Genomic DNA, 54,678 nt, shown 5'->3' on the forward strand with positions numbered 1-54,678 from the left:
ATGCGCCGGCAACTCGGCAACGGACTGCACCACGTTGATCTTGGGCGCGTTCTGCCATTGCGATATGCGCGCCTGCAATGCGACCCTGATCACCGGCGCGCGCGTGCCTTTGGTCGGCGCATCGCTCCGGCGCCCGGCCTGCGTGGAATAGCTGGCGGCAGTCTGTGCCGGTGGAGCAACTGGCACAGCAAGCCGGGCTTGTGCTGCCATGCTGCCGCTAGTGCCCCCTGCGCGCGGCCATCGCACATAGCCGCCGCCTTCCGCCGGCATCACCTCGTGCGTGCCCGCCAGCTTGTAGGCCTTGGCATACGCTTGTGCCAGTGGCGCACGGCTGATTGGTTGCCCCTGGCCACTCGATACCGGCTGCTGTGAGTCAGGGGCAATCTGCGTTGCTGGCGCTTGCCTCTCCGCAACGGCCGGCACGGCCGTGACTGCGCCTGGCGTGGTTCGAGCCAATTCGGCTTGCGACTGCGAACGGGGCAGGGGCCCTACCACCGGTGCAGCCAGTACAATGGGCGACTGCTGTGGCATCGTCCTGGCGGCTTGTACCGGCGTGGACTGAACCCGATGGTTCATACGCCGTTGCTGGACCAGTTGCGGCACCTGCTGCGGCGAATTGGCAACAGGAGGTGTCTGGCTCCCACGCTGCTCGTGGAGATCTGCAATCTGATTGGCGGTTCCGGTATCGGATTGCCGGTCAATTTTCAGCGGGGGTGCTGCAGCTTGTTTCCGTGCATCCAGCAGGCGCAGTTGTGCCTCAGCATCGAGCCACATCGCCCTGGCGCGCTGATACGCCGGCTTGGCCTGCTGGGTGGCAAGCGCTTGTTCGTTGGCTGCCCTGGCTTCCAGCTGTTGCATCACATACAGCCCGCCATCGCGCCGGCGTTGCTGCGCATCGCGGTAGAGGGCTTCATGCCGGCCCGCTTCCAGATCGGTTTGCTGCCCAGGCGCAATCCCGCGCGGGTCGATAGATATCCCGCCAGATTTGCTTGGCGATGCCATCACCGGCGTTTCATTGCCAGTGGAGACCATGCCGGCGTTGCTCATGGTTCCGGTTGGCTGCTTATCCACCGGCTGCGCCGGGCGTACCGGATCAGGATCTGCAGCAGAGAGGGTGTCCGGATTGGCGCGCGGCTGCAGAGCCGGTTGAAACAGGGCAGGCAAGCTTTGCGTTGAACCACGCCCGGCCACTGGTGCCGCCTGCCCGCCATCTGGCGCCATATCGCTGTGGACGATCTTCGTCAGTGCGCTGACGCCGTTCTGTGTGGGTGATGCTTGCGTCACTGCCTGCGGCGACAGCGGCTGTTCTACGCCGATCTGTGGGTCCACATCGGGCCCGAGCGCTTTGTTGCGGACATGGGTGGCCACTGCCAGCCCGCTCATGCCGCTGCCCATCAATCCGCCGAGCGTGCCACCCTGAGTGGCAGCCAAAGCGACTCCCTAGCTCAGGTCGCGGCTCGGATCGTAGGTGAGCTTTGCGCCGGCGTTCTGCGCGAACTGCCCGCCGCCTTCGTCCAGCGCTTCTTCGCCCACTTCCTTCAAAATGCTCAGCGGCACTTGTTTGGCGAGCTGGCCGGCAGTGAGTTTTGCGGCTTCCCCACCCACGATTTTGTTGATGAGGCGGGCCTCTGTACCCGCACCCAGCAGTGATGCTGCGGCAGAGATCGGCGCGGCGATCAAGGCGGCACGTTTGCCGGCAGCCTTTGCTTGTTCCGGTGTCGCACCCGCATCCAGCGCAGCCTGTTCCGCGGATGAGCCTGCATCAGCGGCACCCAGCACCGTATTGGCGCCGACGTTCGCCATGGTCATGTTGCGGATGGCCGCCGCACCTTGCAGGCCTTTGCCAGCAGTCTGCATAAGCTTGCCCATCACGCCGAACTGCGGCAGCTGGTTGCCCACCAGATTTGCAATCGCCGATGGGTTTTCTTTCATGGCTATGAGCCATTCGCCGGGTGTTTTTGCCTCACTGGCAGGTTGTTCCGCAGCCTGCTGACGTGGTGATTTGAATTCCCGGATCTGCTCATGCTGATCGTCCAGGACACGGCCTACCGACTGTAGCATGCCCTTGGTGAAGTTGTAGAGATCTGGCGCCACAGCCTGCTTGAGACGGCCCAAGCTGTAGCCTCCCACCGCTGTGTTGTCCACGGTATCGGCCAGCAAACCGCCAATTGAGTTGATCATCTTGCCCATGCGGTTCGTGCCTTCGCCGAAGCTGGCTGCGGCATCGCCAATCGTTCCCATGATTGTTCGCGCCGGCAGCTTGGCGCGCTGCATTTCCACCAGTTCCTTGCGGGCGAACTGGTCATACGGCACGCTGCCCCGATCCGGGCTGGCCAGCCACTTGTCGTAGATGCCCTGCATGATCGGGGAGCGGGCCGGTGCTTCCGGCTCAGGGGCGATTTGCCGCATCGCCGGCCGCCGGTCTGTTGTCATGCGCACCCCTTGATGGCGATGCGCACACCCGATGGATCTGTACCTGAAAACGGTTTGTGCTGTGTTGACATGAGGATCCCGGAAATGAAATGGCGACTGATGCCGCGATTGTTCCGGGATGTGTTGCGCGCTGATGCCGGTGTAACGGGTACTTGCCAGATGTGGTCCCAGCTTGTCCTTTCGGTGCGAGGAACAGTATTGGGTCAGGTCTTGCAATCCAACATTTGATTGCTTCTGGCTTTTCCATTCAGCCGCCGATCCAAAGTCATACGCCACGGGCAGCCGGGCAATCAAGGCGATGCAAAATGTATGATTGCAAGACCTGACTCTATATTGTCCTGGGTGGGAAGCGACAGCCCGGCTTATCAGTTGTTTCTGGGGGCTTGATCGGGCCTCAGGCGCTTTGACAACAGAGAAGGGCACCTTGCGGTGCCCTTTTCACATCAGGTGCCGATCGCGGCATATGCGTCATTTTCTGCCGGGAGAATGGCGCAGGTGATTAATGGTTGATGCTCAGATACTGGCCTGATACTCAGCCCAAAGCACATCCAGCCCCTGACCCAAAATCTGGCGCAGTGCAGCGTCCCAGCTCCAGTTCTGCATGTCGCGCGCGCTGGCGTTCAGCTTGCGGGCAAAGTTGGGGTCTTTGGTGTCGGTCAGCCATTTGATGAAAAAGCCGGTTTCCGAATAGCCGGCATTGTAAAGCGCGCCGGGGCGGCGTACTGCGGCCGGGTGCAGGCCCAGTTCGATACGCACATAATCGGCCAGCCCTTCTACAAAAGCACCGCCTTCGTTGTTGGCGCCGGCATTGCGGGGGGTGTATTGATAGCCGTGCGTACCCTCATGCGCAATCATGCCGATCACTTCATTGATCAACGCCGCATTGCTCTGGCCGCTGCCGTTGTAGAAATTGACCAGATGAGCCGCGCTCATCCCCATATTGATGACCGGGGGTTCGCCCGATTTCCACGCCGGGTAACCATCCGGGTCGATCTCGAAGCCGACGTCGGTAAACAGATTGATCTGGTCGTTTTCGCTGAAATAAATCAGCCGGCTGATGCCCAGCATCTGGTCGGCAATCAGCTTGGGCAGATCGGGCATCACGGTGTTGACGAGCGTTGAGCCTGCGCTGCCCACTGCCTTGTCGGTCACCACGATATTGGGTGCGCGGAAGTGATCCCAGCCACCGGTGTTGCTGGCTGTCCAGGTGGTCAGCGTGACCGGTGCGGTAGGCAGTGTTTTGCCGCTGGCGTTGATGGCATACACGCGATAGGTATACGCAGTACCCGGTGTCAGGTTGTTCAGGATGGCATAGCTCTGGTTGGTGCGGATGTTTTGCACCTCCTGATAGCTGCCATTGACCAATTGCTCGAGTACGTAAATCTCGTCGCCCGGGTTCTTGTTCCAGCTCAGGTTGATGCGCGTCGGCGCGCCTACAGTGCCATGGAACCCTGCCGGTGCAGCGCCGGTGCCCACGTCTGTTTTCTTGATGATGCGGATGCTGCTGACCCGATCGTTGAAGTCGTCGGCAAAGAAATTGGGCTGGTTTGTGGTGGCAAACGTCATCTTGCCGGTGCCAGAGGGGCTTTCAGCGTCGTAGAGTACCGCCACATAGCCAGTATCGATCTTGAGCGAGCTCAGATCGTTGTCCTTGATACCGCGTGCAATCAGATCGGCCTTGGTATAGCTGCCGGCCGGCAGCCCGATACCATAGCCCGTATAGTCGATGCCCTCGTAGAACGTGGCCACCGGCTGCGGCAGTGCGCTCAGCAACTTCCAGACGCTCCCTTCGGCACCGGTCGGCTGTTCGGCCTGCGTCCACCATCTGGCTTCGAACGCCTGGCCGTTGAAGCTGACGCGGCTGCCCCCCACATAAGCGGTGCTGGCACTCCACGCCGGATATTGTTCGGCAGTGGCAGCCTGTTGCTGTTGGCCGTCTTGCACGCCAACGGCTTGGGCGTTGCTGCCGAATGCCAGTCCGGCAAATAGTGATGCAATCAAGAAGCGGATTTTTGTATTTTGTTTCACAGTCATTCCCCGTCATTTCAATAAACGGTGCGCTATTGCCGGTGCGGCTCAAGCCCCCGATCCATTCCTCCCCGAAATGGACGCGCCGATTCTAGAACGGTTACTGTGACAAACCATATGGCTAAATGACAATATATGTAATTAAATTGTTAGATATAAATCACAATAAATTACACTTACTTACTTTTTAATCGGTCACCTTCATGCTTTCCGGCCAAGCGGCCTGTTTGCATTATTTGTCCAGGCAATCTGGCCAGAATGCAGCAGCATATATGCCATATGCATCAACATATTGAAACCAGGCCGTTGCGGACTGCCTGCCAGCGGGCACCACTGCATATGAAATATGCATGCAATATTCGCCGGAAATGGAAAAGGGCATCTTGCGATGCCCTTTTCTTTATCTGCACAGTCTGGGTGATGATCAGGCCGGAACCAGTGCCTGCTTCATCTTCTGCAGTGCCTTCACTTCGATCTGGCGGATACGCTCGGCAGAGACCTTGTACTCGGCAGCCAGCTCGTGCAGCGTCATGCCTTCGCCGTCGTCGGCCAGCCAGCGTGTTTCCACGATGCGGCGGCTGCGCGGGTCCAGCGTGCTCAGCGCGCCTTCGATGCCTTCGGACTGCAGGCGATCCATCGCGCGGCGCTCGATCGCGCGTACCGGCTCGTTTTCGCTGTCGGCCAGCCAGTCGATCGGTGCGTAGCCGTCGTCGTCGCCATCATCGGCCATCAGCGCGATGTCCTGGCCGGTCATGCGCGTTTCCATTTCTAGCACTTCTTCAGGCTTCACGCCGAGGTCTTCGGCGATTTCCCTGGCCTGTGCGTGCGTCAGCGCGGCAAAGCTCGATTTCATCGAGCGCAGGTTGAAGAACAGCTTGCGCTGCGCCTTGGTGGTGGCAATGCGTACCAGCCGCCAGTTGCGCAGGATGTATTCGTGGATTTCGGCCTTGATCCAGTGCACGGCAAACGAGAACAGCCGCACGCCACGGTTAGGCTCGAAGCGCTTCACCGCCTTCATCAGGCCGATATTGCCTTCCTGGATCAGGTCGGCATGCGGCAGGCCGTAGCCGTTGTAGCCGCGCGCAATGGATACCACCACGCGCAGGTGCGACAGCACCAGCCGGCGTGCAGCTTCCAGATCTTCCTCGTCGCGGAAGCGCGTTGCGAGGTCGACTTCTTCTTCCAGCGTGAGCATAGGCACGGCATTGACGCGCTGGATATAGCTCTCAATGCTGTCGCCGCCGGTGATAACCGGCAATGTCATACTTGTTCCCATGGATCAACTCCTTATGCAAGACCTGTAATTTTGCAGGCCGGCGGCGTCACGATCAGTAACGCAGCCCTGATATTAGCACTCGCGGAGTTGGAGTGCTAAATGTTGTATCAGTTCCCAGATTCAACCATGACAAGGGTATTGTCTGCATGGCAATTGTTGCTATGCACACGATAGAAAAGTGCAATCGACCAGCGGACGCCAGCCGCCCGGCGGATGGGCGCCAGATCAGTGATACTTGTGCAGGTGCTTGCGCACCGCCAGCCACGCGCCCAGCACGCACAGCAGCAGCGTCACCGCGCAGACCGCGCCCACTTCCAGCGGGCCGGGCAGGCGCAGGCTGAACTGCTGGCCATAAGCCTGGGCCAGATCGGCCACCGCCGGGTTGAGCCATACGATGCCGCCCACCACGATACCGCAGGCAATCAGCCCGCCCAGCAGACCCTGGCTGAGCGCAAAGTAGAAGAACGGCCGGCGGATGAAGGAATCGGTGGCGCCGATCAGCTTGGCCACTTCGATCTCGTCATGCCGGGTAAGGATCTGCATGCGGATTGCGTTGCCGGTCAGCAGCACCAGTGCCGCCGCCAGCAACACCACCGTGGCCTGCAGCACATTGCGCCCCAGGTTCAGCAGGTGCTGCAGGCGCTGCGCCCAAGCCGAATCGAGTTGTGCACTATCCACCGCCGGGTTGCCTGCCAGTTGCCGCTGCAGTGCTTCCAGCTGCAGCGCCGGTGCATCCAGCCTGGCTTTCAGCACGATGGCATCGGGCAGCGGGTTGCTGTCCAGCCCGCCCAGCAAGTCTTCCACGCCGACGGCTGCCTGCATGTCCTTGAGCGCCTGATCACGCGGCACGAAGCGCACTTCCTGCAGATCAGGGTTGCCCTGCAACTGCTTGAGCAGCGCCTGCCCGGCCTCTGCCGGTGCGTCGGTCTTGAGGAACACCGAGATCTGCGGTTCTACCGGCAGCTTCTGTGCAATACCGCCCACGCTGCTGATCACCATGTACAGCCCCAGCGGAAACGCCGCGGCGATGCCGATCACCAGCAGGTTCATGCCGTTGGAAACGGGGTGGCGCAGCAGCGCCTTCAGCGTGCGGGCAATGGCCAGGCCATGCAGACGGAACCAGTGTTTCATGCGATATCGCCCGTGTTCACGCGGTGAACTGACCGTTTTTCAGGCGCAGGATGCGGCGGCCGTAATCGGCCATCAGCGTTTCATCGTGCGCAGAGATCACCAGGGTTACGCCCACCTGGTGGAAGGATTTGAACAGCTCGAGAATATCGTGCGCGTTGTCACGGTCCAGATTGGCGGTGGGCTCATCGGCCAGCAGGATGGCCGGGCGATGCACCACGGCGCGCGCAATGCACAGCCGCTGCTGCTCGCCACCGGACAGCGAGATCGGGTTGAGCTTTTCCTTGCCGGACAATCCCACCTTGTCGAGCGCGGCCAGAACGCGACGCTTGGCCTCCATGCCGTTGAAGCCGGTGATGTCGAGCGGCAGCTTCACGTTCTCGTACACGCTGCGGTCGAACAGGATCTTGTGGTCCTGGAAAATCAGCCCGAAGTGCCTGCGCACATAGGGCAGGCTGGCACGCGACAGCCGCGCCACGTTCTGGTTGTTCACCAGCACCGCGCCTGCAGTGGGTTTTTCGATACCGGCAATCAGCTTGAGCAGGGTCGACTTGCCGGCACCGGAATGGCCGGCCAGGAACAGCAGCTCGCCGGACTGGATTTCGAAGCTGAGGTTCTTCACCGCCTCGAAACCGCCGGCATAGCGCTTGGTCACCTGCTGGAACTGGATCATCGCCATCCCTTATTCAAACAAGGCATCGACATAATCGGCGGCATCGAACGGCCGCAGGTCATCAATGCTTTCACCCACGCCGATGAAGCGCAACGGCACCGGGCGCTGCTTGGCAATCGCGGCGATCACGCCGCCCTTGGCGGTGCCATCGAGCTTGGTCAGCACCAGGCCGGTCAGGCCCAGCGCATCGTCGAATGCCTTGACCTGGCTCAGCGCGTTCTGGCCGGTATTGGCGTCCAGCACCAGCAATATTTCGTGCGGGCCGGTTTCATCGGCTTTCTGTACCACGCGCTTCACCTTGCGGATTTCATCCATCAGGTGCAACTGCGTGGGCAGGCGGCCGGCGGTATCCACAATGATCACGTCGATGCCGCGCGCCTTGGCGGCGTTGACGGCATCGAACGCCACCGCAGCGGCATCGCCCGAATCCTGCGCGATCACCTGCACGCCGTTGCGCTCGCCCCACACCACCAGTTGCTCGCGCGCGGCGGCGCGGAAAGTATCGCCAGCGGCCAGCAACACGCTCTTGCCCTGCGACTGGAAATACTTGGCCAGCTTGCCGATGCTGGTGGTCTTGCCCGCGCCGTTCACGCCGGCCAGCATCAGGATGAACGGCTTGTGGCCGGATACATCCAGCGGCACTTGCAACGGGCCGATCAGCGCATTCAGCGATTCCTTCAACGCACCCTTGAGCTCCGCGCCATCCTTCAGGCCGCGCAGCGATACCCGCTCGCGCACATCCTTCAGCAGGTGTTGTGTCGCATCCACACCCATATCGGCGGTCAGCAGCACGGTTTCCAGCTCTTCGTACAGGTCTTCATCGATCTTGCCGCCACCAAACAAACCAGCCAGGCTTTTGCCCAGCTTGTCGCGCGTTTTGGCAAGGCCTGCCTTCAGCCGGTCTGCCCACGACAGCGTCGGCCGCTCCTGCGGCTGAGCAACGGCGGGCGGTGCCGCTGCAACCTCGGGCATCGGGGGCACGGCCGCAGCCACTTCGGCGACAACCTCGGCCACCACGGCATCCACTGGCACATCTGCTTCGATTTGCGGTTCGATAACGGCATCGCTGGCAGGCGGCGTGGCGGCGGGTGCATCTTTCTTGCGGAAGAAACTGAACATGGATATGCGCGGGCCCCAGAATGACGGAAAATCAATGCCCGGCAAAATTCTAACATTTGGCGGGGCTTTGCCCACGCAATCCATAGCAATCTAAATACCCAAGACGACCCGATGCTTCCATTTCCGTTCCAATCATCAGCCGCGCCCGGGTGGGCGCGGTTTTCATTGCATGCCCTGCGCACCATCACGCTGGCTGGCTTGTGCCTGCTCGGCGCTACCGCCATGGCGGCTTCCGAACCCCTGCAGGACAGCATGCTGGCCAATGGCATGCGCGTGCTCATCCAGCCCGATCACCGCGCGCCAGTGGCCGTGGTGCAGGTGTGGTACCGCGTCGGCGGGATTGACGAACCCGCTGGCAAAACCGGTATTTCGCACCTGGTCGAGCACATGATGTTCAAGGGCACGCCCGCGCTGCCGGCCGGCGGCTATTCCAAGCTGCTGAGCTCGCTCGGCGGCAGCGACAACGCCTATACCACCCCGGACCACACCTATTACTACAGCAAGGTGCCGGCGCAGCAGTTGTCGCGCATCCTGGGCGTGGAAGCAGATCGCATGCAGAACCTGCTGTTCGATGCCACCGCGTTCAAGCTGGAAAAATCCGTGGTCGAGGAAGAACGCCGCTGGCGCGTCGACGACAACAGCTACGGCGAGTTCTACGAGAAACTCGCCGCCAGCGCATTCGGCAAGCACCCCTATGCCAACCCGGTGCTGGGCTGGCCGGAAGACTTTTCCAGCATAACGCTGGAGGACGCACGCGCCTGGTACCAGCGCTGGTATACGCCGGCCAACGCCACGGTGATCGTGCTGGGCGACGTCGAACCCCAGGCGGCGCTGGCCGAAGTGCAGCGCGCTTTTGGCGGCATCAAGAGCCGGCCATTGCCGGAACGCGCCATGCCACCCACACCACCCCAGGATGCGATGCAGAAGCACACCATCCCGGTACCGGCAGACCGGCCGCTGGTGGTATTGCAATGGCGTGTACCCACGCTGCAGACCGACGAGGCCGACAAGCGCACCTATGCACTGGCCATGCTGGCCGAACTGCTCGACAACGATCCGTACACGCTGGAATACGAAGTGGCCGAACGCGTCAACGGGCTCAGTGTCAGCTACACCGGCATGAGCCGTGGCTTTGGCGAATTTACCATTTCCGCCACGCCGGGCAAGGGGCGCTCCACCGAAGAAGTGGCCAAGGCGCTGCAGCGCCAGATGGCCCTGCTGCGCTCCAGCACGCTGCATACCGAATCGGTCGATCACGGCAAGCTCAACTGGGCATCCAAGAATGCATTTGCCTCGGATTCCATGCTCGACCGTGCCACCACGCTGGGCCGCACGGTGATGTACGGCTTCCCGCCGGACTATCTGTCCCGCATGCAGACGCAGATCGACAAAGTCACCGCTGCCGACCTCGTCAGCACCGCCAAGGAACTGCTGACCGAAGACCGCATGACCATCGGCATCCTCGAGCCCACCGAACGGGTCGCCAGAAAACATCAGGGAGCCATCCATGCGCGCTGAATTATTTGTCAGCTTGGCGCTGGGCATTGCAACCACCAGTTGGGCCGCCCCCGATATCCAGCATTGGACCACGCCACAAGGCACCAATGTGTACCTGGTGCAGAGCGCTGCACAGCCGATGCTGGACGTAAAAATCGATTTCGACGCCGGCGAAGACCGTGCCACGCCGCAAACCGCCGGCGTGGCCACGCTGGCTGCGGCCGAGCTGCTGGATTTCGAATTCGAGCTGATGGGCAACGAGATGCGCACGCCGTTCGAAAAGCTGCGTGCCACCGGTGCGCGCTACTACACCGACGTGAGCACCGATCGTGCCAGCCTGTACCTGCGCGTGCTGACCAGCCAGAAGGAACGTGCGCTGGGCGTGATCGGCACCCAGCTCAGCGATGCCAAATTCCCGAACGGCTCGCACGCGTGGCGGCGCAAGGCGTGGGTAACGGAACTGGAATCATCCTTCGGTGATCGCAACAAGGGTAGCGACGCCACCATGGCGCGGCTGCTGTACGGCACGCACCCGTATGCCAACCAGGACGTGATCGGCGCCGATACCGTGGACGACCTCAGCAACCGCGATGTGCGCCGTTTCCATGGCCGCTACTTCCTGGCCAAGGGTGCGGTGGTGTCCATTGTTGGCGATATCGACCGCAACACTGCAGAAGGGCTGGTTACGCGCCTGATGCAGCACCTGCCCAAGGAAGATCCGCCGGCCGATCTGCCAGCGCTGCCGATGCCGGCCGCCAAGCCGGGCAGCACCATTACCGTACCCAAGGTGGATGCCGCGCAAAGCACCGTGCGCTTCGGCCTGCTGCTGCCCCCGCGTAACCACCCGGATTACCCGGCATTGGCCATCGGCAACTACATCCTGGGTGGTGGCGACCTGGATTCGCGGTTGATGCGTGAAATCCGCGTCAACAACGGTATGGCCTATTCGGCATCCAGCAGTCTCAGCCCCATGCGGCTGGGCAGCGAATGGCAGGCCAGCGTGAACACCAAGCGCGATCAGACCGATGCAGTGCTGGCGCTGATGAAGAAAACCGTAGCCGATTTCGTCGAACAGGGGCCGGATGCCAGCGAACTGGAAACCGCCAAGAACTACTATCGCCAGCGCGTGCCGTTCTGGACCGAAAGCAATGCAGCAACGCTGGAATGGTTGTCTACCATGGGTTATTACCAGTTGCCGCTGACGTATCTGAGCGACTTTCCCAAGGCCATCGAGCAATTGAGCGCAGCCGATGTCAAAGCAGCCTGGCAGCGCTGGGTGAAGCCCGAAAAAATGGCCATCGTCATCGTGGGTGGCCAGCCCAAGGCAGCCCCGGCAGCCAAGGCCGATGCAGCCGGCAGCACGGAAACCAAACCCGAGGGAGCGAAGCCTTGAAACCCCGCGCCGCCCGCAATCTGGTACGCATCATCGGTGGCGACTACAAGCGCCGGCAGATCAGCTTTCCGGACGGCGAGGGCCTGCGCCCCACACCGGACCGCGTACGTGAAACACTGTTCAACTGGCTGGGACAGGAGCTGACCGGCCAGAGCGTGCTGGATCTGTTTGCCGGCAGCGGTGCACTGGGTTTCGAAGCCGCCAGCCGCAACGCCAGCCGCGTGGTGCTGGTGGAAAAAGCCAAGCCGGTGCAGGCGGCATTGAACGCCAGCAAGGCATTGCTGGGTGCCGACAAGGTGGAAATCATCCATGCCGATGCGGTGGCCTGGCTGGCGCGCAGCGCCGAACAGTTCGACGTGATTTTCCTCGACCCGCCTTTTGCCACCGATCTGCTGGCACAGGTGTTGCCTGCGGTCGCATCCCGGCTGAAAGAGGGCGGCGTGGTCTATGCCGAATGCGCCAGCTGGCCCGACCTTGCCGGCTGGGAGATCATGCGTGAGGGCAAGGCCGGCGCGGTACGCCATGCGCTGCTGCGCCGGGCGGTGCCGGCATGATCGCGCTCATCGCTATCGCACTGACGGTGCTGGCCATCAACCTGGCCCTGCTGAGCGCATCCATGGTCGGGTTCGGGCACTGGCTGGCACTGCACGAACAGCCGCACCAGCGCAGCATGCTGGCACGGCTGCGGTTGATCTACGGCGTGCTGGTGCTGCTGTTGCTGGCCACACTGGCGCAGGTAGGCATCTGGGCAGCCGTGTTCTGCCTGCTGGGCGAGTTTGCCGATTACGCAACGGCGTTCTACTTTTCCGCCGTCAATTTTGCCACGCTGGGTTATGGGGATATGACCATGGGCGCACAATGGCGGATGCTGGGCCCGCTGGAAGCGATCAATGGCAGCCTGATGCTGGGCCTGTTTGCATCGGTGCTGTTTGCCGCGCTGCAGCGGGTGTTGCAGCGCCGGTAGTCCGGTGTGCGATTGTTCATGCAACACGAACGTGGGACAATAGCGGCAAAGTGCTAATCAACTGTTTTTATTACGTGTTTTCAGGAAGGAAGTGACTTATGTCGCTGATCATTACCGACGAGTGCATCAATTGCGACGTCTGTGAGCCAGAGTGCCCCAACAACGCGATCTCGCAAGGTGCCGAGATTTACGAAATCAACCCCAACCTGTGCACCGAGTGCGTCGGCCATTTCGACGAACCGCAATGCCAGCAGGTGTGCCCGGTCGACTGTATTCCGCATGATCCGGCCAACGTCGAGACCAAGGAACAGCTGCACGAGAAATACCTGGTGATCACCGCGGCCTGACCCCGGCAAGGCCATTGGCGCTGCCGCCGATGCCAGGATGAAACAAGCCGCGCCCCCGAGCGCGGCTTTTTCTTTGCCAGTCCCGGCATCCGCCGCAACAGCATGCAACGGGCCTGAAGAAGCAGCCTGCGCGATCAAGCCGGCTTGCGTTCCGGGCGGGCTGCCTCGATGGCGGCAATGCGCGCCGCGCGCACGCGTTCCGGGATAAGCGCCTTGTTCTCGCAGCCCTGCGCAATCGCCCCCGCATCCACACTGGCAGCTGCTGCCAGCATGGTTTGCAGGAAGGCCGCCTGCGGGTATTCGGCGGTCTCGAACCCGGTGCGGCCTCGCGCATCGGCCACGCAGGCATCAAGCATCTGGCCGAAGCGCTCGGGCTTGCGCAGTGCATCGCAGCGCTGGAATAGCTCCATCAGCGTGGCAGAGCGCAATTCCGGTGCGCGGTGCACATGCGTGTGGTCACGGCAAACCATCACTGCCAGGTCCTTGCAGTCGCCGGGTACCCGCAAGCGTGCGCACAGTTGCTCCACCAGCGGCACACCGCGCCCTTCGTGGCCATGGTGGCCGGGCAGGATGTCATCCGGCGTGGTGGCCTTGCCCAGGTCATGACATAGCGCGGCAAAACGCACCGGCAACGGCGCGCCTTGCGCGGCCGCATAATCGAGCACCAGCATCACGTGTACGCCGGTATCCACCTCCGGATGGTAATCGGCACGCTGCGGCACGCCCCACAGCGCATCGACCTCGGGAGCGATGCGCTGCAATGCGCCGCATTCGCGCAAGGCCTCGAACATCCGCGATGGTTGCTGCTCCATCAGCCCGCGTGCCAGCTCTTGCCACACGCGTTCGGGCACCAGATGATCGACTTCGCCATCGGCCACCATCTGCCGCATCAATGCCATGGTCTCCGGCGCGGTGCCAAAGCCGAAGCGCGCGGCGAAGCGTGCCAGCCGCAGGATGCGCACCGGGTCTTCGATGAACGCATCCGCTACATGGCGGAACAGCCGCTGCTGCAGATCGGCCTGGCCGTTGAACGGATCGATCACCTCGCCCGCTTCATCCTCGGCCATCGCGTTGATGGTGAGATCGCGCCGCGCCAAGTCTTCTTCCAGCGTGACCTCGGGTGCCGCGAACACGGTAAAGCCCTTGTAGCCATGGCCGCTCTTGCGCTCGGTGCGCGCCAGCGCGTATTCCTGCTGCGTGCGTGGATGCAGGAAGACCGGGAAATCCTTGCCCACCGGCCGGTAGCCAGCCGCTTCCATTTCGCTGGCGGTAGCGCCCACCACCACCCAGTCGATGTCCTGCACCGGCAGCCCCAGCAAGCGATCGCGCACCGCGCCGCCAACCTTGTAAATTTTCATCGCGCATACACCCCGTGGCTCATTGCCATTCATTCTAACGGCTGTGCGTGCAGCGATTAAAATTGGCGTTCTCCGCCACCCTGCAAGAAACGCATATGAACATCGCCAAAGACGTCACCGCGCTGATCGGCAACACCCCGCTGGTGCAACTGAACCGGGTCAGCGCCGGTTGCGGCGCCACCATCGTGGCCAAGCTCGAATACATGAACCCCAGCCATTCGGTGAAAGACCGCATCGCGCTCAGCATGATCGACGCGGCCGAAGCGGCCGGCATCATCAATGCCGATACCGTGATCGTCGAGCCCACCTCGGGCAATACCGGCATCGGCCTTGCGATGGTATGTGCGGCACGCGGCTACAAGCTCACCCTGACCATGCCGGAAACCATGTCGAAGGAGCGCCGCGCATTGCTGCGCGGCTATGGTGCCGAGCTGATGCTGACACCGGGCCCGGAAGGCATGGGTGGTGCCATTGCCCGCGCAAAGGCGCTGTGCGAAGCCAACGCCAACCATTTCATGCCGCAGCAGTTCGAGAACCCGGCCAACCCGGAAATCCATCGCAAGACCACCGCTGAAGAACTGTGGCGCGATACCGATGGCCAGATCGATATCCTGATCGCCGGCGTAGGCACCGGCGGCACGATCACCGGCGTGTCGGAAGTGATCAAGGCGCGCAAGCCATCATTCCAGGCCATTGCCATCGAGCCTGATGCCAGCCCGGTACTGAGCGGCGGTGCCAAGGGCCCGCACCCCATCCAGGGTATCGGTGCCGGTTTCGTGCCAGCCGTGCTCAATACCGCCGCGTATGACGAAGTGATCCGTGTGGGCAATGACGAGGCGTTTGCCACCGCCCGCGCCATGGCCACGCAGGAAGGCATCCTGTGCGGCATTTCGGCCGGCGCGGCGGTGTGGGCTGCCGTGGAAGTGGCCAGGCGGCCGGAAAACGCCGGCAAGCTGATCGCGGTAATCATCCCGTCATTTGGCGAGCGCTACCTGTCGACCAAACTGTTTGAAGGTCTGCTCGACTGAGCTGCCGCAGCAGCGACCGGGCTGCACTGCGCGGCTAGCGGTCGTTGCCGCCGGCCTCCTGGCTGACCCGCGCCCACCAGTCGCTGACATCGCGGAACACCAGCACCGCGCCCACTACGTCGCCGCCGGCATCGCGCAGTGGCATGGTGGATTCCTGGATGACGAGGCTAAGGCCGAACTTATTCAGCAGCACGCTGCGCCGTTGCAGCGTGCCGTCAAGGTGGCCGCCGTTGAGGATGTCCTGCAGCAGCGATGACGACGGCAAGCCGGTGGCTTCTTCCACGGTCTGGAAAATGCGGTTGATCGGCCGGCCCAGCGCTTCTTCCGGCTGCCAGCCGATCAATGCCGACGCCACCGGGTTCAGGTACTCGATCTTGCCGTTGAGGTCGGTGGTGATCACCCCGTCGCCAATCGAATCGAGGATGGCCTCGATACGCTGTTTTTCACTGCGCACCATCAGCTCCGCGGCGCGGATAGCCGTCACATCATGCCCCACCCCACGATAACCCATGAAAGTGCCATGCTCGTCGAACATCGGCTTACCCGATACGCTCACCAGGATGGGCGTGCGGCCCAGTTCCAGCAGGTAGCAGAAATCCTGGAATGGCTGGTGCTGTGCCACGCGCTGGCGGAACTCGAACCAGTCCTGATCCGAAATGCCGCCCTGCCCGAGATCCCAGCGCGTTTTGCCCAGCAGCTTGCTGGCATCGATACCCAGCCGGCGCAGGAACGCACCTGAAATGAAGGTAAACCGGTACTGGGCATCCTGTTCCCAGAACCAGCCATTGGCAAGTTCGATCAGATCGGTGAAGCGCGCGTCGTTGGTACGGGCGCGCATTTCCAGCCGGTGGTGCGTGCTCACGTCATGCGCAAACAAGGCGCTGCCGTCCGGTTTTTCGCTGCCGTCGCGCAGCGGCACGATGCGCAGGTCGAAATGCTGCTGTTCGCCATCCGGCTCGTGCAATTGCCCTTCCAGCACCAGCGGCTTGCCGGTATCGGCCAGCTCTGCGGACGTGAACAGCGGTTCGCTGTGTCCGAGCAAGGGCTTGTTCAACCGGGCAAACGCCTCCCGCGCAGCACGGTTGGCGTAAACGATGCGTCCGTCCACGTCGCGGCTGACGATCAGATCCTGAGCGGCCTCGGCCACCTGCACCAGCCGGCGCTGCAGGTTTTGCTGCGCGCGCAGGTCTTCGGTGATTTCATCGGCAATCTGTAGCGCCAGATCACGTGCGTGGCGCTGCCGTTGCAGCAACCAGCCCACCCACAGCGACAACGCAATGCCGATCAACCATAGCAGGCGCCATACGCCCAGGTAGCGGTCCGCATAGATGCCCTCGCTGCTGGTCAGCACCAGCCGCCATTGCCGGCCGGGCAAGTCGATCAGCTGCACCGACCTGAAATTGGCCTGTTCCAGCGAGGCAGTGCCGACCGGATGCAGGCGCAGCATGCCGCCCTTGTCTTCGCCCCCCAGGAATTTCCCCTGATCCCATAGCTCCAGCCGGGTGTGCTCGCCCAGATGGCTGGCACCGATCCAGGACACCACATCCGCTACGCGGAAGGTCACGCCGATGGTGCCGACGAATGCCTTGCGGCGGCTGTCCACCGAAGTGAGCGGCTGGTCAGGCAGATATACCGGGTAGCGCATCACATAACCCGGCGTCTGGTCTTTCAGGCCATACAGCCCGAATGGCCTGCTCATCACGCCCTGGTTGAAATCACGCGCGTAGTTGATGGCTTCGCGATTGGCCGCCACCGTGGCCACGTTGAAGCCGAAGTAGCGGGTGGTGGCATCATTGAGCGGATAGACGAAATCGGTCACGTATAGCGGATCGGTATGCGTCTCCGGCATCAACCGGAACGGTGGATAGCGCGTACCGGCTACCGATGCCTGCGTGGCTGCGGTAAACGCCTCCAGTCCGGCAGCGGGCACCTGGCGCACGAAAGCCACCGCCACGAAGCCGGGATAACGCTGCTCGGCATCGAGCAAGACCAGCAGATGCTCGAAGCCGGCACGATCCAGCCTGGGATTGGCGGCAAATGCCCCCTGCAGGCCACGCAGCAACTCGGCCTGTGATTTGAGCCGCCACTCCACCTGCTGGCCCAGCAAACGGGCATTGCTGTCCAGCTCACGCTGTACGTCATCGCGGATTTCACCGGCCAACCATACGTGCAGCACGCCGGTCAGCGCCAGACCAGCCAGCAGCGACAGCCACATGGCCTGGTAGTAACCCCAGTGCCCGCGCACCTTCATCACATTGCATCCACCACGGCGTGGAGCGCCGTGAGCACCGACGCACCGAACTGCCGGGAACGCTCGCCATTCCAGCCTACTGCGGGCAGCGGCGTATTGGCGGTGTCCTTGAACGGCATCTCGATGGTGTATGCCAGGCAGTCGAAGGTATCGCCCACCCAGTTGGTGGCCAGCGTGAGTGTTTCCGGGCCGAACTGGCCAGCCCCATAACCATGCTCGGTCTGGAAATCGGGGCTGGCGGCCAGCCATGCCGCCTTGAACGCATCCTGCAATTGCCGCTGCCGCGCCGAGAACGACGGGTTGCCCTCGCAGCCGGCAACGAAGTTGTGCGGGATCGATTCATCGCCATGCACGTCCAGGAACGCATGCACACCGGTCTGCTGCATCTGCTGCCGCACCAGCAGCACTTCCGGGCTGCGTGCCGCGCTGGGGTTGCGCCATTCACGGTTGAGGTTGGCACCGGCTGCGTTGGTGCGCAGGTTGCCGCGCACGCTGCCATCCGGGTTCATGTTGGGCACGATGTAGAACACCGCCTTGGCAAGCAACGCGCGGCTGATCGGGTTCTGCTCGTCGATCAATGCCTCGATCAGGCCTTCGACGAACCATTCCGCCATGGTTTCGCCGGGGTGCTGGCGGGCAATGATCCAGATCACCTTGCGCCCGGCGCCATCGATGCCGATGCGCAGCGCATCCAGATCGCGGCCATCCAGCGTCTGGCCCAAGGGCAGCAGCTCGCACCATGGCGATACTTCCAGCGCACCACCGATCAATTGCTGGTGGCGCTCCCATGAGTAGGGTTCGAAATACGCGTACCACACGGCATCGTTGAGCGGGGTGTGGCGGATGGTGAAGGTCTGACCATCGAACTCGCCCGGCACGCGGAACCAGTTTTCGCAATCGTAAGAAGCCACCGCATTGTAGTCGTGCCAGCCGCCCGGATACGCACTCTGGCCGGCGTTGCCGAAATGCAGCACCGCATCCTTGCCCTTGGCGCCGGTCAGGCGGAAGTGGAACCACTGCGCAAACGGGCTGGCGTTGTCGCTGCGGATGTTGAGGCGGATATTGCCCACATCGCTGGCGTCGATCACCTCGATGGCCCCGGAATCGAAAATGCTGGATATCGTCGGCATGCCTGGCTTATTCCTCGAAGGGATAACGCAGCCCCAAACCCGCGCGGGCCGCGTCCATCATCTGAATCATGGCACGTGAATGCGCGTGCGTGAGGATATCGCTTTCATTGCTGCCGGCGCGGATCAGCCCGCAGAAATGCGCGGTTTCATAATTGAGGCCGCTACCCTCGAAAGGCGCATCGATTTCCACCCTGCGGCCATCGCGGTAATTCACCACCGCGTGCAGCGGGTTCCACCACTTTTCGCGGATCACCACGTGACCGCTGCTGCCGCCGATCATCGCATCACCGCTGCCGCTGGTATCCAGCCCGCAGTACAACTGCGCGATCCCGGTGGCGTGCTGCGACTGGATACTGGCAAAGGTATCCACGCCGCTGCTGCCGATACGCCCCAGTGTCTGCACATCCAGCGCCGGGCCCAGCCAGTCCACCGCGAGGAAAGCCGCGTAGATGCCGATATCGAGCAGGCCGCCGCCCGCCTGCGCCGGATCGAGCACCGCGTGCCCGGCCGGTACGCCGGAACTGGCAAAACCGGCACGCACGAAACGCACCTTGCCGATCGGATCGGCAGCAAGATGCGTGCGCAGTGCGTCGAACAGCGGATAGAACGGCGGCTTCATCGCCTCCATGAACAGCTTGCCGCTGCTGCCCGCTACCGCCAGCACCTCATCCAGCTCCTTGAGCGATACGGCGGCGGGTTTTTCACACAGCACGTGCTTGCCGGCCTGCAGCGCCTTGATGCTGAACGGCGCATGGCCGGTATGCGGCGTGGCGATGTAGAGCGCATCGATCCCGCTGGCCAGCAGCGCATCGATGTCATCGAACACCTCGCCGCCGTTTTCCACCGCGAATGCATGCGCCTTCACGCGGTTGCGGTTCCATACCGCAGCCAGCGTGGCATCCGGCACGTGGGCCAGCCCTTGCGCAAAACGCCGGGCAATGTTGCCGGTACCGATGATGCCGAAACGGATGGGGGCCATGGTTATACCTTTTCGAAGCGCACGACCGCCAGGCTGCCACGCCAGTTGGGCAGCACGGTGATCTCCTGGCCTTCGTTCAGCACCACGCGGCCGATATTGCGCATCTGCAGCGTGGCCAGCAGTGCATCGAAATCATGCAGCGTGCAGAAGTGGATATTGGGCGTGTTGTACCACTGGTAAGGGATGGTTTCCGATACCGGCATGCGGCCCAGCAGGATCTGCCAGCGATTTTCCCAGTAACCGAAATTGGGGAAGGTGACGATGCCGGTGCGGCCCACGCGCAGCATTTCCCGCAGGATGCCCTCGACGTTGTGCATGGCCTGGATGGTGAGCGAGAGCACCACGAAATCGAACGCGCCGTCTTCGAATTGCGTGAGGCCCGCTTCCATGTTGCCGTGGATGACGTTGATACCCTTCTCCACGCACGCGGTGACCGAATCGACGTCGATTTCCACGCCGTAATTGCGGGTGGCCTTGTTGCGTGCCAGCCAGGCCAGCAGCGTGCCATCGCCGCAGCCCAGGTCCAGTACCGACGCTTGCGGCGGGATCCAGTCGGCAATGCGCTGCAGGTCGGGGCGGAGTGCGGGGGCGCTCATGCGTTCACCTCCGCGTCGATACGGTTCATATAGGCCCGCATGATGTTGTGGTAGGGCGCATCTTCCATCAGAAAGGCATCGTGACCGTGCACGGATTCGATTTCCGCATAGCTGACATCGCGCCCGGCATCGAGCAGCGCCTTGACGATCTCGCGCGAGCGCGCCGGCGAGAAACGCCAGTCGGTGGTGAAAGACACCACCAGGAACCTCGCCTGCGCTTCGCGCAATGCGGGCACCAGATCGCCATCGTAATGGCGGCCTGGGTCGAAATAATCCAGTGCCTTGGTCATCAGCAGATAGGTATTGGCATCGAAGTAATCGGAGAACTTGTCGCCCTGGTAGCGCAGGTAGGATTCGATCTCGAATTCCACCTCGTAGCCGTATTTGTATTCGCCCGAGCGCAGCAGCCGGCCGAATTTTTCGCCCATGCCGTCGTCGCTCAGGTAGGTGATATGGCCGAGCATGCGCGCCAGCCGCAGGCCGCGCCGCGGCACCACGCCATGCCGGTAGTAATCGCCACCATGGAAATCCGGATCGGTGAGGATGGCCTGGCGCGCCACGTCGTTGAACGCGATGTTCTGGGCGGTGAGCTTGGGGGCCGATGCGATCACCAGTGCATGCCGCACCCGCTCCGGGTGGGTGATGGTCCAGCGCAGCGCCTGCATGCCGCCCAGGCTGCCGCCAACCACCGCAGCCAGTTGGCGGATGCCGAAGTGATCGGCCAGCCGTGCCTGGGTTTCCACCCAGTCGCGCACCAGCACCAGCGGGAAGGTCGAGCCGAAAGGCTCGCCGGTTGCCGGGTCGATGGTCGATGGTCCGGTGCTGCCATGGCAGCCACCCAGGTTGTTGACGCCGATCACGAAGAAGCGGTCGGTATCGATGGGCTTGCCCGGGCCGATCATCGTGTCCCACCAGCCCGGTGCCTTGTCATCCTGGCTGTGCCGGCCCGCCACATGGTGATGGCCGGACAGCGCGTGACAGATCAGGATAGCGTTGGACCTGGCTGCGTTGAGCTCGCCATAGGTTTCGACCATCAGGTCATAGCGGGGCAAGGTCACGCCGGACGAAAGCGCGATGGGCGTCTCGAAAGCGATTTTCTGCGGGGTGACGATGCCGACTGATTGCGTCATTGCTGGAAGTATTCCGGTTGGTGTCTGTTTCAAGTCAGGGTCTGTTCAAACCATTAAAGCAGCCCAAGCGCGATATCGGCGGCTTGGGCGGCATCAAATTGTTCACGTGCCGGACCGGTGGCAACCAGACCGGCGTGGCGCGTGCGGTACGGTGCCCATGTGTGCAGGTTGCGCGCTTCCGCATACAGCGCCAGCACCGGCAACTGCAAGGCGGAGGCAATGTGCAGCCATGCGGTATCGGTACTGATCAGCAGATCGGCCTTGCAAACATGGCTGGCCGCTTCCGCGATGGAGCCAAAGGCCGGCAGCGGCGCGGCGCCCGCAATGGCGGCCAGTTGCAAGGTCTGCTCGCGCTGGCCGGGTGCATCCAGCAAAAACACCTGGCAGGCAGGTACGCGGCTGCGCAGCGCGGCGATCAATGCCACCGCGGCATCCTGGGCCAGCGTCTTGTCCGCGCTGCTGCCATAGCAGTTGAGCACGATGCGCGGGCCGCTGCCGGCATCGAGCGGGCTGGCATCGACGGCAGCAGGCTGGAAATCGTAATCCATGCCGTCGGCCGGCAGGCCCAGCCGCGTGAGGATGCTGCGGTACTTGTCGGTGATATGGCCGTGGTAGGCGCCATGCTGCAGCGACAGGTCGAACATCGGCCAGTGCGACTTGAAGAAGCCGAGGTTGTGCCGTGCGCCGATCAGCTTGACCAGCGTCAGCGTGGTGCTCGAATCGTGTTCTTCCAGCGTGATGACCAGATCGTAGCGGCGCGCGCGCAGCCGGCGCACCAGCGCCAGCGTGGTGGTGGCTTTTTTGGTGTAATCGAACACCTGCGATACCGCGGTGTTGCCGCGCAGGATGGCCGCGCAGGCCGGGCGCGTCAGCACGTCGACCTCGGCCCCCGGGCAACCCTGGCGGAGATTGCGCAGCAGGCTGGTGGCTACCACCAGATCGCCGATCTTGTTGTCCACCTGCAGCAGCAGGATACGCTGCAGGGCGGCACGATCGAACACCGCCGCCTGGCGCGGCCGGCTCAGGATATGGCGCAGCAGGCGGTTCATCGGTTCAGCGCATCCAGCTGTGCACGCGCAGCCGCCGGCCATTTGTCTTCGAGCGCGATCAGCTTGTCGCGGTCGGCAAATGGCGGATAGCCCGCCTTGAAGGTGAGGCGGATGTAATGGTGGATGAACACATCCAGGCAAATGGACAGCGGCTTGATATCGCCAACCTCCAGCGCACGTTGCTTGATACGCAGGTAGAGGTCGAAATCACCGGCCTGCACCTGTTCATCCCACAGGCCCACCCTGGCGATGGCATCGCGGTGCAGCAGCACGGTATTGCCGACGAAGCCTTCCTTGATCTGGCCGGCAAAACGCTGCTGGCGGTCGCGGCAGAATGCTTCCCAGTTGCCGTACATCAGCTTGTGCATCAGGCGCAGCGAGGTCTTGCCGGTGCTGAAGGTACTGAGCACGTTCTTGATCTTCTGCCAGCGGCGTTTCAGCCGCTTGGTGGCAGCGGCGTTCTCGATCTGCTCGATGCCGCACACGGTGGCAGCCAACAGGCCGTTCTGCTGCATGCTGACAATCAGCCGTTCATCCCAATCCGGTGAAACGATCACGTCGTTGTTCAGGAATGCCAGCCAGTCGTGCTGCGCGGCGGCAATGCCGATGTTCTGGCTTTTCGGGTACGAGTAATTGACGCCGTTGCGGATCACCGTGGCCCCCACCGATTCGAAAAACTCGGCGCTGCCATCCGTGGAACCGTTGTCGACGATCACCAGCTGGAACGGATTGCGCGTGTAGCGCTGCAGGCTTTCCCAGAACAGCTCGTTGACCGCGCGCTGGTTGTACACCGCGGTGATGATGCTGATCATGCAGCCACACCCCTGGCCTCATCCTTGCCGAACCAGCGCCCGGCAGTCACCGCGCACGCCAGCAGCACGAAGCCGCTGCCGGTGATGTTGTCGGTAAAGAAGGAGTTGGCCACCGTGGATGCCGCGTAGCACAGCAGCAGCGTCAGCCCCACCCAGCGCTCCGGCGGCTGCATGCGTACCGCCTGTACACCCAGCATGATCATCATGAACAGCAGCGTGACCACGCCGCCGATACCCACTTCCGCCCATGCCCACAGGTAATCGCTATGCGGGTTGGCGCGGGCGAATTCACCCTTGTAGGCACCGGTGAGCGCGCGATATTCCTTCTCGTAGCTGCCGGTACCATGACCCAGCACCGGCTTCTGGCTGATCAGTGTGATGGCGTTCTTCCAGAAGTAAAAGCGCAGGCCCACCGAGGTCTCGGCATTGCCTTCCTGGTACTTGCTCACGTCGACCTGGATACGCTCGATGCCGCCCCGGATCACGCTGGAACCGAAATAGAGCGCCGGCAATACAATCGCCAGCCCCGCCAGCGCAATCAGCACGCCACGGCGGCCCTGCCACATCACCACCAGCGCTGCCAGCAGCACCAGCAGCATGCCCTGCGCGGTACGGCCGCTGACAAAGAACAGGATATCGGCAATGCACACCACCACCGCCAGCAGCGCCCACTTGCGGTAGGCGGCCGGAATCTTGCCAGCCAGCCAGAATGCGACGATGCCGCAGGCCACCAGCGCCAGAAAAGTGTTGTGGTAGGTATGGGTCTGGAACACCGTGTAATCGCCGGGCATGCCCTTCATCACCGGGTGCTTGGCCAATCCTGATGCAATCGACACCACCGCGCTCAGCATGGCGGCAATCGTGAAGCCGCCCAATAGCGCCTGCCGCGCCGGTTGCAGGCTGCAGGCGGCAAAAATCAGCGGCGCCAGCAGGTAAGGGCGCATCTTGGTCAGCATGTGCATGCCAGCGGTGGCGGGCTCCGCCGTCCACAGCATGCCGATGATGAACATCGCGTAAAAAACCAGGCAGCCGATCACGAAGGGCTGGCGCAGCGCAGCCACCACGTTGAGGCGCGCGTCGCGGGTACACAGCACCGCCAGCACCAACAGGCCGACGCCGATATTGATCATGGCAGTGGAAACGGGGATGGCGAAACCGGCGATGAACGCCGCGATCACCACAAACGCATTGTTGCGGTTGATGAAATTGCCAATCATGTGCGGGATACCAGCTTGTAATGTTTTTTGGTCAGGTCGACGCCGCCCAGCAGGCGCTCCAGCCGCATCAGCCAGCGGTGCTTGCGCTCGCGCCGGGTGATCCGATAGCTGGGATCAGCCCTGAATTCGGGCTCTGCATATTCGGCGAGCCATTCTTGCACAATGGCCGGGTGCGTGCCGGTGAATGGCTGCAGGATGCCGGCATCGATCTGGCTGTAGTCATGCGCCTTGGGTGTGTGGTTCCAGTAACGCGATACCTGGCGGATTTTTTCCTGCATCTTCTCTGCCGAGCGCACATGGCCGTAGTGATACAGCGGACAGCCCGCCAACGCAGCTTGCGGGTAGCGGCCGCGCTTGTTCTGATCCATCACCACCCAGAACAGGCCGTCGGGCGCCCACGAGCGGATGCTATTGCGGATGATGCGCGGCGCGCGGCGGTACCACGCCGGGCTTTGCGCGACGAGATCGGGGCTGCCGTAGAAATGGTGGTAATCGAATACCAGCGCTTCGATCTCCAGATCATCCACGTGGCGTTCCAGCGCGGCGCGTATCGTGGGCGCATCGTCTTCATGGATGACCTCATCGCCTTCCAGGTAAAACGCCCAGTCACCGGTGCAGTTGAACTGCGCAATCATTTTCTGCTGTGCGTACACGTAGCCGCGATCACGCATCGCCTCGTTCCACACCGTTTCGACGATGCGGATGCGCGGGTCGCCAATGGCGCGCACCCGGGCCAGCGTATCGTCGTCGGACTGCCCGATGGCAACGATGACTTCATCACAGACCAGCAACAGGCTCCGCAGGCTTTCGATATACGGGTAGCCAAGCAGGCTGCCGTTACGCAGAAAGGTAAAACCGCTGACTTTCATCGGAAACAGGAATCCTTGTGGGCCGGCTTGCAGCGTAGCGAGCAATCGGGCGATTATAGCAGCCCGCTTTTGCCAGCTCCCGTTAAGGAATGACCTTAACTGCCGTGCAATGGCCTGCCCATGCCCCGCATAGCGGTACGTGGCGCAGATTTCCGGAGTTTTCCAGCATGCCGACACTGGGCGTTGCCCTCATTACCAAGAATGCCGCCGCCCACTTGGCCGAGTGCTTGCGGAGCGTGGCGTTTGCCGACCGCATCGTGGTACTCGATTCGGGCAGCAGCGACAGCACGCTGGAGATCGCCGCTGCACACGGCGCCAGCATTGCATCCACCAACGACTGGCCGGGCTTCGGCATGCAGAAGAACCGCGCGCTGGCGCTGCTCGATACCGACTGGATCCTTGCCATCGATGCCGATGAAGTGGTGACGGGCGAGCTGGCCGCTGCGATCCAGCGCGCCGTTGCCGGCAGCGTCAGCAGCGTATTTACCTTGCGCCGCCGCTCGTCATTCTGCGGGCAATGGATACGCCAGAGCGGCTGGTATCCGGACGATGTACCCCGGCTGTTCAGGCGCGGCGCAGCCCGCTACAGCGACGACCTGGTGCACGAACGGTTGCTGTTCGATGGTGCAGCACCGGTGCTCGATGGCGAATTGCTGCATTACTCATATGACAGCTACGAGCAGGTACTGGCCAAAATCAACCAGTATTCCACCGCCGCTGCGCTGCAGCGCCATGGCCGCGGCCAGCAAGGCGGGGTGGCCAAGGCGGCATTGCGCGGTACGTGGGCGTTTTTCCGCACCTATGTGATCAAGCGCGGCTTTCTGGACGGCGGCGCAGGGTTTGCGATTGCGGTGATGAATGCGGAAACCACCTATTACCGCTTCCTGAAACTGGCTTTGCTGGCACAGCCTGCGCAGTTGCCAGCGCCCGAAGATCGATAAAGCCAGCCAGCGCCAATGCCCGGCTTCAATGAAAAATGCCCCACAAGTGTGGGGCATTTTTTTGCAGCAGGTGCCTGCTACCGCAGGCCTGGCTCAGCCCTGCTTGACCAGCGCACGGCGCGTTGCGACGGCGTTGGCCAGTTGTTTCAGCGAATTCACGGTGTCATCCCAACCGATACAGCCGTCGGTGATCGACTGGCCGTAGCACACCGGCTCTTCCTGGCGGCCTTCCACCAAGTGGGATTCGATCATCACGCCGAAGATGGCCTGGTTGCCCGCTTCCAGTTGCGCGCTGACATCGGCGCACACTTCCATCTGGCGGCGGTAATCCTTGCGGCTGTTGGCGTGGCTGAAATCGATCATCAGCTTTTGCGGCAGGCCGGCAGCGGCCAGGTCAGCAGTGGCGGCGCGCACGTGGTTGGCGTCGTAATTCGGTTCCTTGCCGCCACGCAGGATGATGTGGCAATCCGGGTTGCCGGCGGTGGATACGATCGCCGAGTGGCCGCTCTTGGTCACCGACAGGAAATGGTGCGGCTGGCCGGCGGCGCGGATGGCATCGATGGCAATCTTCAGGTTGCCGTCGGTACCGTTCTTGAAACCCACCGGTGCGGACAGGCCGGACGACAGCTCGCGGTGCACCTGCGATTCGGTGGTGCGTGCGCCGATGGCGCCCCAGCTCATCAGGTCGGCCACGTATTGCGGCGTGATCATGTCGAGGAATTCGCCGGCGGTGGGCAGGCCGGTATCGTTCAGGTCCAGCAGCAGTTTGCGCGCAATGCGCAGGCCGTCGTTGATATTGAAGCTGCCGTTCAGGTACGGGTCGTTGATCAGGCCCTTCCAGCCCACGGTGGTACGCGGCTTTTCGAAGTACACGCGCATCACCACTTCCAGCTCGCCCTTCAGTTCTTCGCGCAGTGCCTTGATCTTCTGGCCGTATTCGAGCGCGGCCTTGGTATCGTGGATCGAGCAGGGGCCGACGATGACCAGCAGGCGGTCGTCTTCACCGGCAAGGATGTTATGAATGGCCTGACGTGTCTGGAACGTGGTGGTGGAAGCGGTTTCCGTCACCGGATACTTTTCCAGCACCGCCACCGGGGGCAGCAGTTCCTTGATTTCGCGGATGCGTACGTCGTCTGTCTGGTATTGCATAAAAATCCCTGCGGCTGTGCGGCATAGCATGATGCTGCGGCGCACTATCTTTGTAGCGGACAGGTAGATTAGCGTCTAAAACGCACGCTTGCAAACGGCAGGGACGATAACGACGCCGGCCCCGGCATGGCGGGGCGCGACCGGGCAGCATGCAAGGCGCGCTGGCAATACGCCCCGGCGGGGTGCCGGGGCGGTGCAGACCTCAGTCTGCGTACTGCTTTTTCAGCCGTTCACGGCGCTCTTGCGCTTCGATGGACAGCGAGGCAGTCGGGCGTGCCAGCAGACGGGCAAGGCCGATCGGCTCGCCGGTGTCTTCGCAGTAGCCATAATCACCGGCGTCCAGCTTGCGCAGTGTGGAATCGATCTTGAGCAGCAGCTTGCGTTCGCGATCGCGGGTGCGCAGTTCGAGGGCGTATTCTTCCTCGAGCGTGGCACGGTCGGCCGGATCGGGGGTCGCTTCCTGCTCTTGCAGATGGCTGGTGGTCTGGTTGGCATTGGCCAGCAGTTCCACCTTCATTTGCTGCAAACGCTCGCGGAAGAAAGCGAGGTGATCGGGGTTCATGTAGTCGTCATCCGCACCATTCCAGGAAAGGATGTCTTGTTCAGTCAGTTTGGCCATGATGCTACTCCCGATTGTGAAACGCGCGGGTGCGCTTACAAAACGCACAACACCCGCTAAATGGGCACGCAGCTTAATCAAGTCGCTCGTCCAACGCAATACGCAATCTGCCGACTTCATGTCAGTGAAATATTACTTTTGCGACAACACCCAGCGCACGATGATCCGCAGGTCTTCATCACCGATCACCTGCGGCGGCATGGCCACCGGCCCGCCCCACTTGCCCTTCACGCCCGCGCGCACTTCCTTCATCAACATCTGCTCTGCGTCTTTCTGACCTTTGTAGCGCGCCGCCACGTCCTTGTATGCAGGACCAACGATCTTTGCGTTGACGGAATGACACGCCAGGCAATTGTACTTGGCGGCCACCTTGGCGCCGTCTTCGGCGGCGAGGGCGGGCAGCGTACAGGCGCTGAGGACGAGTGCGGCAGCGTAGCGGAAACGCATTGCAGATATTCCTTACAAATGGGTTATCGATCATCTTAGCACCGCTGCCGGCAAAGGCGGCAACCACGTGCCACAGCGGTGACAGGCGCACGCTTTGCGCGCTGGGCGCTGTGCTAAACTCGCCCGGTCTTTTTTCCTACCGCATGGATCGTCCTGCCGCATGGACCGCGCACATCACTTTCTTATCCCGGCGATCGTGATATCCGCTCTGGTTCACGCCGTACCGATCTTTGGCATCAAGTTCGTGATGCCGGACCCGGCCAAGCTGTTTTCCAGCCAGCCGCTCGATATCGTGCTGGTCAACCAGAAAACCACCACTGCGCCGGCCAACAGCGAAGTACTGGCACAGGCGCAGCTCGATGGCGGCGGCAATACCGATGCGGCCGACAAGCGCGTGAAAAGCCCGCTACCTTCGCTGAACAAGGCACCACAGCTGGAGCTGGAGCAAGCGCAGGCCAAGCAGCAGCAACTGGAAGAAACCGCGCGTGACCTGCTCACCAAGGTAAAAGCCGAAACCGCGCTGGCCCAGGCGCAAGCCAACAAGCCGCAGCAGCAGACCGAGCAGGGGCTCGATACCGAGGCACTGCGCAAGCAGGCACGCGAGCTTGCCGCGCAAGCCGCGCAGATCAGCAAGGATTACCAGCAGTACCAGAGCCGCCCCAAGAAAACCTTCATCGGTGCGCGCGCCAAGGAATACCGCTTTGCCCAGTACGTGGAAGACTGGCGTGGCAAGGTGGAGCGCTACGGGATGATGCTGCTGCCCAAGGATAAAAGCGGCCAGCCACTGCACGGCAACCTGGTGATGACGGTGGAAATCGACGCGCAGGGCAATCTGGTAACCGCGTCGATCACACGCTCGTCCGGCAACCCCGATCTGGATGCCGGCGCGCTGCGCATCGCCAAAATGGCTGCGCCCTATGGCCGTTTTGCCAATGACATGACCAAGGACACCGACATCCTCTCCATCAGCCGCACCTGGAATTTCGGGAAAGCCGGCTCGCTCGATACCGAATAGGCCGCACGGCCATGCGCATCCTCGGCATCGACCCCGGCTCGCGGCTTTGCGGCTTCGGGGTGATCGACATCAGCGGGCAAGCGCGCAACTACGTGGCATCGGGCTGCATCAAGGCCGGTGGCGGCTCGCTGCCCGAACGGGTGAAAATCCTGCTGGCCGGCATAGAGGAAGTCTGCAATGCCTACCGGCCTGACGTAGCGGCGGTGGAAATCGTCTTCGTCAACGTCAACCCTGCGTCCACGCTGATGCTGGGGCAGGCGCGCGGCGCCATCATTGCCGGCCTCGTGATGGCTGATCTGCCCATCGCCGAATACACGGCGTTGCAGGTGAAGCAAGCGGTGGTGGGCAATGGCCACGCAGACAAGGACCAGGTCAGCCACATGGTGCAGCGCATGCTGCGCCTGTCCGGCAAGCCGCAGGCCGACGCGGCCGATGCGCTGGCCGTGGCACTCACGCATGCGCAGCACGGCACCGGCGTGGCAGGCAAATTGCAGCAGCTGGGGCTCAATATCAAGCGCGGGCGGCTAGCATGACATGCCGGCGCAAATGGGGCTGGGTGCTGCTGGTCATCACGCTGGCATGCGCCAGTTGGGCGATGGTGGATGCGCATATCCGCGCGGCCTCTACCGGGCGGATTTATGCCGACACCGCCGCCATCCCTGCACGGCCCACCGGCATCCTGCTGGGCGCACCGCGCCTTGCCCGCAACGGCAGCCAGAACAGCTACTACCGTTTCCGGGTGGATGCGGCTGAGCAGTTGTTCCGGCAAGGCAAGATCACCCATATCGTAGTCAGCGATGACGACCCGGAGCCGATCCGGCGCGATCTGCTGGCGCGCGGCATACCGGCCAATCGGGTCAGCACCGATCAGTATGGCGCACGCACCATCCAGTCGATCACCGCCTTGCGCGATGCCGGCCCGGTTACGCTGATTTCGCAGCATTTTCACAACCAGCGTGCGCTGTACCTTGCCAGGCACTACGGCGTGGATGCCATTGCATTCGACGCCAGGGAGGTCGAAAAATACTTCGGCGTGAAAACCCGCGCGCGGGAACAGCTGGCACGCTTGCGCATGCTGCTGGAGCTGGCATTCGACAAGCCGCCTGCCAGTACCCAACAGGGAGCGGCAGGAACTTTCCACGGCTGAGCGGTCAGACTGACCGTTACCCAAAACGGAGTTAGCCGCATGGATTGCCCGGTCTGCAAAACCACCCATCTGGTCATGAGCGAACGCGCTGGCGTTGAAATCGACTATTGCCCGCAATGCCGCGGCGTATGGCTCGATCGCGGCGAGCTGGACAAGATCCTCGAGCGCTCGCAGCAGGAAGCCGCACCGGCCGCAGCCGCGCCGCAACCGCAATACAACCAGCAACCGGCCCAGCAGCCCGCCTACCGTGACGACCGCCATCACGGCCACGGCCAGAAGCAATACCGCAAGAAGAGTATCTGGGAAGAAATCTTCGATTGATGCGGTGACTGCACTGCGCCGCCCTGGCGCAGTGCCCTCATGGTCACACCCTCTGGCTAATTCAATGCAACGATCGTTCTATATCCGGCAGTGCACGGTTATACTGGCACCATTCTTTGCCAACCGGGTCTTGCACCATGATCGGACGCCTTAGCGGCACGCTGCTGGAAAAACAACCGCCCCATATCGTGGTCGATGCCCAGGGCGTCGGCTATGAGCTCGACGTGCCGATGAGCACGCTGTACGCGCTGCCAGCAGTGGGCGCCAAGGCGGAGCTGTTCACGCACATGGTGGTGCGCGAGGATGCCCAGCTGCTGTACGGCTTTGCCACGCGTGGCGAGCGCGATCTGTTCCGCGAGCTGATCAAGATCACCGGCATCGGCGCCAAGATCGCGCTGGCCATCCTCTCTGGCCTGTCCACCGACGAGCTTGCCGTGGCCGTCGCCACCGAAGACACCGCGCGGCTGGCCAAGGTGCCCGGCATCGGCAAGAAAACCGCCGAACGCCTGGTGCTGGAGCTCAAGAGCAAGATCGGCAGCCTGCCCACCTCGCAGGCAGTGGCCGCCAAGGTCAATGGCCCGCTGTTCGACGTGGCCGGCAGTCACACCGACATCCTGCACGCACTGCTGGCACTGGGCTACAACGAGCGCGAAGGCACAGCCGCGCTGAAGACGCTGCCGGAAGACGTGGCACTGAACGACGGCATCCGCCTGGCGCTGAAAGCGCTGGCCAAGGTGTAATGTGGTTTACGATCACCCCCGTTCCTTGCTGCAGGCTGCACCATGATAGAAACCGATTCGCTGTTTTCCGCCCCCGCCGAGGAACGCCTCGTTACCGGGCAGAAAATCTCGCAGCAGGAAGAACAGCTCGAGCGCGCATTGCGCCCCAAGCTGCTGGATGAATACGTCGGGCAGAAAAAGGCGCGCGAGCAGCTGGAAATCTTCATCGAGGCGGCCAAGCGCCGGGGCGAGGCGCTCGATCACGTGCTGCTGTTCGGCCCGCCGGGGCTGGGCAAGACCACGCTGGCGCACATCATTGCGCGCGAGCTGGGCGTGAACCTGCGCCAGACCAGCGGCCCGGTGCTGGAACGCGCCGGCGATCTGGCGGCGCTGCTCACCAACCTGGAACCGCACGACGTGCTGTTCATCGATGAAATCCATCGCCTGAGCCCGGTGGTGGAAGAAATCCTCTACCCGGCGCTGGAGGATTACCAGCTCGACATCATGATCGGCGAGGGGCCGGCAGCGCGTTCGCTCAAGCTCGATCTGCCGCCGTTCACGCTGGTGGGCGCCACCACGCGCGCCGGCATGCTCACCAACCCGCTGCGCGACCGTTTCGGCATCGTGGCGCGGCTGGAGTTCTATACGCCGGAAGAACTCACCCGCATCGTCACGCGCTCTGCTTCGCTGATGGAAGTGAATATCGTCGACGATGGCGCGTTCGAAGTGGCGCGCCGTTCGCGCGGCACGCCGCGTATCGCCAACCGGCTGCTGCGCCGCGTGCGCGACTATGCCGAGGTGAAGCACGATGGCAGGGTGACGCGCGACGTCGCCGACGCCGCGCTGCAGATGCTCGACGTCGACCATGCCGGGCTGGACGTGATGGACCGCAAGCTGCTCAGCGCGGTGATCGAGAAATTCGGCGGCGGCCCGGTGGGGCTGGACAATATCGCCGCGGCCATTGGCGAAGCCAGCGATACCATCGAAGACGTGTTCGAGCCCTACCTGATCCAGCAAGGCCTGTTGCAGCGCACGCCACGCGGGCGTGTGGCCACCGCATCCGCATATGCGCATTTCGGGCTGGATGCGCAGGGCTGAACGCCTGACGCCGACGGTCAGCGCTTGCAGCGCCTGACGCAAAGAAATGCTATAGCGGGGTATGCAAAGGGGGGCTTCATGCGCACAACCTGCATACGCAAGCGCTGTATCCATATCGCCACCGCGCTGCTGCTGGCCGGGATTGCTGCGGCGTCGCAAGCCGCCGGATGCCAGCGCGTGATCGTTACCACCCACCCGGACTACAAGCCATTCCACTGGTACGACGGCAAGGCGCTGACCGGTGCCAGCGTGGAACTGGCAACGCGCATTCTCGACGACATGCGCTACCCGTACGAGATACGTTATGTCGGCCCGTGGCCGCGCGTGCTCAAGGAGGCCGAGGCGGGCAATGTCGATATCGTGATGAGCCTGAAAAGCACGCCGGAGCGGCGTGAATACATGGAATTCACCAGCGAGCCGGCGTTTCCCAACCCGATGGCGGTGTTCGTGCGCAAGGACAAGGCATTTGCCTTCACCCGCTGGGAAGACCTGATCGGCAAGCGCGGCGGGGTAAATTCGGGCGACCGCTACGGTGAGGGTTTTGACGAGTTCCTGCACGACAAACTGAACATCGAGCCAGTGAACGAGGCCGCGCAGAACTTCAGGAAACTAGGTGCAGAGCGGATCGATTACTACATCACCGGCTTGTATCCGGGCATGGCCTATCTGGCCGACAACAAGCTGGGCCAGCAGTTCACAGCGCTGGGCAAGCCCATCAACAGCGGCGTGGTCCAGGTCGGCTTCGTGAAGAAAAGCCCCTGCCTGGTGCTGCTGCAGGGCTTCAACCTGCGGCTGCAGCAGCTGAACGAGAAGGGCGAGCCCAAAAAGCTGCTGGAAAAATACCTGGGTACGCTGCGGGATGCCGGCAAGGACAGCGGCAAGCGCTGAACGCCGGCAGCGCTAATCAGTTCTGCTTCATCCCCGCCACCAGCGTGCTGATGTTGTAGCGGTACATGGCCAGATAGCTGGCGGCCGGGCCGCCGGCTTTGGACAGCGCATCCGAATACAGCTCGCCACCCACACTGATTTTGGCCTCGCGCGCCAGTTGCTGCAGCAGCTTGGGGTTGGTGATGTTCTCCACGAAGACCGCCTTCACCTGCTCGCGGCGGATCTGCTGCACCAGCAGCGCCACATCACGCGCGGATGCTTCTGCATCGGTATTCATGCCCTGCGGCGCCAGGAAGGTGATGCCGAAGCGCGCCGCGCAGTAGCCGAATGCATCGTGCGAAGTGATCACCTTGCGCTTGCCGGCGGCGATGGTAGCCACCTGCTGGCGTGCCCAGCCCTCCAGTGCCACCAGTTGCTGCGTATACGCAGCGGCATGCTGCTGGTAATACGCGGCATTGGCCGGGTCGGCCTTGGCCAGTGCCACGGCGATATTGGCCACGTAGCGCTGCACGTTCACCGGGTCTTGCCAGGCGTGCGGGTCGATATTGCCGTGGTCGTGCTCGTGCACATCGCCGGCTTCTTCGGCCATCTGGCGCGGCTTGATGCCTGTAGAGGCCACCACCTGCATGCCCTTGAAGCCGGCAGCCTTGATCAGCCGCGGCATCCAGCCTTCGAAACCCAGCCCGTTCAGGAACACCACGCGCGCCTTGATGATGGCTTGCGCATCACGCGGCGCCGGCTGGAACACGTGGGCATCCTGATCCGGCCCCACCAGTGTCACGACCTCGACCTTGTCGCCCCCCACCTCGGCCACCAGGTCACCAAGGATGGAAAAGCTCGCCACCACCGGCAGTTTGGCCGGTGCAGCCCAGCTTGCCAAAGGTACAAGCAGGGCGAGGGCGATCATCAGTTTGCGCAGCATGCAGGTCATCCTTCCAGGTGTTTGAACTTGAGTACGCGCCACAGCAGGCCGCCGTGGCTACCCAGCGCCAGCGACGCCAGGTAGCCGATGCCCGCCACCAGGATGATGCTGGGGCCGGACGGCAGGTTAGCATGATAGGAAATCAGCAGGCCCAGGTAGCCGGCCAGCATGGCAAAGCCGACTGCCACCGCCATCAGCGCCGGCAGGCTTTGCGCCCACATGCGCGCGCTGGTGGCCGGCAGCATCATCAGCCCCACCGCCATCAGCGTGCCCAGCGCCTGGAAGCCCGCCACCAGGTTGAGTACCACCAGCACCAGGAACACGAAGTGCGCCAGCGCGCCGCCACCACTGGTTACGCGCAGGAATTCCGGATCGAAGCTTTCCACCACCAGCGGGCGGTAGAACAGCGCCAGCCCCAGCAAGGTGATGGTGGCAATGCCCGCCACCAGCAGCAGCGCCGGCGGGTCTACCGCCAGCACGGTGCCGAACAGGATGTGCATCAGGTCAACATTGCTGCCCCACTTGGACACGATCAGCACGCCGGACGCCAGCGACAGCAGGTAGAACGCGGCAAAGCTCGCATCCTCTTTCTGCTGCGTCAGCCGGGTGACGAGGCCGGATAGCAATACCACGGTCAGGCCGGCAACCAGCCCGCCGATCGACAATGCAGTCAGCGACAGCCCATACGCGATGAAGGCAATGGCGGCGCCGGGCAGGATGGCGTGGCTCATCGCATCGCCCACCAGGCTCATCCGCCGCAGTACCAGGAACAGGCCGATCGGCGCGCAGCCCAGCGCCAGCGCAAAGCAACCCACCAGCGCCAGCCGCATGAAGGAGAACTCGACGAAGGGGCCGAGAAAAAAGTCGTACAGCATCATGCGGTGATCTCCTCATCGCGGTGGCAAACGGCCGCGTCCGGCACCCAGTTTTCGGCCATGCCGTTGGCGCGCAGCAGGTTGTCGCGCGTCAGCACCTCGCCGCTGCTGCCCCAGGCCACGCACTCCTTGGCCAGCAACAAGGTCTGCTCGAAGTGCTGGCGCACCTGGTCGAAGTCGTGCAGCACCGCAATTACCGTGCGGCCTTCCAGCTTCCAGTGCTCGACGATCTGCAGCAGGTCATTGGTGGTGCGCGCATCGATGGCAGTGAACGGTTCATCCAGCAGGATCAGCGGCGCATCCTGCAGCAGGATGCGGGCAAACAGCACGCGCTGGAATTGCCCGCTGGACAGCGCACTGACCGGGCGGTCTTCAAACCCCGCCAGGCCAACACGGCCAAGCGCCGATGCCGCGCGCTCGCGGTCCGCATGCGAGGTGCCACCAAACCAGCGCTGCCAGCGGCCGGCCTCGTTGGCAGCGCCCAGCAGGATGGTATCGAGCACGCTGATGGGAAACTGCCGCTCGATATTGGCCTGCTGCGGCAGGTAGGCCAGCTGGCCACGCGCAATGCCATCGAAGCTCACCCGGCCATGATCGGGCGAGATCAGCCCGACAATGGCCTTGAGCAGCGTGCTTTTGCCGGCGCCATTGGGGCCGACGATGGCGGTGCTGCTGCCCAGCCGGAACGTACCGGATACATGGTGCACCACCGGGTGCCGCTGGTAAGACAGCGTGAGGTTTTCCAGTGCCAGCGCGGTCATGACAGTGCCCACCAGGCAGACAGCCAGAGCGCGGCAATCAGCGGCAGCACCAGCAGCACGCGCCGCCAGGACGGCATGGCCAGCAGCGTGGGGCGTTGCGGCCGGATATGCGCATGCGCGTGCTGATGGCTGGCTTGATGGCCGTTTTGATGGTTGTGCTGAGCAGGGCCCGGATGAGCGGGGTGATGATGGTGTGCGTGGTTCATACGGTGACTACCTGGCAGTTGCGGCACAGGCCCTTGATTTCCAGTTCGTGCTGGTTCATTGCAAAGCCGGAACCGGCGAGTTCGCGGCGCATGGTTTCCATCCACAGCGGCGAATCGAGTTCCTCCACGCCATGGCAGCGCTCGCATACCAGCAGCACGCCCTGGTGCGGCGCGTGAAAGGTGGGGCACACCACGAAGGACTGCAGGCTGTCGATACGGTGCACGATGCCGGCCGCCACCAGGAAATCCAGCGTGCGGTACACGGTTGGCGGCGATGCGCCCGGCCGCTGCTTCTGCAGCGCGGCCAGCAAGTCGTAGGCCTTGATCGGACCGTGATTGGCGAGCAATAGCGACAACACCTCGCGGCGCAGTTCGGTAAGCTTCTCTCCGCGTGCGGCAAGCCAGCTTTCGGCAGTATCGAGTGGGGCATCCATGATGCGTGCCATCTGCAGGGGTAAAGATGCAATGTTATTACATTTTGCAGCGTAATGTAATGTTATTACACCACCTTCCGGCCTGGCGATACGGCTGGGCAAGATGTCACAGCCGGTGCGGCCAAGCAGACGGTATACTTTCCGCCTGTTGACGAACCCCGAATGCGTGTTTGCCGCGTTCAATACACCGGTACGCTGTCCATCTCGGGCGGCAAGCCATTGCAATCACACCGAAACCGCGCAGCCACAGGCGCGCACCCACCACGGAGCAGGCAGTGACCCCTACTACTGACGACATGTCGATTATCTCGCTGGTACTGAACGCCAGCCTGGTGGTGCAGCTGGTGATGGGGCTGTTGATGGTGCTGTCGCTATTGTCCTGGTGGCATATCTTCAGCAAGTTCTTCACCGTCAAGCACGCCACCAGCCAGAGCGCCGATTTCGAAGACCGCTTCTGGGGTGGCTCGGACCTGAACGGCCTGTACGACCAGACGCGGCGCAACCACGCCATCGGCATGGAAAAAATCTTCATTGCCGGCTTTACCGAATTCCAGAAGTTGCGCCAGCGCGGTGGCATGGAATTGTCGGACGTGATGGATGGCTCGCGCCGCGCGATGCGCGCATCGTCGCAGCGTGAACTCGATTACCTCGACAAGCACACGTCCTTCCTGGCATCAGTAGGCTCGGTATCGCCGTATATCGGCCTGTTCGGCACCGTGTGGGGCATCATGCATGCGTTCACCGGCCTCGCCAACGTCGGCCAGGCCACGCTGGCCACCGTGGCGCCAGGCATTGCCGAATCGCTGGTGGCTACCGCCATCGGCCTGTTCGCAGCCATCCCGGCTACCGTGGCGTACAACCGCTTTGCGCATGATGTCGATGCGCTGGCCAGCCGCTTTGATACCTTCATCGAAGAATTCTCCAACATCCTGCAGCGGCAGGCCGCCAAGTAAGGAGGCGCCACCATGGCCCGTTCCAGCCGCCGCCCGCGCCGCTCGATGAACCAGATCAACGTCGTGCCGTATATCGACGTGATGCTGGTGCTGCTGGTCATCTTCATGGTGACCACGCCGATGATGCAGCCCGGCGTGATCAACCTGCCCAAGGTGGGCAAGGCCGACCGCGACATCAGCGCCGAGCCGCTGCGCGTGGCCATCGGCGCCGAAGGCGCACTGACCGTCACCGACAAGAACCAGTCGGAAAAAGTAGCCGATGTCGACGCCATGGTGGCGCTGCTGCGCGGCAAGCTCGCCGGCAACACCGACCGCCCGGTGGTGATCGAGGGCGACAAGACCGTGCGCTACGAAACCGTGGTCAACGTGATGGATGCGCTGCGCAAAGCTGAAATCGCACGGGTCGGGCTGATGGTCCAGCCGGGGAAATAAGCGCCGATGAGCGATCCGCGCGTAGCCAACCGCGAAGACCACCAGATCCTGTCGCTGTTCATGGCGATTGCCATCCACGTATTGCTGGTGGTGTGGATGGTGTTTGCCGTGCACTGGAAAACCCAGAAGCCCGCCGCGATCGAAGTCGAGCTGTGGGGCGGCCCGCCGCCAGCCGCCGTGCGCGAGCCTGAGCCCGTGGTCGAGCAACCGGTGGTCAGGCCGCCCAAGCCGGCACCGGTGGTGGAAAAGCCCGAGCCCGCCGTGAAGGACCCGGACATTGCCACCGGCAAGGCCAGGCCCACGCCGGTTGCCACACCCAGGCCGACGGTGACGCCGCGCCCCAGCATCACACCGAAACCGACACTGGCGCCCAAACCCACGCTGAAGCCCACCGTGGCCCCAACGCCGCAAGCCACGCTCACGGTCAAACCGACCGCCAAGTCGGCCAAACCGGTGGCGCCCAAGGAAGACGCGTTCAGCGCCGCATTGAGTGAAGGCGCCAAGGCGCCGGCCAATGCCAAGCCGGAAGGCAAGCCCGGCGGCAACGGCAACAACGCGGCCGCCAGGGTCAACGCGCCGGGTACCGGCGTGGGTGGTGGCGGCGCGGGCAGCGACAAGCTGCGTGGCTACGGCAACAGCGTGGCGCAGCTGATCAAGAGCCGCATCGTTTATCCGGGCAGCGACAACCCCAAGGTGGAATTCAAGATCACCCTGTTCCCGGATGGCACGGTACGCGAATTGAAACTGGTGGGCGGCGATGGCAATGCGCAGTGGCAGGAAGCGGTAACCCGCGCCATCCAGAGCGTGGGCGGCTTTCCGCCACCGCCGGCCGGCATCACCTACGATCAGGTCAAGACATTGAACTTCTCTTTCCGTCCCAAAGACTGATGAAAGACTGATGGAAAGCCCGGCACGAAGGCCGATTGAACGCATGAACAGGAGCACAGGATGAACCGATTGCTGCACAGCCTGAAATACACCCGCCAGCTGCTGGCCGCCACCGCCGTGCTGCTGGGCGTGATGAGCGCAGCCCATGCGGACATGACCATCGAAGTGGTGGGCACCGGCGCCAGCCAGTTCCCCATCGCCATTGCGCCGTTCCAGAACGAGCAGGGGCAGAAGCAGCCGGTCACGCCGGTGGTGGGCGATGACCTCACCCGCTCGGGCCTGTTCAAGGTGATCGGTGCCGGTGACCTGTCCCCCGTGCCGTATACGGTGGAGCAGATCAACAACGGCCCGCTGAAATCACGCGGTGCGCAAACGGTGCTGGTGGGCACCGTAGTGCCCGATGGCGATAGCTTCCTCGTCACTGCCACACTGGTCGACGTGGCGACGAAGAACGTCGTGGTGACCTTCCAGCGCAAGGCCACCGCCGGGCAGATGCGCCGTACCGCGCACCAGATTGCCGACGTGATCTACCAGAAACTGACCGGCGAGCCGGGTGCATTCAACTCGCGCATTGCCTACGTACTCAAGCAAGGCAAGCGCTTCGAGCTGCAGGTGGCCGATGCCGATGGCTACGGCGCGCAAGCGGTACTGGCATCCAACCAGCCCATCATGTCGCCCAAGTGGTCGCCAGACGGCGGGCGCCTGGCGTATGTCTCGTTCGAGGACCAGAAACCCATCGTCTACGGCCAGGACCTGAGCAGCGGCAAGCGCTGGAAGATCGCCGCGTTCAAGGGCAGCAACTCGGCGCCGGCCTGGGCGCCCAATGGCAAGCAACTGGCTGTCACGCTGACGCGTGACGGTGGCTCGCAGGTGTTCATCGTCAACGCCGACGGCAGCGGCAGCCCGCGCCGGCTGACCACGGTAGGCGAAATCAATACCGAAGCGAGCTTCAGCCCGGATGGCGGCAGCGTGCTGTTCACGTCCGACCGTGGCGGCAGCCCGCAGATCTACCGCCAGGCAGTGAACGGCGGCGGCGCGGAACGGCTGACATTCCAGAATGGCTATAACGCATCGGGCAAGCTCAGCCCGGATGGCAAGACCATGACCTTGATCACCCGCACCGAGCGCGGCTTCCAGGTGGCGGTGATGGACATGGCCAGCCGCCAGATCCAGGCGCTGACCGATACCGGCCTCGATGATGCGCCGAGCTTTGCCTCCAACGGCCGCATGATCCTGTACGAAACAGACGTGGGCGGCCGTGGTGCGCTGGCCGCGGTATCCAGCGACGGCCGCGTGAAGCAGCGCCTGCGTTCCACATCCGGCGATGTACGCCAGCCGGCATGGGGCCCGTTGTTGAAATAAACTGCAGAAAGATCGAATCACGATGTGGGCCGTGCGGGGAATTTTTCCCGTTCGTCATGGCCCAAAGCAATTGGATTTTGAACCGCCCTTGGAGAACAGCATGAAGAAACTTGCCGCCAGTCTGTTGATGACAGCGCTGCTTGCCGCCTGCGCCAGCCAGCAAACCACCCAGCCGCCCGTGGCGCCGATCACCGACAAGACCGGCACCGATACCAGCGCCACCACCAACCCGGCCACCGTTGACCTCACCAAGGGCAGCACCACCGATGCCAAGGGTTACAACGTGCTGACCGACCCGAACAACATCCTGTCCAGCCGCCGCATCTACTTCGATTACGATTCGTACAGCGTGAAGCCGGAATTCAACGACGTGGTCGAAGCGCATTCCAAGTACCTGAACGAGCACAAGGAAGCCAAGCTGATCGTGCAGGGCAATACCGACAACCGCGGTACCGCCGAATACAACCTGGCACTGGGCCAGAAGCGTGCGGACGCGGTGAAAAAGCAGATGAATGCGCTGGGCGTGAACGACAGCCAGCTGGAAACCGTGAGCTTCGGCAAGGAAAAGCCGCTTGAAGGCGCCGATACCGAAGAGGCATGGGCACGCAACCGCCGTGCCGAACTGGTGTACGACGGCGAAGCGGCCAAGTAAAATCCGCTCGCGACCACCTGCCGGCACAATCCGGCAGGTGATCTGATTCTGCCACCGGCATTGCCGGTGGCCCCACCCGCTGTTCCGAACCGCTACCGCCAAGGGCGCCATGAAAAAACTCGCCGCATCGATGTTGCTTGCCTTTGCCGTGAACGCCCACGCCGGCCTGTTCGACGATACCGAGGCGCGCAAGCAGATCGAAGACCTGCGCACGCTGACCACGCAGCAGACACAGCAGATCCAGCAACTGCAGACCGGCAGCCGCAAGGTGCTGGACCTCGTGAACCAGATCGAACAGCTGAAGCAGGATAATGCCAACCTACGCGGCGTGATCGAAGTGCTGCAGTTCAACCTGGACGAAGCCACCAAGCGCCAGAAAGACCTGTATGTCGATCTGGATAACCGCGTACGCAAGATCGAAGAAGCCAAGATCGAACAGCAGGAGCAGCAGGCCAAGGAACAAGAGTCGGCTGCACAGCAAAGCGATGCACAGCAGTTCGATGCAGCGGTGGCGCTGTCGCGCGCCGGCAAGCATAAGGAGGCCGTGGTGGCGCTGCGCCAGTTCATTACCAACTTCCCGAATAGCGCCAACACCCCCGCTGCGCAATACTGGCTGGGTTCATCGCTGACTGCGCTCAAGGATTACAAGGGTGCCAACGCCGCGTATGGCGCGGTGGTGAGCAAGTATCCGGATGATGCCGTGGCGCCGGATGCGCTGTTCGGCCTCGCCGTGGTGGCCAATGTGCAGAAGGACAAGAAAACGTCCAAACAATATCTGCTGCAACTGATCGAGAAATACCCGCAGTCCGAGAAAGCGGCCACCGCCAAGAAAGCGCTGATCGCCACGGATTGAAGCATGCTGTGAAGCCGGGCTCACCATGCAGTGCATGGGGGGTTTAATGCTGTAATACCCGTTAGTCTGGCGCAGGTTTGATGACCTGCGCCGTTTTCGTTTCCGCCGGACTATCTATCTGGAATGGAAGCCTGTTTTGCCCGGGCTACGCCGTTGCTGCACGCATGCAGCGCATGGCCTGCGCGGGCCGTTACCGCCGGAGTGTGCATCCGGCCGGAGTTTTTGAAGTGAACGACACCCTCAGAATCACGGAGATTTTCTTCTCCCTGCAGGGCGAGACCAGCCGTATGGGTCGCCCGACCGTCTTTGTCCGCCTCACCGGCTGTCCGCTGCGTTGTGGCTATTGCGACAGCGCGTATGCGTTCCATGGCGGCAAGACCATGCCGTTTGACGACATCATCGCCGAAATCCGCAAGCACCCCACGCGCACCGTCTGCGTAACCGGCGGCGAGCCGCTGGCGCAGAAGTACAGCCTGGCATTCCTGAAACGGCTGGCCGACGAAGGCTTCGACGTCAGCCTGGAAACCAGCGGCGCACTGGCCATCGATGACGTCGATGCGCGCATCTCGCGCATTGTCGATATCAAGACGCCCGGCTCGGGCGAACTGGCAAAGATGCGCTGGGAAAACCTCGATGCCATCCGCGCGGGTGATGAAATCAAGTTCGTGCTGTGCGATCGCAACGACTACGAATGGGCACGCGCACTGCTGCAGGAAAAAGCGCTGACCGAGCGCGCGCCGGTGCTGTTCTCGCCGGTGTGGGAAACCCTGCCGCCGGCCGAGCTGGCCACCTGGGTGCTGGAAGACGGCCTGCCGGTGCGCATGCAGGTGCAGCTGCACAAGATCCTCTGGGGCGAGAAGCCCGGCGTGTAATGGCATCCGGCCCGGCCGGTGGCGGCATCATGCGGTGCCATCGCCATGCTGGGCTAAGATGACTCACGCCTTCCCTTTGCCCGGTTCCCATGCGCGACTACCTGCTTGCCCGACTCCGCGAATTGCCCATCCGCAGCCGTTCCACGCTGGCGCTGTGGCTGGGTGCGGCTGCCGTCGGCCTGGTGGCCGTGCTGCTGGCCAAGGCAGCGGAGTGGGCGTTTGCCGGCTTCAGCCTGCTGCAGGCCCGCTGGTGGTGGTGGCCGTTCCTGAGCCTGCCGCTGGGCGGCATGGCGATACGCTGGCTGATGCAGCGCGGCGGGCAGGGTGCGGAAGGCAGCGGCATTCCGCAGGCACTGGCCGCGCTGGCAGTTGCCGACGATGCGGAGAAAACCGGCAAGCTGCTGGGCCTGCGCATCGCGGCCGCCAAGTTCGTCGGCATCGTGCTGGGGCTGGGCAGCGGCTTCGTGCTGGGCAGCGAAGGCCCCACCGTACAGATCGGCGCCAGCCTGCTGCTGGGCTGCCGTCGCCTGGTGCCGCTGCATGATGCAGGCTTGCGCCGCCAGCTGATCCTGGCCGGCGGTGCGGCAGGTATTGCCGCGGCGTTCAATACGCCGCTGGCCGGCATCGTGTTTGCGTTCGAGGAACTGGCCCGCTCGGTGGAAGAGCGCACCAGCGGCAAGCTGATCGGCGCGGTGATCCTGGCCGGCGTGGTCTCGCTGGCCTTCCTTGGCAACTACACCTATTTCGGCCACCTGCGGGTACCCGGCTTTGCCTACAGCATCCTGCTGCCGCTGATCCCCATTGCCGTGCTGGCCGGGCTTGCCGGTGGCGCATTCAGCTGGCTGTGCGTGCACCAGCAGCGCTGGTTGCCGGTGCCGGTGCAAACGTGGCGGCGTAACCGGCCGTATCTCTTCATTGCCGGTTGCGGCTTGCTGGTGGCGGTATGCGGGCTGTTCGCGCCCATATTCGGCAGCGGCGCGGAAGCCACCAGCCACGCAGTGGCCAGCGGCCAGCCGCTGGCCTGGTATTACCTGCCGCTCAAGTTCGTCAGCCTGCTCGGTACCTTCCTCACCGGCTTGCCGGGCGGCATTTTCGCGCCATCGCTCGCCATGGGGGCGGGCCTGGGCAGCTGGTTTGCGCCGTGGTTCGAGCCGGCGTTGCATACCAAGCTGCTGGCGATCGGCATGGCCGCCATGCTGGCCGCCGTCACCCGTGCACCGCTGACCGCAGCCGTGATCATGATGGAAATGACCGATGGCCACGAAATGGTGATTTCCACGCTGGCCGCCGCCATGATCGCCGCTTCGGTGGCGCGGCTGTTCCGTACCCATCTTTACCATGACCTTGCCGAACGCGCGCTGCTGGCGCTGCAAGCCCCGGCCCCGGAGAAAAAACCATGAGCCAGAACAAACCCGCCGTGATCCTGCTTTCGGGCGGCCTCGATTCCGCCACCTGCCTTGCCATTGCCAGAAGCAAGGGCTTCGATGCCTATTGCCTGAGCTTCGATTACGGCCAGCGCCACAATGCCGAACTCAAGGCCGCCGCGCGCGTGGCCGCTGCGCTGGGGGCCACCGAGCACCGCGTAGCCCGCATCGACCTGGCCGCATTCGGCGGCTCTGCACTCACCGATGCCAGTATCGACGTGCCGGAAGACGGCGTAGTGCACGAGAACGAAATCCCTGTCACCTACGTACCGGCACGCAATACCATCATGCTGTCGTTCGCGCTGGCCTGGGCCGAGGTGCTGAAATCGGACGACATCTATATCGGCGTCAACGCGGTCGATTACTCCGGCTACCCCGATTGCCGCCCTGAATACATCTCTGCCTTCCAGGCAATGGGCCGGTTGGCCACCAAGGTGGGCGTGGAAGGCGCTTCGCTCACCATCCATACGCCACTGATCCGCCTGACCAAGGCCGAGATCGTCGAGACCGGCACCGCGCTGGGCGTCGATTACAGCCTCACCACCACCTGCTACCAGGCAGACGACGAAGGCCGCGCCTGCGGCGTGTGCGATGCCTGCCGGCTGCGCCGTGCGGGGTTTGAAGCGGCCGGGGTGGCTGATCCGACGCGCTATCGCCCAGCCCGCTGAATGTGTCGCCGCATGCTGGTGGTTCACCATGCGGTGCACCGATTGCCATACTCACGGCCCAAGCAACTTCCCGGGCCTGTGCCCATCACCTGTTCAGAGGTACTGCTCGACGATGCAGATTCAGAAACTTGGCTTGGCAATCGGTATTGCCTGCTTGCTATCCCTGAGTCATGCCGCTGATCCGGCACTGGCACCCAACGCGCCCAAAGACCGGGTGGTACCACTGGTGCCAGCGGAAATTGCCCCTTATGTACAGCAGGCCAGGAACACATACGCCGCAGCAAAGCGCCGATTCCAGGCTGGTCTGCCTGCCGGGCAATCTTTCTTTTTGGCAACCACACTGACGGACCTGTCCGGCAATCGCGAAAACGTGTTTATCGCCGTGAATCGCATCAACAATGGTGTGGTTTACGGCAAAATCTGGAATGATCTGCAAACCGTGAGGGGCTATCGTTATGGCGATGCCTATTCCTTCGCGGAAAACCGCATGCTGGATTGGTTGATTACCAAGGCGTACGGCAGCGAAGAGGGTAATTTCGTTGGAAAATATCTGGATAGCCGCAGCTAGAAAACGGTGATTTGGCCTGCACAGGCGCAGCAAGCTACTTGCCGCCGTACCCCAGCGTATCGATCTGGCTGACCTCGCCGTTGATGAAAATCACCCGCGCGTTCAGCCGGTTGCTGCCGCGGTCATACAGCCATACTTCCTTCACGCCGATATCGCCCTGGCGCACCGGCTGGCGGCGACGGTCGTACCAGTAATAGACGCCATAATCAGGCGCGGTGTATTTCTCCACGCTGTCCGGCGCACCGCATTTGCTGCGTACCGTGTACGCCAGATCCCCGGTATCGATCACCGCATTGCCGCAGCGCAGGCTCTCTGCCTGAGCCGAGGACAGCAGCAGCAACAGTATCCACGGCAAGCAACGCATACCGCCCCCAAACGCGTATTTCCCGTTTCACTTTTACACCGGCGCGCAGCAGCCAGCCAGCTGATTGCGCCAGCCGGCGATGAAGGGTGGGCGCCATGCAGCCACGCGCCCGGCTAGAAATACTGCGTCATCAGCACTTGCCAGAACTGCCGCTGCGCGAGCGCACCGTATTCGCTGCCTGCGTCGCCGCGGTTCATCTGCCATTGCAGCGCCAGATCGGTTTTATCCCAGTGGTAACGCGCCTCCAGCCAGGTCAGCGTGCTGTGGTCATCACCATTGATCCGCAGCATGCCGGTCAGGTCGAGATGGCTGATGATGGCATCCTGCCATGCGGCACGGGCAAACCATGCGTGGCGGGTAGGCAGCTCCTGCAAATCGCGCACCAGCGCGCGGTAGCGCCAGTACGCCAGCGGCGAGCCCGCCTGCAATGCTTGCCAGCCAGCATCGTCCAGCCCCGCGCCGTTGTAATCGTATTCCAGCGTCAGGCTCAGCTTGCTGGTGGTGGTATAGGTGGCGCCCAGCGCCAGCCGGTTGCGGAACGAACTGTCGTCGTAGCCGGCCGCCAGTGCGGCCAGCGAGCTGGCCCGCCCGCCCGACCATTCCACGTATGCGACAGTGGCGGCATTGGCCAGCACGGTGAGGTTGGCACCCAGCTGTGGCTCGCCCCCGGCGGCGCGATACAGCAGCCATTCCGGGCTGAGGCTGTCGTTGATGCGCGTGGTCACCGCCAGCAGGCCGCGATCACGGTAATTGGTGGCGCCCAAGTCCAGGTTGAAGCTGCCATCACGCCGGATGTCGGACAGCTCGGGCGAATACAGCGCGGTGGCCGCGCCACCATCCCACAACTGCTGGCCCCGCAGCATCACACTGCCCTGGCGGTTTTCGCGCAGGCTGCCCGGGTCTTCCGATACACGGGAACGGATGGCATTGGCGCGGAACCAGTCAGTCGGGTTGTAGCCCATCGCCACGCCGTAACGGGTATTGATGCGGCCTGCGTCCAGCGCGGTATTGTCGCCAGCCTGCCAGCTCAGATAGGCATCGCGCAGCGTGTTCACCGCATCGCCATCGTCGAAGCTGCCCGTCCAGCGCTGGTCCAGCCGGTCCGACAGCACCAGCCGCCAATCCGGCGCCAGCCGGGTATCGAGCGAAAAACTGCCCGATAGCCGCTGGCTTTGATCGTGCCCGCCAGCGCCGTCGACACCGAAGCCGGCAGCACCTTCGATGAAGAGCTGCCAGTCCCTAGCCGGTGCAACCGGTGCGGCCTCGGTATCGGCGAGCGACAACGCAGCCAGATCAGCATCATCCGCGGCACGGGCCAGGGTGGCGGTACACAGCAACGCGGCAAGCAGCGGAGTGAGCAAGGTATTCATCGCACGCTCACTCGGGCTTGAAGCGGGGCAGATAGTCTTTCTGCAGCCAGCCTTCCGGGATATCGCGCCAGCCATAGCCGCCAAAGCGCATCACCGTCACCCAGTTCGGGTCCAGCCCGTCGATGATCACGGTTTCGGTCGGGCGCAGCACGCCCAGCTGGTTCTCGAAGCGCCGGTAATAGGCGGTTTTGAGCAAGCGGCCACTATCGGCAAAGAACTTGGCCTTGATCGGCCGCGAATTTTGCTGGTCCACCCACATTTCGATCTTGTTGTACGTGACATCCGGGCTGACGGCAGCCAGCGCCAGCTTGTACGCGTGGCGCGCTTGCCGCTCGCCATCCTGCACATCCTCTTCCCCCACCAGCGTGGCCTTGTAGTCCTTGGCCAGGTTCACCGTCACCACATCGCCATTGGCGGCCTGCCCCAGCAGGCGCTGCTGTGGCGAGATGCGGATGCTGGCGCGGGTGGCCGGGTCGTAAAACCACAGGTCATTGCCGCTCTTGAGCATCAGCTTGCCGGCATCGCGCACCGGCGCCTCGAAGCGGATCAGGCTGCGGAACTCGCCACCGGCCTTGTCCGCCTTGGAATATACCGCCAGCGTGCTGGTATCGGTTTGCTTGCCATTGCGGTACTCGGTCAGCGTAGTGGTGAGCGAAAACGGTTTTTCCGGGTTGCGGATGGCATCGGTGGCCGCCAGCAGGCTTTGCGCATCGGGCGCGGCGTGGGCAACGGTGGCGCAGAGCAGCAGCGCGGCATACAACGAAGATTTCAACATGGTCTTTTCCTTCACATCAGGCGTTGCCGGCACCGGCCAGCAACAGGTCATGGAGCAGGCGCCCCGGCGTCAGCAGCGCGGCAATGCCGGCGCCCAGCAAACCCAGGTAGGCGCCCAGCGCAAAAGCACGGTGCCGGTCGATCTCGCCTCGCCGGGCGTGGCGCACCACGGCAACGACGCAGAACAACACCCACAGCGACAGCAGGTGCACCCAGCTGAAGCGTGCTGTGCTGCCATGCAGGGCAAACGACGTGAGCGCGGTCATGGCCATCGCCGCTAACCACACGCACCCCAGCAGCTTGTGGCGGCCACCACCCCTGGGCAGCGCCAGCTGCACGCCGCCCAGCAACAGCGCCAGCAATGCGGCCGCCAGGTGGATGATGGCCAAGGCACTCATTGCAGCGCCTGCCCGGTAGCGGGGTCACACATGGCGCAACGCATCGACGATCTGCAGCTTCGCCGCGCGGCGGGCCGGCCACCAGGCAGAGGTCACCGCCACCAGCACTAGGCCGAGCATGGTGCCGATGATCATGCGGCTTTCACCCCATACCCGCACCATCAGCGGTACCGGTTCGACATTGCCCGGCGGCGTCCACGTCAGGCCACCATGGTTGATCAGCCACGCCAGCGCCAGCGCCATCAGCACCCCCAGTACGCTGCCGATGATGCCCAGCAGCAGCCCTTCCGCCATGAACAGGCGGCGTATGCCGCCACGGCGCAGGCCGATGGCCCGCAAGGTGCCGATCTCCACCGTGCGCTCCACCACCGCCATGCTCATGGTATTGCCGACGGTAAACAGCACGATGGCGCCGATCAGGATGGCAATGAAGCCGAAGATGGCGGCAAACATGCCGGTGATCTGCCCATAGCTGGGGTTGAGCGTGGCGAAATCGTGGATTTCCAGCGCATCATCACGCAGCGTGGTTTTCATCAGTGTTTCCAGCCGTGCCTGCGCTGCCGGTATCTGGCTGGTGTGCTGCAGCTGCAGTACGATGGCCGTCGCCTGCGGCGCATCGCCGCCATAAACCAGCCGCTGTGCCTGTGCCAGGTGCAGCATCACGAACAGGTCATCCAGCTCCTTCACGCCTTGCGGCACCGCCTGTACCACGTTCAGCCCGGCCACGTTGGGCGCGCCATGCGCGTTGGCCGCCAGCAATTCGATGCGCGTGGCAGGCTGTGCCGGTTTGTCGCTGTTTTCCTGTGCCGACAACGCGGCAATGTCATCCGGTGCTGCAGCGCCCGTTTCGCTGGCCTTGGCCGGCGCCTGCGGGCAGTGCGCCACCTTGAGCGGGCCGCACAGCTGCAATACCCGCGCCACGCCGGTACCGATCACCGCCGAATCCACCGGGGTATTGCTCAGCGCCAGCGGCTTGTAGCGATCCGGAAAACCGTAGTCGTTCCAGCGCCGCATGCGGTTCTGCTCGTCCACCACCACGCCGCTGCCCAGCACCGTGCGCGATACGCCCTGCGCAAAGTTGCCGGCAATGCCGCCCAGGCTCAGCGTGGGCGTCACCACGGTCAGCATGGGCTTGAGCACCGGATCGTTCTTCACCACGTCGATGATGTGCTGGTAATTGGCAATACCGTAGGCGGCCGGGTTGCCGCTGCCGTACAGGAAGTAATCCTTGTGCTGGATCTGGATATGCCCGCTGCGCTTCACGAAATCGGTTTGCAGCCCGTAATTGATGTTGCCGCTATAGCCGCCGAACAGCAGGATCGATACCGCCCCCACCATCATCGCCAGCAAGGTGGTGAGCGAGCGGCGGTGATTGCGCAGCAGGTTGCGTAGCGCCAGTCTGAAGGTGTTCATGCTGCCACCTCCATGCGGCGGATTCCGGTGATGCGGCCGTCGCGGATGCTGACCACGTCATCCGCCTCGGCCAGTACCTGCGGGTCATGCGAGGAGAACACGAACGATACTTTCAGCTCGCGCTGCATCTTGCGCATCAGCGCGATGATGGCGGCACCGGTGTGGCTGTCGAGGTTGGCGGTGGGCTCGTCGGCCAGCACCAGCATCGGCTCGGTGGCCAGTGCACGCGCAATCGCCACGCGCTGGCGTTGCCCGCCGGAGAGCTGCCCCGGGCGGTTGCGGGCCTTGTCAGCCAGGCCCACCGCATCGAGCAGGCCCAGCACGCGCTCGCGCCGCTGCTTGGCGCTGTAGCCACTGCCGGCCAGCAGCAACGGGTATTCGACGTTCTCGTAGGCGTTCAGTACCGGCAGCAAGTTGAAGTTCTGGAACACGAAGCCGATGCGCCGCGCGCGGAAATCGGACAGCGCATCATCCCTGAGCGTGAGCACCGCCTGGCCATCGACGGTGATGTCGCCCTGATCGGGCCGGTCTATGCAGCCGATCAGGTTGAGCAGCGTGGTCTTGCCGCTACCGGATGGGCCGGACAGCACGGTAAAACGCTCGGGATGGATTTCAAGATCGATATCGGCCAGCGCCGGTACATCGACGGCATCGAGCCGGTAGTGTTTGGCGACATTGCGCAGCACAACGGGGTTCATGGTGGTCTCGTCTGGAAGGGGACGAGCTCACTTTAATCACCTGGCATGCAAGGCCGGCAGGCTTGCGATGAAGCGCTGCCGATGCGGATGAGCTGCAGCAAACGACGACAGGCTGCAGCGGGAAAACGCCCGCCGCAGCCTGCCCGCATCACTCAGCCGGCTTTTGCCGGCCGGGCAAGCGTGCCTGTTGCCAGCGCGGCTTGTACCAGCGCCACACGCGCCACAACAGCAACAGCGCCAGCAGCACTGCATAGATGGCCGGCACGGTCACGTCGCGCTTCACCAGCCACCAGAAATGCAGCACACCGAGGATGGCGATCGGGTAGATCAGCTGGTGCAAACGGCCCCAGTTGCGCTTCAACCGCCGCATCATCCTGTCGGTGGAGGTCACCGCCAGCGGGATCAGCAGCAGCAGGGCGGTAAAGCCCACGGTGATATAGGGGCGCTTGATGATGTCATGCGCGATGGTGGAGAAATCCAGCTGCCGATCCAGCCCCAGGTAGATGCAGAAGTGCAGCACCGCATAGAAGAATGCATACAGCCCCAGCATGCGGCGCAGCTTCAGCAGTTCTCCACGCCCGGTAAGCTGGCGCAGCGGTGACACACACAGCGTGATCAGCAGGCCGGTGAGCGCCCAGCGCCCGCTGGAATGCAGCAAAAAAGCCACCGGGTCGACCTCGGTGGGGATATGCCAGCCCATACGCGCCAATGGATACAGGCACAGCACGAACACGATGATTTTCAGCGTCTTGATCTGCATTGCAACGTTTCACCCCGGTTGTTCCAGCAATATACGCATGCACGCGCTGGCTGGATGTAGTCGGAACGGCATGCCAAATCTGACAGCCTCGTTCCAGATACAGTGCCCCGTCAGCAGCTCATGCATGCATTGCCCAACGTGCCGGCTGCGCAGCACGCCGACAGCGATATAATGGCCGCGCTTCCCAAGGATCGTTCCAATGCCCGTCAGCCTTATCCAGTCCGCCCACCGCCTGGTGGTCAAAGTCGGCTCCAGCCTCGTCACCAACGAAGGCCGTGGCCTCGATCATGCCGCGCTGGCGCGCTGGGCTGCCGAAATCGCCGAACTGCGCCGCCTGGGCAAGGATGTGGTGCTGGTCTCGTCCGGCGCGGTGGCCGAGGGCGTGGCACGGCTGGGCTGGACGGAAAAACCCGCCTCCATCCACGAGAAACAGGCAGCAGCGGCCGTCGGCCAGATGGGCTTGTGCCAAGCGTATGAAAGCGCCTTCCGCCAGCACGGGCTGAAAACCGCGCAGGTGCTGCTCACGCATGAGGACATGGCCGACCGCACGCGCTACCTGAACGCGCGCTCCACCTTGCTGACGCTGCTGTCGCTGGGCGTGGTCCCCATCATCAACGAGAACGATACGGTGGTCACCGCCGAGATCAAGTTCGGCGACAACGATACGCTGGGTGCGCTGGTCACCAACCTGATCGAGGGCGATGCGTTGATCATCCTCACCGATCAGCAAGGCCTGTTCACCGCCGACCCGCGCAGCGACCCCACAGCCACGCTGATCAAGGAAGCCGTTGCTGGCACGCAGGAGCTGGAAGCCATGGCAGGCGGCGCAGGCTCATCGGTGGGCACTGGTGGCATGTTCACCAAGGTGATCGCCGCCAAGCGCGCAGCGCGCAGCGGCGCTGCCACGGTGATTGCCAGCGGGCGCGAGGCCAATGTGCTGACACGGCTGGCCAGCGGCGAAGCCATCGGCACGCAGCTGATCGCGCAAACCACGCCACTGGCGGCCAAGAAACAATGGATAGCCGATCACCTGCAGATCCGCGGTCGGCTGGTGCTCGATGCCGGCGCGGTGCACGCGCTGCGGGAAAAAGGCTCCAGCCTGTTGCCGATCGGCGTGGTGACGGCCGAGGGGGAATTCCAGCGCGGCGACGTGGTGCGCTGCATCGGGCCAGACCACATCGAGATTGCCCGCGGCATCGTCAATTACTCCAGCCAGGATGCCCGCAAGATCGCCCGCCTGCCCACCGGGCAGATCGAAGCCGCGCTGGGCTATATCGACGAACCCGAGCTGATCCACCGCGATAACCTGGTGGTGGTCTGAGGCATCAGCCGGCCGGCGCAATGCGGCCCGGCTGATGGCCCGGCATGGCAGGGGCGAGCACGGCCCGCCGCCGGCCGCCTACTTGGCAGAGTTGCCGGTGCCGCTAGAGGTGGAACCCGTCGAACCGGTATTGATGCGATCCGGGCGATCAGTGCCCAGGTTGGCGATGATTTCCTTCACCGTATACGGGCCGCTCATCTGGCATAAATCATCGGTCAACGCACCCTCGTATACGTTGCGGGTGTTCTTGACGATGACCTTCCACGGCTGCGTGGACTTCTGCCAGGTGTTGTCCGGCGTGCCGTACGCATAGATGCGGGCCTGGTTGGTGGCGCAGTCGATGCCTTCGTAGCGGATATTGCGCACCGTGCTGTCCTTGGGCGTTACGGCAACCGCAAAACGGACGATCTGATCCTCGCTGCCGATACTGATCGAATCGGTGGCAATCTCGAACGTGGTCGCGCGCGAATCGTAATTGGCCTTGAACCGCACCCATTGCTGCAGCGATGGCAATGCCGGCGTCTCGAACGCCTGTTCGACCGGCACCGGGGGCGGCTTGTCCGACAACCACTTGCCCACCATGCTTTCATCACCCGGATCACGCGCTTGGGTTTGCTGGCCGCTCTCGAACGCCAGCGCACATACCGGCAGCGCGAGCAACACGGCAGCCAGCAGCTTTTTCGTTTTCATTCATGTACTCCGTTGGAACAGGCAGATGCTATCACGTCAATGTGGATGCAATGGCGCGGCGGGCTCAATGGGAATCACGCGCCCGCCCGCCGGCGCATAACGCCAGTCGGGCTGCAGCGTCACGTGGTCGATACCGAAGCGCGCTTTCAACAGCGTGGCCAGCCGCAGCCGCAACGCGGGCCATTCCTCGCCATGCGCCACCACCAGGTGCGCGGACAACGCCACGCGCGCGCGGCCCAGGTTCCACACATGCAGGTCGTGTACTTCGTTGACGCCGGCCTCGGCAGCCAGTGCCTGGCCGATATCGTTCAGGCTCAGGTGGCTGGGCACGCCATCCATCAGCTCGTGCGTGGATTGGCGCAGGATCTGCCACGTGGAGCGCAGGATCAGCAGCGATACCGCCACCGACAGGATGGGGTCGATCGGCAGCCAGCCGGTAAACCAGATCACCGCCCCCGCTGCAATCGCAGCCACCGAACCCAGCAGATCGCCCAGCACGTGGATCAACGCGGCGCGGCTATTCAGGTTGTCATGATCGTGCGACAGCGCCCATGCCGAAATCACGTTGACGCACAGGCCGATCACCGCAATCACCATCACGCCCAAGCCATTGACCGGCGCCGGGTTGCGCAGCCGCAGCACCGCCTCCACGCAGATCCACACCACCAGCGCGATCATCGCCAGGCTATTGACCAGCGCGCCGATCAGTTCGGCGCGCGCATAGCCATACGATTGCCGCGTATCGGCCGGGCGCTGGCCAATGTAATTGGCAAGCAGCGCCAGTGCCAGCGCAGCGGTATCGGTGAGCATGTGGCCGGCATCGGAAATCAGCGCCAGCGAGCCCGTCCACCAGCCCCCAAACAATTCAACCAGCGCAAAGCCACCGGTTACCGCCAGTGCCAGCAGCAGGCGCCGCTGGCTGGTCTGCGCAGCGTGATCGTGATGATGGTGGCTGCGGTCGAACGTATGGTCGTGATCGGCGTTATGCCCGCCGGGCTGGTCATGCGGATGGGTATGGGCGCGGTGCCCATCGGACTGTTCATGAGGATGGTCGTGCGGGTGTGCGTGACCCATGGCGTTCACTCGGTTGGGGCAGGGCTAGCGCGGCGCGATGCCGCGGCCGCCATGCCTGTCCATTATCCAGCATATGGCCGGCGCAATCACCCGCGCACCGCGCTGCGATGGCGATGCACGGGTGTAAATATCACCGCCTGCGCACCGCACTATCCGGCGGCTGGCTGCCGGTTGGTGGCAGAGCAAGTACAATCGTCTTTTTTACCCGCCGACCATGCCATGTCTGCCGACCTTGCCATCGACCTCTCCGGCCTGAACTGCCCGCTGCCCATTCTGCGCACCAAGAAAGCCTTGGCGCCGCTGGCCAGCGGCACGCTGCTGGCAG

60 protein-coding genes (1 of these 60 only partly in view) are annotated in these 54,678 nt (G+C 63.1%); 26 read left to right on the top strand and 34 right to left on the bottom strand.

Translation table 11 applies throughout. The features are described 5' to 3' along the window. From IGB42_RS15155 to ftsY, 7 genes are all read right to left on the bottom strand, one after another. Positions 1-1,431, bottom strand: a 1,431-nt coding sequence (locus IGB42_RS15155) for a hypothetical protein (RefSeq protein ID WP_159673135.1), incomplete at its 3' end; no start/stop codon positions are given. Positions 1,432-1,440: 9 nt separating this feature from the next. Next, complete coding sequence (locus tag IGB42_RS15160) at positions 1,441-2,727, bottom strand: hypothetical protein (RefSeq protein ID WP_159673137.1); 1,287 nt, start codon at positions 2,725-2,727, stop codon at positions 1,441-1,443. Positions 2,728-2,946: 219 nt separating this feature from the next. Beyond that, entirely contained in the window at positions 2,947-4,467 is a 1,521-nt protein-coding gene (locus tag IGB42_RS15165; RefSeq protein ID WP_159673139.1) for a basic secretory protein-like protein, read from the bottom strand. A gap of 418 nt (positions 4,468-4,885) precedes the next feature. Continuing rightward, the gene (gene rpoH / locus IGB42_RS15170) at positions 4,886-5,737 is read right to left on the bottom strand and encodes an RNA polymerase sigma factor RpoH (RefSeq protein WP_159673142.1); all 852 of its coding nucleotides are present in this window, start codon (positions 5,735-5,737) and stop codon (positions 4,886-4,888) included. A gap of 225 nt (positions 5,738-5,962) precedes the next feature. Next, the gene (gene ftsX / locus IGB42_RS15175; protein ID WP_159673144.1) at positions 5,963-6,868 is read right to left on the bottom strand and encodes a permease-like cell division protein FtsX; all 906 of its coding nucleotides are present in this window, start codon (positions 6,866-6,868) and stop codon (positions 5,963-5,965) included. A gap of 16 nt (positions 6,869-6,884) precedes the next feature. After that, a complete protein-coding gene (gene ftsE, locus IGB42_RS15180) occupies positions 6,885-7,538 on the bottom strand; it encodes a cell division ATP-binding protein FtsE (protein WP_159673146.1) in 654 nt (217 codons plus the stop codon). A gap of 9 nt (positions 7,539-7,547) precedes the next feature. Then, entirely contained in the window at positions 7,548-8,657 is a 1,110-nt protein-coding gene (gene ftsY / locus IGB42_RS15185; RefSeq protein WP_159673148.1) for a signal recognition particle-docking protein FtsY, read from the bottom strand. A 165-nt stretch (positions 8,658-8,822) separates the two neighbouring features. Between ftsY and IGB42_RS15190 the strand changes: the two genes are divergently transcribed. From IGB42_RS15190 to IGB42_RS15210, 5 genes are all read left to right on the top strand, one after another. Beyond that, positions 8,823-10,175 (top strand): pitrilysin family protein, encoded by a 1,353-nt coding sequence (locus IGB42_RS15190; protein WP_159673150.1) that lies wholly within the window; start codon positions 8,823-8,825, stop codon positions 10,173-10,175. Further along, positions 10,165-11,547, top strand: coding sequence for a pitrilysin family protein (locus tag IGB42_RS22270; protein WP_159673152.1), 1,383 nt, complete (start codon positions 10,165-10,167; stop codon positions 11,545-11,547). Before IGB42_RS15190 ends, IGB42_RS22270 begins: the two co-directional genes overlap by 11 nt. Then, entirely contained in the window at positions 11,544-12,101 is a 558-nt protein-coding gene (gene rsmD / locus IGB42_RS15200; protein WP_236822602.1) for a 16S rRNA (guanine(966)-N(2))-methyltransferase RsmD, read from the top strand. Before IGB42_RS22270 ends, rsmD begins: the two co-directional genes overlap by 4 nt. Then, on the top strand, positions 12,098-12,511 hold the full coding sequence (locus tag IGB42_RS15205; protein WP_159673156.1) for a potassium channel family protein: 414 nt from the start codon (positions 12,098-12,100) through the stop codon (positions 12,509-12,511). The genes rsmD and IGB42_RS15205 overlap by 4 nt, the downstream gene beginning before the upstream one ends. 98 nt (positions 12,512-12,609) lie before the next feature. After that, a complete protein-coding gene (locus IGB42_RS15210; RefSeq protein ID WP_159673158.1) occupies positions 12,610-12,858 on the top strand; it encodes a YfhL family 4Fe-4S dicluster ferredoxin in 249 nt (82 codons plus the stop codon). A gap of 134 nt (positions 12,859-12,992) precedes the next feature. On the opposite strand, the gene IGB42_RS15215 is transcribed toward IGB42_RS15210, so the two are convergent. Next, positions 12,993-14,216, bottom strand: a complete 1,224-nt coding sequence (locus IGB42_RS15215) for a multifunctional CCA addition/repair protein (RefSeq protein WP_159673160.1) — start codon at positions 14,214-14,216, stop codon at positions 12,993-12,995. A 95-nt stretch (positions 14,217-14,311) separates the two neighbouring features. Here IGB42_RS15215 and cysK point away from each other — a divergent pair, with 95 nt between their 5' ends. Beyond that, on the top strand, positions 14,312-15,244 hold the full coding sequence (gene cysK, locus IGB42_RS15220) for a cysteine synthase A (RefSeq protein WP_159673162.1): 933 nt from the start codon (positions 14,312-14,314) through the stop codon (positions 15,242-15,244). Between the two features lie 34 nt (positions 15,245-15,278). Here the strand turns inward: cysK and IGB42_RS15225 are convergent, their stop codons facing one another. Genes IGB42_RS15225 through IGB42_RS15265 form a run of 9 tightly spaced genes read right to left on the bottom strand, consistent with a single transcriptional unit; the run spans position 15,279 to position 25,277 of the window. Continuing rightward, positions 15,279-17,495, bottom strand: coding sequence for a PAS domain-containing protein (locus IGB42_RS15225; RefSeq protein WP_159673164.1), 2,217 nt, complete (start codon positions 17,493-17,495; stop codon positions 15,279-15,281). After that, complete coding sequence (locus tag IGB42_RS15230) at positions 17,495-18,625, bottom strand: M14-type cytosolic carboxypeptidase (RefSeq protein WP_159673166.1); 1,131 nt, start codon at positions 18,623-18,625, stop codon at positions 17,495-17,497. Before IGB42_RS15230 ends, IGB42_RS15225 begins: the two co-directional genes overlap by 1 nt. A 7-nt stretch (positions 18,626-18,632) precedes the next feature. Beyond that, complete coding sequence (locus IGB42_RS15235) at positions 18,633-19,604, bottom strand: Gfo/Idh/MocA family protein (protein WP_159673168.1); 972 nt, start codon at positions 19,602-19,604, stop codon at positions 18,633-18,635. A 2-nt stretch (positions 19,605-19,606) separates the two neighbouring features. Further along, positions 19,607-20,200, bottom strand: a complete 594-nt coding sequence (metW, locus tag IGB42_RS15240) for a methionine biosynthesis protein MetW (protein WP_159673170.1) — start codon at positions 20,198-20,200, stop codon at positions 19,607-19,609. Next, positions 20,197-21,330 carry a homoserine O-acetyltransferase gene (locus IGB42_RS15245; protein WP_159673172.1) on the bottom strand — a complete coding sequence of 378 codons (1,134 nt, stop codon included), beginning with the start codon at positions 21,328-21,330 and terminating at the stop codon, positions 20,197-20,199. Before IGB42_RS15245 ends, metW begins: the two co-directional genes overlap by 4 nt. A gap of 53 nt (positions 21,331-21,383) precedes the next feature. After that, positions 21,384-22,379, bottom strand: a complete 996-nt coding sequence (locus tag IGB42_RS15250) for a glycosyltransferase family 9 protein (RefSeq protein ID WP_159673174.1) — start codon at positions 22,377-22,379, stop codon at positions 21,384-21,386. Then, positions 22,376-23,191, bottom strand: coding sequence for a glycosyltransferase family 2 protein (locus IGB42_RS15255; RefSeq protein ID WP_159673176.1), 816 nt, complete (start codon positions 23,189-23,191; stop codon positions 22,376-22,378). The genes IGB42_RS15250 and IGB42_RS15255 overlap by 4 nt, the downstream gene beginning before the upstream one ends. Next, positions 23,188-24,408: an O-antigen ligase gene (locus tag IGB42_RS15260; protein ID WP_159673178.1), complete on the bottom strand. Its 1,221-nt coding sequence runs from the start codon at positions 24,406-24,408 to the stop codon at positions 23,188-23,190. The genes IGB42_RS15255 and IGB42_RS15260 overlap by 4 nt, the downstream gene beginning before the upstream one ends. Continuing rightward, entirely contained in the window at positions 24,405-25,277 is an 873-nt protein-coding gene (locus tag IGB42_RS15265) for a glycosyltransferase (RefSeq protein ID WP_159673180.1), read from the bottom strand. Before IGB42_RS15265 ends, IGB42_RS15260 begins: the two co-directional genes overlap by 4 nt. A 167-nt stretch (positions 25,278-25,444) precedes the next feature. Between IGB42_RS15265 and IGB42_RS15270 the strand changes: the two genes are divergently transcribed. Next, positions 25,445-26,218 (top strand): glycosyltransferase family 2 protein, encoded by a 774-nt coding sequence (locus IGB42_RS15270; RefSeq protein ID WP_159673182.1) that lies wholly within the window; start codon positions 25,445-25,447, stop codon positions 26,216-26,218. A gap of 93 nt (positions 26,219-26,311) precedes the next feature. Here the strand turns inward: IGB42_RS15270 and aroG are convergent, their stop codons facing one another. From aroG to IGB42_RS15285, 3 genes are all read right to left on the bottom strand, one after another. After that, positions 26,312-27,367, bottom strand: coding sequence for a 3-deoxy-7-phosphoheptulonate synthase AroG (gene aroG, locus IGB42_RS15275; protein ID WP_159673184.1), 1,056 nt, complete (start codon positions 27,365-27,367; stop codon positions 26,312-26,314). 202 nt (positions 27,368-27,569) lie between these two features. Beyond that, positions 27,570-27,986, bottom strand: a complete 417-nt coding sequence (dksA, locus tag IGB42_RS15280) for an RNA polymerase-binding protein DksA (protein ID WP_159673186.1) — start codon at positions 27,984-27,986, stop codon at positions 27,570-27,572. A 132-nt stretch (positions 27,987-28,118) separates the two neighbouring features. Beyond that, a complete protein-coding gene (locus tag IGB42_RS15285) occupies positions 28,119-28,433 on the bottom strand; it encodes a c-type cytochrome (RefSeq protein ID WP_159673188.1) in 315 nt (104 codons plus the stop codon). 160 nt (positions 28,434-28,593) lie between these two features. Here IGB42_RS15285 and IGB42_RS15290 point away from each other — a divergent pair, with 160 nt between their 5' ends. The 7 genes from IGB42_RS15290 to IGB42_RS15320 all read left to right on the top strand — a co-directional run bounded on the left by IGB42_RS15290 (position 28,594) and on the right by IGB42_RS15320 (position 33,621). Then, positions 28,594-29,448: a cell envelope integrity protein TolA gene (locus IGB42_RS15290; RefSeq protein WP_159673190.1), complete on the top strand. Its 855-nt coding sequence runs from the start codon at positions 28,594-28,596 to the stop codon at positions 29,446-29,448. Positions 29,449-29,459: 11 nt separating this feature from the next. Continuing rightward, entirely contained in the window at positions 29,460-29,981 is a 522-nt protein-coding gene (ruvC, locus tag IGB42_RS15295; protein ID WP_159673192.1) for a crossover junction endodeoxyribonuclease RuvC, read from the top strand. Continuing rightward, a complete protein-coding gene (locus tag IGB42_RS15300; RefSeq protein ID WP_159673194.1) occupies positions 29,978-30,595 on the top strand; it encodes a vancomycin high temperature exclusion protein in 618 nt (205 codons plus the stop codon). Before ruvC ends, IGB42_RS15300 begins: the two co-directional genes overlap by 4 nt. 39 nt (positions 30,596-30,634) lie before the next feature. Beyond that, the gene (locus tag IGB42_RS15305) at positions 30,635-30,916 is read left to right on the top strand and encodes a zf-TFIIB domain-containing protein (RefSeq protein ID WP_159673196.1); all 282 of its coding nucleotides are present in this window, start codon (positions 30,635-30,637) and stop codon (positions 30,914-30,916) included. Between the two features lie 137 nt (positions 30,917-31,053). Further along, positions 31,054-31,656 carry a Holliday junction branch migration protein RuvA gene (ruvA, locus tag IGB42_RS15310; protein ID WP_159673198.1) on the top strand — a complete coding sequence of 201 codons (603 nt, stop codon included), beginning with the start codon at positions 31,054-31,056 and terminating at the stop codon, positions 31,654-31,656. A gap of 42 nt (positions 31,657-31,698) precedes the next feature. Continuing rightward, entirely contained in the window at positions 31,699-32,733 is a 1,035-nt protein-coding gene (gene ruvB / locus IGB42_RS15315) for a Holliday junction branch migration DNA helicase RuvB (RefSeq protein WP_159673200.1), read from the top strand. 78 nt (positions 32,734-32,811) lie between these two features. Next, a complete protein-coding gene (locus IGB42_RS15320) occupies positions 32,812-33,621 on the top strand; it encodes an ABC transporter substrate-binding protein (protein WP_159673202.1) in 810 nt (269 codons plus the stop codon). A gap of 16 nt (positions 33,622-33,637) precedes the next feature. On the opposite strand, the gene IGB42_RS15325 is transcribed toward IGB42_RS15320, so the two are convergent. The 5 genes from IGB42_RS15325 to IGB42_RS15345 are packed head-to-tail and all read right to left on the bottom strand — an operon-like array spanning position 33,638 to position 36,819. Beyond that, positions 33,638-34,543 carry a metal ABC transporter substrate-binding protein gene (locus IGB42_RS15325; protein ID WP_201799958.1) on the bottom strand — a complete coding sequence of 302 codons (906 nt, stop codon included), beginning with the start codon at positions 34,541-34,543 and terminating at the stop codon, positions 33,638-33,640. 5 nt (positions 34,544-34,548) lie between these two features. After that, positions 34,549-35,421, bottom strand: a complete 873-nt coding sequence (locus tag IGB42_RS15330) for a metal ABC transporter permease (protein ID WP_159673204.1) — start codon at positions 35,419-35,421, stop codon at positions 34,549-34,551. Next, entirely contained in the window at positions 35,418-36,179 is a 762-nt protein-coding gene (locus IGB42_RS15335) for a metal ABC transporter ATP-binding protein (protein ID WP_159673206.1), read from the bottom strand. The genes IGB42_RS15330 and IGB42_RS15335 overlap by 4 nt, the downstream gene beginning before the upstream one ends. Next, entirely contained in the window at positions 36,176-36,385 is a 210-nt protein-coding gene (locus IGB42_RS15340) for a hypothetical protein (RefSeq protein WP_159673208.1), read from the bottom strand. Before IGB42_RS15340 ends, IGB42_RS15335 begins: the two co-directional genes overlap by 4 nt. Beyond that, entirely contained in the window at positions 36,382-36,819 is a 438-nt protein-coding gene (locus IGB42_RS15345; RefSeq protein WP_159673210.1) for a Fur family transcriptional regulator, read from the bottom strand. Before IGB42_RS15345 ends, IGB42_RS15340 begins: the two co-directional genes overlap by 4 nt. Positions 36,820-37,115: 296 nt before the next feature. Here IGB42_RS15345 and tolQ point away from each other — a divergent pair, with 296 nt between their 5' ends. The 10 genes from tolQ to IGB42_RS15395 all read left to right on the top strand — a co-directional run bounded on the left by tolQ (position 37,116) and on the right by IGB42_RS15395 (position 45,491). Then, positions 37,116-37,772 (top strand): protein TolQ, encoded by a 657-nt coding sequence (gene tolQ / locus IGB42_RS15350; RefSeq protein ID WP_159673456.1) that lies wholly within the window; start codon positions 37,116-37,118, stop codon positions 37,770-37,772. Between the two features lie 12 nt (positions 37,773-37,784). Next, positions 37,785-38,204, top strand: a complete 420-nt coding sequence (gene tolR / locus IGB42_RS15355; RefSeq protein ID WP_159673212.1) for a protein TolR — start codon at positions 37,785-37,787, stop codon at positions 38,202-38,204. Positions 38,205-38,210: 6 nt separating this feature from the next. Next, entirely contained in the window at positions 38,211-39,092 is an 882-nt protein-coding gene (locus tag IGB42_RS22565; RefSeq protein ID WP_159673214.1) for a cell envelope integrity protein TolA, read from the top strand. A gap of 60 nt (positions 39,093-39,152) precedes the next feature. After that, positions 39,153-40,454, top strand: coding sequence for a Tol-Pal system beta propeller repeat protein TolB (gene tolB / locus IGB42_RS15365; RefSeq protein WP_159673216.1), 1,302 nt, complete (start codon positions 39,153-39,155; stop codon positions 40,452-40,454). A 100-nt stretch (positions 40,455-40,554) separates the two neighbouring features. Then, entirely contained in the window at positions 40,555-41,106 is a 552-nt protein-coding gene (gene pal, locus IGB42_RS15370) for a peptidoglycan-associated lipoprotein Pal (RefSeq protein ID WP_159673218.1), read from the top strand. A 109-nt stretch (positions 41,107-41,215) separates the two neighbouring features. Then, positions 41,216-41,959, top strand: coding sequence for a tol-pal system protein YbgF (ybgF, locus tag IGB42_RS15375; RefSeq protein WP_159673220.1), 744 nt, complete (start codon positions 41,216-41,218; stop codon positions 41,957-41,959). Between the two features lie 227 nt (positions 41,960-42,186). Next, positions 42,187-42,831, top strand: a complete 645-nt coding sequence (gene queE / locus IGB42_RS15380) for a 7-carboxy-7-deazaguanine synthase QueE (RefSeq protein ID WP_236822604.1) — start codon at positions 42,187-42,189, stop codon at positions 42,829-42,831. A gap of 89 nt (positions 42,832-42,920) precedes the next feature. Further along, a complete protein-coding gene (locus IGB42_RS15385) occupies positions 42,921-44,231 on the top strand; it encodes a chloride channel protein (RefSeq protein ID WP_159673222.1) in 1,311 nt (436 codons plus the stop codon). Beyond that, positions 44,228-44,923, top strand: a complete 696-nt coding sequence (gene queC, locus IGB42_RS15390; protein WP_159673224.1) for a 7-cyano-7-deazaguanine synthase QueC — start codon at positions 44,228-44,230, stop codon at positions 44,921-44,923. The genes IGB42_RS15385 and queC overlap by 4 nt, the downstream gene beginning before the upstream one ends. A gap of 112 nt (positions 44,924-45,035) precedes the next feature. After that, complete coding sequence (locus IGB42_RS15395; protein WP_159673226.1) at positions 45,036-45,491, top strand: DUF2314 domain-containing protein; 456 nt, start codon at positions 45,036-45,038, stop codon at positions 45,489-45,491. 34 nt (positions 45,492-45,525) lie between these two features. Here IGB42_RS15395 and IGB42_RS15400 read toward each other — a convergent pair whose 3' ends face one another. The 7 genes from IGB42_RS15400 to IGB42_RS15430 form a co-directional block, all read right to left on the bottom strand. Further along, entirely contained in the window at positions 45,526-45,846 is a 321-nt protein-coding gene (locus IGB42_RS15400; protein WP_159673228.1) for a DUF2845 domain-containing protein, read from the bottom strand. A gap of 122 nt (positions 45,847-45,968) precedes the next feature. Next, positions 45,969-47,225 (bottom strand): hypothetical protein, encoded by a 1,257-nt coding sequence (locus IGB42_RS15405; RefSeq protein ID WP_159673230.1) that lies wholly within the window; start codon positions 47,223-47,225, stop codon positions 45,969-45,971. A gap of 7 nt (positions 47,226-47,232) precedes the next feature. Then, the gene (locus tag IGB42_RS15410; RefSeq protein WP_159673232.1) at positions 47,233-48,000 is read right to left on the bottom strand and encodes an outer membrane lipoprotein-sorting protein; all 768 of its coding nucleotides are present in this window, start codon (positions 47,998-48,000) and stop codon (positions 47,233-47,235) included. Positions 48,001-48,016: 16 nt separating this feature from the next. Next, complete coding sequence (locus tag IGB42_RS15415) at positions 48,017-48,397, bottom strand: DUF2306 domain-containing protein (protein ID WP_159673234.1); 381 nt, start codon at positions 48,395-48,397, stop codon at positions 48,017-48,019. 24 nt (positions 48,398-48,421) lie between these two features. Beyond that, the gene (locus tag IGB42_RS15420) at positions 48,422-49,810 is read right to left on the bottom strand and encodes an ABC transporter permease (protein ID WP_159673236.1); all 1,389 of its coding nucleotides are present in this window, start codon (positions 49,808-49,810) and stop codon (positions 48,422-48,424) included. Further along, the gene (locus IGB42_RS15425; RefSeq protein WP_159673238.1) at positions 49,807-50,508 is read right to left on the bottom strand and encodes an ABC transporter ATP-binding protein; all 702 of its coding nucleotides are present in this window, start codon (positions 50,506-50,508) and stop codon (positions 49,807-49,809) included. Before IGB42_RS15425 ends, IGB42_RS15420 begins: the two co-directional genes overlap by 4 nt. A 148-nt stretch (positions 50,509-50,656) precedes the next feature. Then, on the bottom strand, positions 50,657-51,268 hold the full coding sequence (locus tag IGB42_RS15430) for a sulfite oxidase heme-binding subunit YedZ (RefSeq protein WP_159673240.1): 612 nt from the start codon (positions 51,266-51,268) through the stop codon (positions 50,657-50,659). A gap of 199 nt (positions 51,269-51,467) precedes the next feature. Between IGB42_RS15430 and proB the strand changes: the two genes are divergently transcribed. Next, complete coding sequence (proB, locus tag IGB42_RS15435; protein ID WP_159673242.1) at positions 51,468-52,589, top strand: glutamate 5-kinase; 1,122 nt, start codon at positions 51,468-51,470, stop codon at positions 52,587-52,589. Between the two features lie 78 nt (positions 52,590-52,667). Here proB and IGB42_RS15440 read toward each other — a convergent pair whose 3' ends face one another. Continuing rightward, on the bottom strand, positions 52,668-53,279 hold the full coding sequence (locus tag IGB42_RS15440) for a CNP1-like family protein (protein WP_159673244.1): 612 nt from the start codon (positions 53,277-53,279) through the stop codon (positions 52,668-52,670). 36 nt (positions 53,280-53,315) lie between these two features. After that, positions 53,316-54,353, bottom strand: a complete 1,038-nt coding sequence (locus IGB42_RS15445; RefSeq protein ID WP_159673246.1) for a cation diffusion facilitator family transporter — start codon at positions 54,351-54,353, stop codon at positions 53,316-53,318. 219 nt (positions 54,354-54,572) lie between these two features. Between IGB42_RS15445 and IGB42_RS15450 the strand changes: the two genes are divergently transcribed. Next, positions 54,573-54,678, top strand: the 5' portion of a protein-coding gene (locus IGB42_RS15450) for a sulfurtransferase TusA family protein (protein WP_159673248.1). 122 nt of this gene lie beyond the right edge of the window; only the first 106 of its 228 coding nucleotides appear in the window; the start codon lies at positions 54,573-54,575; its stop codon lies off the right edge, out of view.

Origin of the sequence: Andreprevotia sp. IGB-42, assembly GCF_009848685.1 — a bacterium.
In the GTDB taxonomy this organism is placed as follows: Bacteria; Pseudomonadota; Gammaproteobacteria; order Burkholderiales; family Chitinibacteraceae; genus Andreprevotia.

Excerpts from the sequence above, each read along its gene's own strand:
- IGB42_RS15330 (WP_159673204.1), bottom strand. The coding sequence starts at position 35,421 with ATGATGCTGTACGACTTTTTTCTCGGCCCCTTCGTCGAGTTCTCCTTC.
- IGB42_RS15270 (WP_159673182.1), top strand. The coding sequence starts at position 25,445 with ATGCCGACACTGGGCGTTGCCCTCATTACCAAGAATGCCGCCGCCCAC.
- IGB42_RS15260 (WP_159673178.1), bottom strand. The coding sequence starts at position 24,408 with ATGATTGGCAATTTCATCAACCGCAACAATGCGTTTGTGGTGATCGCG.
- metW (WP_159673170.1), bottom strand. The coding sequence starts at position 20,200 with ATGAGCGCCCCCGCACTCCGCCCCGACCTGCAGCGCATTGCCGACTGG.
- IGB42_RS15255 (WP_159673176.1), bottom strand. The coding sequence starts at position 23,191 with ATGATCAGCATCATCACCGCGGTGTACAACCAGCGCGCGGTCAACGAG.
- cysK (WP_159673162.1), top strand. The coding sequence starts at position 14,312 with ATGAACATCGCCAAAGACGTCACCGCGCTGATCGGCAACACCCCGCTG.
- IGB42_RS15250 (WP_159673174.1), bottom strand. The coding sequence starts at position 22,379 with ATGAACCGCCTGCTGCGCCATATCCTGAGCCGGCCGCGCCAGGCGGCG.
- IGB42_RS15385 (WP_159673222.1), top strand. The coding sequence starts at position 42,921 with ATGCGCGACTACCTGCTTGCCCGACTCCGCGAATTGCCCATCCGCAGC.
- IGB42_RS15210 (WP_159673158.1), top strand. The coding sequence starts at position 12,610 with ATGTCGCTGATCATTACCGACGAGTGCATCAATTGCGACGTCTGTGAG.
- ftsE (WP_159673146.1), bottom strand. The coding sequence starts at position 7,538 with ATGATCCAGTTCCAGCAGGTGACCAAGCGCTATGCCGGCGGTTTCGAG.
- IGB42_RS15420 (WP_159673236.1), bottom strand. The coding sequence starts at position 49,810 with ATGAACACCTTCAGACTGGCGCTACGCAACCTGCTGCGCAATCACCGC.
- IGB42_RS15325 (WP_201799958.1), bottom strand. The coding sequence starts at position 34,543 with ATGCTGCGCAAACTGATGATCGCCCTCGCCCTGCTTGTACCTTTGGCA.
- IGB42_RS15345 (WP_159673210.1), bottom strand. The coding sequence starts at position 36,819 with ATGGATGCCCCACTCGATACTGCCGAAAGCTGGCTTGCCGCACGCGGA.
- queC (WP_159673224.1), top strand. The coding sequence starts at position 44,228 with ATGAGCCAGAACAAACCCGCCGTGATCCTGCTTTCGGGCGGCCTCGAT.
- IGB42_RS15205 (WP_159673156.1), top strand. The coding sequence starts at position 12,098 with ATGATCGCGCTCATCGCTATCGCACTGACGGTGCTGGCCATCAACCTG.
- IGB42_RS15340 (WP_159673208.1), bottom strand. The coding sequence starts at position 36,385 with ATGAACCACGCACACCATCATCACCCCGCTCATCCGGGCCCTGCTCAG.
- IGB42_RS15290 (WP_159673190.1), top strand. The coding sequence starts at position 28,594 with ATGGACCGCGCACATCACTTTCTTATCCCGGCGATCGTGATATCCGCT.
- IGB42_RS15445 (WP_159673246.1), bottom strand. The coding sequence starts at position 54,353 with ATGGGTCACGCACACCCGCACGACCATCCTCATGAACAGTCCGATGGG.
- IGB42_RS15305 (WP_159673196.1), top strand. The coding sequence starts at position 30,635 with ATGGATTGCCCGGTCTGCAAAACCACCCATCTGGTCATGAGCGAACGC.
- IGB42_RS15320 (WP_159673202.1), top strand. The coding sequence starts at position 32,812 with ATGCGCACAACCTGCATACGCAAGCGCTGTATCCATATCGCCACCGCG.
- ruvC (WP_159673192.1), top strand. The coding sequence starts at position 29,460 with ATGCGCATCCTCGGCATCGACCCCGGCTCGCGGCTTTGCGGCTTCGGG.
- IGB42_RS15410 (WP_159673232.1), bottom strand. The coding sequence starts at position 48,000 with ATGTTGAAATCTTCGTTGTATGCCGCGCTGCTGCTCTGCGCCACCGTT.
- IGB42_RS15285 (WP_159673188.1), bottom strand. The coding sequence starts at position 28,433 with ATGCGTTTCCGCTACGCTGCCGCACTCGTCCTCAGCGCCTGTACGCTG.
- IGB42_RS15225 (WP_159673164.1), bottom strand. The coding sequence starts at position 17,495 with ATGAAGGTGCGCGGGCACTGGGGTTACTACCAGGCCATGTGGCTGTCG.
- IGB42_RS15300 (WP_159673194.1), top strand. The coding sequence starts at position 29,978 with ATGACATGCCGGCGCAAATGGGGCTGGGTGCTGCTGGTCATCACGCTG.
- ruvA (WP_159673198.1), top strand. The coding sequence starts at position 31,054 with ATGATCGGACGCCTTAGCGGCACGCTGCTGGAAAAACAACCGCCCCAT.
- ruvB (WP_159673200.1), top strand. The coding sequence starts at position 31,699 with ATGATAGAAACCGATTCGCTGTTTTCCGCCCCCGCCGAGGAACGCCTC.
- tolQ (WP_159673456.1), top strand. The coding sequence starts at position 37,116 with ATGTCGATTATCTCGCTGGTACTGAACGCCAGCCTGGTGGTGCAGCTG.
- ftsX (WP_159673144.1), bottom strand. The coding sequence starts at position 6,868 with ATGAAACACTGGTTCCGTCTGCATGGCCTGGCCATTGCCCGCACGCTG.
- IGB42_RS22270 (WP_159673152.1), top strand. The coding sequence starts at position 10,165 with ATGCGCGCTGAATTATTTGTCAGCTTGGCGCTGGGCATTGCAACCACC.
- IGB42_RS15230 (WP_159673166.1), bottom strand. The coding sequence starts at position 18,625 with ATGCCGACGATATCCAGCATTTTCGATTCCGGGGCCATCGAGGTGATC.
- IGB42_RS15430 (WP_159673240.1), bottom strand. The coding sequence starts at position 51,268 with ATGCAGATCAAGACGCTGAAAATCATCGTGTTCGTGCTGTGCCTGTAT.
- IGB42_RS15335 (WP_159673206.1), bottom strand. The coding sequence starts at position 36,179 with ATGACCGCGCTGGCACTGGAAAACCTCACGCTGTCTTACCAGCGGCAC.
- IGB42_RS15425 (WP_159673238.1), bottom strand. The coding sequence starts at position 50,508 with ATGAACCCCGTTGTGCTGCGCAATGTCGCCAAACACTACCGGCTCGAT.
- IGB42_RS15235 (WP_159673168.1), bottom strand. The coding sequence starts at position 19,604 with ATGGCCCCCATCCGTTTCGGCATCATCGGTACCGGCAACATTGCCCGG.
- IGB42_RS15440 (WP_159673244.1), bottom strand. The coding sequence starts at position 53,279 with ATGAAAACGAAAAAGCTGCTGGCTGCCGTGTTGCTCGCGCTGCCGGTA.
- aroG (WP_159673184.1), bottom strand. The coding sequence starts at position 27,367 with ATGCAATACCAGACAGACGACGTACGCATCCGCGAAATCAAGGAACTG.
- tolR (WP_159673212.1), top strand. The coding sequence starts at position 37,785 with ATGGCCCGTTCCAGCCGCCGCCCGCGCCGCTCGATGAACCAGATCAAC.
- ftsY (WP_159673148.1), bottom strand. The coding sequence starts at position 8,657 with ATGTTCAGTTTCTTCCGCAAGAAAGATGCACCCGCCGCCACGCCGCCT.
- IGB42_RS15395 (WP_159673226.1), top strand. The coding sequence starts at position 45,036 with ATGCAGATTCAGAAACTTGGCTTGGCAATCGGTATTGCCTGCTTGCTA.
- IGB42_RS15265 (WP_159673180.1), bottom strand. The coding sequence starts at position 25,277 with ATGAAAGTCAGCGGTTTTACCTTTCTGCGTAACGGCAGCCTGCTTGGC.
- IGB42_RS15215 (WP_159673160.1), bottom strand. The coding sequence starts at position 14,216 with ATGAAAATTTACAAGGTTGGCGGCGCGGTGCGCGATCGCTTGCTGGGG.
- pal (WP_159673218.1), top strand. The coding sequence starts at position 40,555 with ATGAAGAAACTTGCCGCCAGTCTGTTGATGACAGCGCTGCTTGCCGCC.
- tolB (WP_159673216.1), top strand. The coding sequence starts at position 39,153 with ATGAACCGATTGCTGCACAGCCTGAAATACACCCGCCAGCTGCTGGCC.
- dksA (WP_159673186.1), bottom strand. The coding sequence starts at position 27,986 with ATGGCCAAACTGACTGAACAAGACATCCTTTCCTGGAATGGTGCGGAT.
- IGB42_RS15165 (WP_159673139.1), bottom strand. The coding sequence starts at position 4,467 with ATGACTGTGAAACAAAATACAAAAATCCGCTTCTTGATTGCATCACTA.
- IGB42_RS15405 (WP_159673230.1), bottom strand. The coding sequence starts at position 47,225 with ATGAATACCTTGCTCACTCCGCTGCTTGCCGCGTTGCTGTGTACCGCC.
- rpoH (WP_159673142.1), bottom strand. The coding sequence starts at position 5,737 with ATGGGAACAAGTATGACATTGCCGGTTATCACCGGCGGCGACAGCATT.
- IGB42_RS22565 (WP_159673214.1), top strand. The coding sequence starts at position 38,211 with ATGAGCGATCCGCGCGTAGCCAACCGCGAAGACCACCAGATCCTGTCG.
- ybgF (WP_159673220.1), top strand. The coding sequence starts at position 41,216 with ATGAAAAAACTCGCCGCATCGATGTTGCTTGCCTTTGCCGTGAACGCC.
- proB (WP_159673242.1), top strand. The coding sequence starts at position 51,468 with ATGCCCGTCAGCCTTATCCAGTCCGCCCACCGCCTGGTGGTCAAAGTC.
- IGB42_RS15245 (WP_159673172.1), bottom strand. The coding sequence starts at position 21,330 with ATGACGCAATCAGTCGGCATCGTCACCCCGCAGAAAATCGCTTTCGAG.
- IGB42_RS15415 (WP_159673234.1), bottom strand. The coding sequence starts at position 48,397 with ATGAGTGCCTTGGCCATCATCCACCTGGCGGCCGCATTGCTGGCGCTG.